The sequence below is a fragment of the Pseudodesulfovibrio hydrargyri genome, from assembly GCF_001874525.1.
In the GTDB taxonomy this organism is placed as follows: domain Bacteria; phylum Desulfobacterota; class Desulfovibrionia; order Desulfovibrionales; family Desulfovibrionaceae; genus Pseudodesulfovibrio; species Pseudodesulfovibrio hydrargyri.
The window spans coordinates 2,239,128-2,293,913 of sequence record NZ_LKAQ01000004.1 but is presented as its reverse complement, the minus strand read 5'-3'; the positions used below and the strand labels follow the sequence as shown (position 1 = coordinate 2,293,913).

62 protein-coding genes and 1 pseudogene (2 of these 63 running past the window's edge) are annotated in these 54,786 nt (G+C 65.0%); 24 read left to right on the top strand and 39 right to left on the bottom strand.

The genetic code is table 11. From position 1 onward, the window contains the following. Together BerOc1_RS14860 and BerOc1_RS14855 are read right to left on the bottom strand one after the other, a co-directional pair. Positions 1-1,161, bottom strand: partial view of a TrpB-like pyridoxal phosphate-dependent enzyme gene (locus BerOc1_RS14860; RefSeq protein ID WP_071546440.1) — the 5' portion only. It extends 186 nt beyond the left edge of the window; 1,161 of the gene's 1,347 nt are visible here — the first part of the coding sequence; its start codon is at positions 1,159-1,161; its stop codon lies off the left edge, out of view. A 293-nt stretch (positions 1,162-1,454) separates the two neighbouring features. Continuing rightward, on the bottom strand, positions 1,455-2,186 hold the full coding sequence (locus tag BerOc1_RS14855) for an SIR2 family NAD-dependent protein deacylase (RefSeq protein WP_084641607.1): 732 nt from the start codon (positions 2,184-2,186) through the stop codon (positions 1,455-1,457). Positions 2,187-2,345: 159 nt separating this feature from the next. Here BerOc1_RS14855 and icd point away from each other — a divergent pair, with 159 nt between their 5' ends. The 5 genes from icd to BerOc1_RS14830 all read left to right on the top strand — a co-directional run bounded on the left by icd (position 2,346) and on the right by BerOc1_RS14830 (position 7,473). Continuing rightward, a complete protein-coding gene (gene icd, locus BerOc1_RS14850) occupies positions 2,346-3,488 on the top strand; it encodes an NADP-dependent isocitrate dehydrogenase (protein ID WP_071546438.1) in 1,143 nt (380 codons plus the stop codon). Positions 3,489-3,779: 291 nt separating this feature from the next. Further along, a complete protein-coding gene (locus tag BerOc1_RS14845; RefSeq protein ID WP_071546437.1) occupies positions 3,780-5,372 on the top strand; it encodes an acetolactate synthase large subunit in 1,593 nt (530 codons plus the stop codon). A gap of 140 nt (positions 5,373-5,512) precedes the next feature. Further along, entirely contained in the window at positions 5,513-6,601 is a 1,089-nt protein-coding gene (locus BerOc1_RS14840) for a class I SAM-dependent methyltransferase (RefSeq protein ID WP_071546436.1), read from the top strand. A 91-nt stretch (positions 6,602-6,692) separates the two neighbouring features. Next, on the top strand, positions 6,693-7,247 hold the full coding sequence (locus BerOc1_RS14835; protein ID WP_071546435.1) for a HyaD/HybD family hydrogenase maturation endopeptidase: 555 nt from the start codon (positions 6,693-6,695) through the stop codon (positions 7,245-7,247). Further along, positions 7,216-7,473, top strand: a complete 258-nt coding sequence (locus tag BerOc1_RS14830) for a HypC/HybG/HupF family hydrogenase formation chaperone (protein ID WP_071546434.1) — start codon at positions 7,216-7,218, stop codon at positions 7,471-7,473. Before BerOc1_RS14835 ends, BerOc1_RS14830 begins: the two co-directional genes overlap by 32 nt. Positions 7,474-7,690: 217 nt before the next feature. On the opposite strand, the gene BerOc1_RS14825 is transcribed toward BerOc1_RS14830, so the two are convergent. The 7 genes from BerOc1_RS14825 to BerOc1_RS14795 form a co-directional block, all read right to left on the bottom strand. Further along, a complete protein-coding gene (locus BerOc1_RS14825) occupies positions 7,691-8,020 on the bottom strand; it encodes a DMT family transporter (protein WP_071546433.1) in 330 nt (109 codons plus the stop codon). Between the two features lie 22 nt (positions 8,021-8,042). Next, positions 8,043-8,549 carry a hypothetical protein gene (locus BerOc1_RS14820; protein ID WP_071546432.1) on the bottom strand — a complete coding sequence of 169 codons (507 nt, stop codon included), beginning with the start codon at positions 8,547-8,549 and terminating at the stop codon, positions 8,043-8,045. A 363-nt stretch (positions 8,550-8,912) separates the two neighbouring features. Next, entirely contained in the window at positions 8,913-9,263 is a 351-nt protein-coding gene (locus BerOc1_RS14815) for a tail fiber assembly protein (RefSeq protein WP_071546431.1), read from the bottom strand. Positions 9,264-9,265: 2 nt separating this feature from the next. After that, positions 9,266-10,633 carry a phage tail protein gene (locus BerOc1_RS14810; protein ID WP_071546430.1) on the bottom strand — a complete coding sequence of 456 codons (1,368 nt, stop codon included), beginning with the start codon at positions 10,631-10,633 and terminating at the stop codon, positions 9,266-9,268. 11 nt (positions 10,634-10,644) lie between these two features. Beyond that, the gene (locus BerOc1_RS14805) at positions 10,645-11,289 is read right to left on the bottom strand and encodes a phage tail protein (RefSeq protein ID WP_071546429.1); all 645 of its coding nucleotides are present in this window, start codon (positions 11,287-11,289) and stop codon (positions 10,645-10,647) included. Between the two features lie 3 nt (positions 11,290-11,292). Then, positions 11,293-12,483 (bottom strand): baseplate J/gp47 family protein, encoded by a 1,191-nt coding sequence (locus BerOc1_RS14800; protein ID WP_071546428.1) that lies wholly within the window; start codon positions 12,481-12,483, stop codon positions 11,293-11,295. Further along, the gene (locus tag BerOc1_RS14795; protein WP_071546427.1) at positions 12,461-12,895 is read right to left on the bottom strand and encodes a baseplate assembly protein; all 435 of its coding nucleotides are present in this window, start codon (positions 12,893-12,895) and stop codon (positions 12,461-12,463) included. Before BerOc1_RS14795 ends, BerOc1_RS14800 begins: the two co-directional genes overlap by 23 nt. 30 nt (positions 12,896-12,925) lie before the next feature. Between BerOc1_RS14795 and BerOc1_RS14790 the strand changes: the two genes are divergently transcribed. Continuing rightward, positions 12,926-13,267, top strand: coding sequence for a hypothetical protein (locus BerOc1_RS14790; protein ID WP_071546426.1), 342 nt, complete (start codon positions 12,926-12,928; stop codon positions 13,265-13,267). A 12-nt stretch (positions 13,268-13,279) separates the two neighbouring features. Here BerOc1_RS14790 and BerOc1_RS14785 read toward each other — a convergent pair whose 3' ends face one another. The 20 genes from BerOc1_RS14785 to BerOc1_RS14690 form a co-directional block, all read right to left on the bottom strand. Beyond that, the gene (locus tag BerOc1_RS14785) at positions 13,280-14,014 is read right to left on the bottom strand and encodes a baseplate assembly protein (RefSeq protein WP_071546425.1); all 735 of its coding nucleotides are present in this window, start codon (positions 14,012-14,014) and stop codon (positions 13,280-13,282) included. Continuing rightward, complete coding sequence (locus BerOc1_RS14780) at positions 14,007-14,798, bottom strand: hypothetical protein (protein WP_071546424.1); 792 nt, start codon at positions 14,796-14,798, stop codon at positions 14,007-14,009. The genes BerOc1_RS14785 and BerOc1_RS14780 overlap by 8 nt, the downstream gene beginning before the upstream one ends. After that, entirely contained in the window at positions 14,795-15,295 is a 501-nt protein-coding gene (locus BerOc1_RS14775) for a hypothetical protein (protein WP_084641601.1), read from the bottom strand. Before BerOc1_RS14775 ends, BerOc1_RS14780 begins: the two co-directional genes overlap by 4 nt. Then, entirely contained in the window at positions 15,295-17,031 is a 1,737-nt protein-coding gene (locus tag BerOc1_RS14770; protein WP_071546423.1) for a phage tail tape measure protein, read from the bottom strand. Before BerOc1_RS14770 ends, BerOc1_RS14775 begins: the two co-directional genes overlap by 1 nt. Before the next feature lie 287 nt (positions 17,032-17,318). Beyond that, positions 17,319-17,450, bottom strand: a complete 132-nt coding sequence (locus BerOc1_RS19440; protein WP_278248072.1) for a hypothetical protein — start codon at positions 17,448-17,450, stop codon at positions 17,319-17,321. 35 nt (positions 17,451-17,485) lie between these two features. Next, positions 17,486-17,791 (bottom strand): DUF6848 family protein, encoded by a 306-nt coding sequence (locus BerOc1_RS14765; protein WP_071546422.1) that lies wholly within the window; start codon positions 17,789-17,791, stop codon positions 17,486-17,488. 34 nt (positions 17,792-17,825) lie between these two features. Beyond that, positions 17,826-18,254: a hypothetical protein gene (locus BerOc1_RS14760; RefSeq protein ID WP_071546421.1), complete on the bottom strand. Its 429-nt coding sequence runs from the start codon at positions 18,252-18,254 to the stop codon at positions 17,826-17,828. Further along, complete coding sequence (locus BerOc1_RS14755; protein WP_071546420.1) at positions 18,254-19,948, bottom strand: DUF2586 domain-containing protein; 1,695 nt, start codon at positions 19,946-19,948, stop codon at positions 18,254-18,256. The genes BerOc1_RS14760 and BerOc1_RS14755 overlap by 1 nt, the downstream gene beginning before the upstream one ends. A 10-nt stretch (positions 19,949-19,958) precedes the next feature. After that, the gene (locus BerOc1_RS14750; protein WP_071546419.1) at positions 19,959-20,156 is read right to left on the bottom strand and encodes a hypothetical protein; all 198 of its coding nucleotides are present in this window, start codon (positions 20,154-20,156) and stop codon (positions 19,959-19,961) included. Next, complete coding sequence (locus tag BerOc1_RS14745) at positions 20,137-20,676, bottom strand: hypothetical protein (protein ID WP_071546418.1); 540 nt, start codon at positions 20,674-20,676, stop codon at positions 20,137-20,139. Before BerOc1_RS14745 ends, BerOc1_RS14750 begins: the two co-directional genes overlap by 20 nt. 459 nt (positions 20,677-21,135) lie before the next feature. Further along, positions 21,136-21,453: a DUF2730 family protein gene (locus BerOc1_RS14735; RefSeq protein WP_071546416.1), complete on the bottom strand. Its 318-nt coding sequence runs from the start codon at positions 21,451-21,453 to the stop codon at positions 21,136-21,138. Positions 21,454-21,456: 3 nt separating this feature from the next. Next, on the bottom strand, positions 21,457-22,059 hold the full coding sequence (locus BerOc1_RS14730; RefSeq protein ID WP_071546415.1) for a hypothetical protein: 603 nt from the start codon (positions 22,057-22,059) through the stop codon (positions 21,457-21,459). Continuing rightward, entirely contained in the window at positions 22,046-22,528 is a 483-nt protein-coding gene (locus BerOc1_RS14725) for a DUF5675 family protein (protein ID WP_071546414.1), read from the bottom strand. Before BerOc1_RS14725 ends, BerOc1_RS14730 begins: the two co-directional genes overlap by 14 nt. A gap of 310 nt (positions 22,529-22,838) precedes the next feature. Next, on the bottom strand, positions 22,839-23,276 hold the full coding sequence (locus tag BerOc1_RS14720) for a helix-turn-helix domain-containing protein (RefSeq protein WP_071546413.1): 438 nt from the start codon (positions 23,274-23,276) through the stop codon (positions 22,839-22,841). A 199-nt stretch (positions 23,277-23,475) separates the two neighbouring features. Continuing rightward, complete coding sequence (locus tag BerOc1_RS14715; RefSeq protein WP_071546412.1) at positions 23,476-24,090, bottom strand: DUF3164 family protein; 615 nt, start codon at positions 24,088-24,090, stop codon at positions 23,476-23,478. Between the two features lie 8 nt (positions 24,091-24,098). After that, the gene (locus BerOc1_RS14710) at positions 24,099-24,311 is read right to left on the bottom strand and encodes a hypothetical protein (protein ID WP_071546411.1); all 213 of its coding nucleotides are present in this window, start codon (positions 24,309-24,311) and stop codon (positions 24,099-24,101) included. Continuing rightward, positions 24,308-24,928, bottom strand: coding sequence for a hypothetical protein (locus BerOc1_RS14705; protein WP_071546410.1), 621 nt, complete (start codon positions 24,926-24,928; stop codon positions 24,308-24,310). The genes BerOc1_RS14710 and BerOc1_RS14705 overlap by 4 nt, the downstream gene beginning before the upstream one ends. 2 nt (positions 24,929-24,930) lie before the next feature. Beyond that, complete coding sequence (locus tag BerOc1_RS14700; RefSeq protein WP_071546409.1) at positions 24,931-25,623, bottom strand: AAA family ATPase; 693 nt, start codon at positions 25,621-25,623, stop codon at positions 24,931-24,933. 3 nt (positions 25,624-25,626) lie between these two features. Then, positions 25,627-27,669 (bottom strand): DNA-binding domain-containing protein, encoded by a 2,043-nt coding sequence (locus tag BerOc1_RS14695; RefSeq protein ID WP_165610826.1) that lies wholly within the window; start codon positions 27,667-27,669, stop codon positions 25,627-25,629. Positions 27,670-27,727: 58 nt separating this feature from the next. Continuing rightward, positions 27,728-27,976, bottom strand: coding sequence for a hypothetical protein (locus tag BerOc1_RS14690; protein ID WP_242653018.1), 249 nt, complete (start codon positions 27,974-27,976; stop codon positions 27,728-27,730). A 317-nt stretch (positions 27,977-28,293) separates the two neighbouring features. Here BerOc1_RS14690 and BerOc1_RS19435 point away from each other — a divergent pair. Then, positions 28,294-28,473: pseudogene (locus tag BerOc1_RS19435) on the top strand (helix-turn-helix domain-containing protein); the annotation flags it as partial. Positions 28,474-28,548: 75 nt separating this feature from the next. Beyond that, positions 28,549-28,956, top strand: a complete 408-nt coding sequence (locus BerOc1_RS19325; RefSeq protein WP_242653058.1) for a S24 family peptidase — start codon at positions 28,549-28,551, stop codon at positions 28,954-28,956. A gap of 292 nt (positions 28,957-29,248) precedes the next feature. Here BerOc1_RS19325 and BerOc1_RS14680 read toward each other — a convergent pair whose 3' ends face one another. After that, on the bottom strand, positions 29,249-30,967 hold the full coding sequence (locus BerOc1_RS14680; protein WP_071546406.1) for a nickel-dependent hydrogenase large subunit: 1,719 nt from the start codon (positions 30,965-30,967) through the stop codon (positions 29,249-29,251). A gap of 67 nt (positions 30,968-31,034) precedes the next feature. Continuing rightward, a complete protein-coding gene (locus tag BerOc1_RS14675; protein WP_071546405.1) occupies positions 31,035-32,021 on the bottom strand; it encodes a hydrogenase small subunit in 987 nt (328 codons plus the stop codon). A gap of 489 nt (positions 32,022-32,510) precedes the next feature. On the opposite strand from BerOc1_RS14675, the gene BerOc1_RS14670 reads away from it, so the two are divergent. From BerOc1_RS14670 to BerOc1_RS14655, 4 genes are read left to right on the top strand one after another with little or no spacing between them, the layout of a single operon-like run. Next, positions 32,511-32,810 carry an MTH1187 family thiamine-binding protein gene (locus BerOc1_RS14670; protein ID WP_071546404.1) on the top strand — a complete coding sequence of 100 codons (300 nt, stop codon included), beginning with the start codon at positions 32,511-32,513 and terminating at the stop codon, positions 32,808-32,810. Positions 32,811-32,823: 13 nt separating this feature from the next. Next, positions 32,824-34,788 carry a GGDEF domain-containing protein gene (locus tag BerOc1_RS14665; protein ID WP_071546403.1) on the top strand — a complete coding sequence of 655 codons (1,965 nt, stop codon included), beginning with the start codon at positions 32,824-32,826 and terminating at the stop codon, positions 34,786-34,788. Between the two features lie 55 nt (positions 34,789-34,843). Beyond that, entirely contained in the window at positions 34,844-35,491 is a 648-nt protein-coding gene (locus BerOc1_RS14660) for a Crp/Fnr family transcriptional regulator (RefSeq protein ID WP_242653056.1), read from the top strand. A 5-nt stretch (positions 35,492-35,496) separates the two neighbouring features. Continuing rightward, the gene (locus tag BerOc1_RS14655; protein WP_071546401.1) at positions 35,497-36,033 is read left to right on the top strand and encodes a GNAT family N-acetyltransferase; all 537 of its coding nucleotides are present in this window, start codon (positions 35,497-35,499) and stop codon (positions 36,031-36,033) included. On the opposite strand, the gene BerOc1_RS14650 is transcribed toward BerOc1_RS14655, so the two are convergent. Beyond that, on the bottom strand, positions 36,030-36,776 hold the full coding sequence (locus tag BerOc1_RS14650; protein ID WP_071546400.1) for a UPF0280 family protein: 747 nt from the start codon (positions 36,774-36,776) through the stop codon (positions 36,030-36,032). The genes BerOc1_RS14655 and BerOc1_RS14650 overlap by 4 nt on opposite strands. Positions 36,777-36,962: 186 nt before the next feature. After that, positions 36,963-37,616: a lactate utilization protein gene (locus BerOc1_RS14645; protein WP_071546399.1), complete on the bottom strand. Its 654-nt coding sequence runs from the start codon at positions 37,614-37,616 to the stop codon at positions 36,963-36,965. Positions 37,617-37,845: 229 nt separating this feature from the next. On the opposite strand from BerOc1_RS14645, the gene rpmH reads away from it, so the two are divergent. The 8 genes from rpmH (at position 37,846) to BerOc1_RS14605 (ending at position 44,905) form a co-directional block, all read left to right on the top strand. Continuing rightward, the gene (gene rpmH, locus BerOc1_RS14640; protein ID WP_071546398.1) at positions 37,846-37,980 is read left to right on the top strand and encodes a 50S ribosomal protein L34; all 135 of its coding nucleotides are present in this window, start codon (positions 37,846-37,848) and stop codon (positions 37,978-37,980) included. Beyond that, on the top strand, positions 37,968-38,339 hold the full coding sequence (gene rnpA / locus BerOc1_RS14635) for a ribonuclease P protein component (protein WP_071546397.1): 372 nt from the start codon (positions 37,968-37,970) through the stop codon (positions 38,337-38,339). The genes rpmH and rnpA overlap by 13 nt, the downstream gene beginning before the upstream one ends. A 7-nt stretch (positions 38,340-38,346) precedes the next feature. Beyond that, complete coding sequence (yidD, locus tag BerOc1_RS14630; protein WP_071546396.1) at positions 38,347-38,628, top strand: membrane protein insertion efficiency factor YidD; 282 nt, start codon at positions 38,347-38,349, stop codon at positions 38,626-38,628. Next, on the top strand, positions 38,598-40,265 hold the full coding sequence (yidC, locus tag BerOc1_RS14625; protein WP_071546395.1) for a membrane protein insertase YidC: 1,668 nt from the start codon (positions 38,598-38,600) through the stop codon (positions 40,263-40,265). Before yidD ends, yidC begins: the two co-directional genes overlap by 31 nt. A 45-nt stretch (positions 40,266-40,310) precedes the next feature. Continuing rightward, entirely contained in the window at positions 40,311-41,384 is a 1,074-nt protein-coding gene (locus BerOc1_RS14620) for a Jag family protein (protein WP_071546394.1), read from the top strand. A gap of 218 nt (positions 41,385-41,602) precedes the next feature. Continuing rightward, a complete protein-coding gene (gene mnmE, locus BerOc1_RS14615) occupies positions 41,603-42,994 on the top strand; it encodes a tRNA uridine-5-carboxymethylaminomethyl(34) synthesis GTPase MnmE (RefSeq protein WP_071546393.1) in 1,392 nt (463 codons plus the stop codon). Between the two features lie 2 nt (positions 42,995-42,996). Further along, complete coding sequence (locus tag BerOc1_RS14610) at positions 42,997-43,266, top strand: hypothetical protein (RefSeq protein ID WP_071546392.1); 270 nt, start codon at positions 42,997-42,999, stop codon at positions 43,264-43,266. A 400-nt stretch (positions 43,267-43,666) separates the two neighbouring features. Then, positions 43,667-44,905, top strand: a complete 1,239-nt coding sequence (locus BerOc1_RS14605; RefSeq protein WP_084641595.1) for a choice-of-anchor I family protein — start codon at positions 43,667-43,669, stop codon at positions 44,903-44,905. A gap of 75 nt (positions 44,906-44,980) precedes the next feature. Here the strand turns inward: BerOc1_RS14605 and nhaA are convergent, their stop codons facing one another. From nhaA to BerOc1_RS14590, 3 genes are all read right to left on the bottom strand, one after another. Further along, positions 44,981-46,348: a Na+/H+ antiporter NhaA gene (gene nhaA / locus BerOc1_RS14600; protein WP_071546391.1), complete on the bottom strand. Its 1,368-nt coding sequence runs from the start codon at positions 46,346-46,348 to the stop codon at positions 44,981-44,983. Between the two features lie 86 nt (positions 46,349-46,434). Then, a complete protein-coding gene (locus tag BerOc1_RS14595) occupies positions 46,435-47,118 on the bottom strand; it encodes a TIGR04282 family arsenosugar biosynthesis glycosyltransferase (protein ID WP_071546390.1) in 684 nt (227 codons plus the stop codon). Then, a complete protein-coding gene (locus BerOc1_RS14590; protein ID WP_071546389.1) occupies positions 47,118-47,831 on the bottom strand; it encodes a TIGR04283 family arsenosugar biosynthesis glycosyltransferase in 714 nt (237 codons plus the stop codon). Before BerOc1_RS14590 ends, BerOc1_RS14595 begins: the two co-directional genes overlap by 1 nt. 49 nt (positions 47,832-47,880) lie before the next feature. Between BerOc1_RS14590 and BerOc1_RS14585 the strand changes: the two genes are divergently transcribed. Genes BerOc1_RS14585 through BerOc1_RS14570 form a run of 4 tightly spaced genes read left to right on the top strand, consistent with a single transcriptional unit; the run spans position 47,881 to position 50,569 of the window. Further along, the gene (locus tag BerOc1_RS14585; protein ID WP_071546388.1) at positions 47,881-48,330 is read left to right on the top strand and encodes a pyridoxamine 5'-phosphate oxidase family protein; all 450 of its coding nucleotides are present in this window, start codon (positions 47,881-47,883) and stop codon (positions 48,328-48,330) included. A 9-nt stretch (positions 48,331-48,339) separates the two neighbouring features. Continuing rightward, on the top strand, positions 48,340-48,921 hold the full coding sequence (locus BerOc1_RS14580) for a GDSL-type esterase/lipase family protein (protein ID WP_071546387.1): 582 nt from the start codon (positions 48,340-48,342) through the stop codon (positions 48,919-48,921). 14 nt (positions 48,922-48,935) lie between these two features. After that, entirely contained in the window at positions 48,936-49,976 is a 1,041-nt protein-coding gene (locus tag BerOc1_RS14575) for a threonine aldolase family protein (protein WP_071546386.1), read from the top strand. After that, the gene (locus BerOc1_RS14570; RefSeq protein ID WP_071546385.1) at positions 49,973-50,569 is read left to right on the top strand and encodes an LOG family protein; all 597 of its coding nucleotides are present in this window, start codon (positions 49,973-49,975) and stop codon (positions 50,567-50,569) included. The genes BerOc1_RS14575 and BerOc1_RS14570 overlap by 4 nt, the downstream gene beginning before the upstream one ends. A gap of 32 nt (positions 50,570-50,601) precedes the next feature. Here BerOc1_RS14570 and BerOc1_RS14565 read toward each other — a convergent pair whose 3' ends face one another. The 3 genes from BerOc1_RS14565 to BerOc1_RS14555 form a co-directional block, all read right to left on the bottom strand. Next, entirely contained in the window at positions 50,602-52,224 is a 1,623-nt protein-coding gene (locus BerOc1_RS14565) for an OpgD/OpgG family glucan biosynthesis protein (RefSeq protein ID WP_071546384.1), read from the bottom strand. Between the two features lie 246 nt (positions 52,225-52,470). Further along, complete coding sequence (locus BerOc1_RS14560) at positions 52,471-53,193, bottom strand: DsbA family protein (RefSeq protein ID WP_071546383.1); 723 nt, start codon at positions 53,191-53,193, stop codon at positions 52,471-52,473. A 77-nt stretch (positions 53,194-53,270) separates the two neighbouring features. Then, positions 53,271-54,786, bottom strand: the 3' portion of a protein-coding gene (locus BerOc1_RS14555; protein ID WP_071546382.1) for a bifunctional lysophospholipid acyltransferase family protein/GNAT family N-acetyltransferase. The gene runs 332 nt beyond the window's last position; the window shows 1,516 of its 1,848 coding nt (coding positions 333-1,848); the start codon falls outside the window, past its right edge — the gene reads right to left on this strand; the stop codon is at positions 53,271-53,273.

Genomic DNA, 54,786 nt, shown 5'->3' with positions numbered 1-54,786 from the left:
GGCATGGGATGTCTCGGGCGCGGGCAAAAAGCCCTCGGTCTGCATGAACAGCTTGGCCGCCTCGAAGCAGTCGGTCTGAAAATAGGCCACCGGGTCGCACAGCCCTTCGTTGACGATGTTGCAGACGATGGGCGCGTCGCCGTGGTAGCGCAGCCCGCCCGCGTGGATGGGCGCGGGCATGAAGTCGTGGCCCAGCGTGTGCATCTTGACCAGCGGGGTCAGCCGGGCCATGTCGCCGAAATCGTAGCGGTACTCGCCCCTCGTCAGGGTCGGGCACGCCTTGGGCTCCACCGGTATGAACCTGACCGGGTCGCCGTCGAGCTTCTGCGGCAAAAACGGCAGGACCAGGCCGCCGAAGTTGGAGCCGCCGCCCACGCAGCCCACCAGGTGGGTGGCCTTTTCGCCGATCATCTCGAGCTGCTTCTGGACCTCCAGACCGGTGATGGTCTGGTGGATGATGACGTGGTTGAGCACCGAACCGAGCGCGTACTTGGTGTCGTCATGGGTGGCCGCGTCCTCAACGGCCTCGGAAATGGCCAGGCCGAGCGACCCCTTGCAGTCCGGGTCCCTGGCCAGCATCTCACGGCCGGTGCGGGTCTGGTCCGAGGGCGAGGGGTAAATGGTCCCGCCGTAGGTGTTGATGATCATCTTGCGATACGGCTTCTGCTCGTAGGAGACCTTGACCATGTAGACCACGCACTCCATGCCGTACTGGGCGCAGGCGAAGGACAGGGCCGTGCCCCACTGCCCCGCGCCGGTCTCGGTGGCCAGCCGTTTCACGCCCTCGATCTTGTTGTAGTAGGCCTGGGGCACCGAGGTGTTCGGCTTGTGCGACCCGGCCGGAGACACGGACTCGTCCTTGTAGAATATCTTGCACCTGGCCCCGATGGCCTTTTCCAGCCGGTCGGCGCGCACCAGCGGCGAGGGCCGCCAGATCTTGTAGACGTCCAGGACCTCCCGCGGGATGTCGATGAACCGGTCCGCGCTCATCTCCTGGGCGATGAGCGAATCCGGGAAGATCGGGGAGAGCATGTCCGGGGTCAGCGGCTCCATGGTCTCCGGGTTGAGGGGCGGAGCCATGGGCGTGGGCAGGTCCGGCATGGGGTTGTACCACCGGGTGGGCATCTGGTCCTGAGGCAGGAAAATCTTCTTCACAAACATATGTTCCTCCGAACAATTGCGCGTTGCGGCCGAATCGGGTGAAAGCTTCCCGGCTCCCCGTCCCGGTCCGCGCGTTGACGAAAAAAACCGCTGGCGACAAACCAGCGGCTTTCCGATGTCCAACCGCGCGCAAGCACGCCGCCGCCCGGACAGGCGGCGGATCGCTTCAGCGCGCGTCTAGGAATCGGGCCGCTTGACGTTACGCCACCCGCGTCCACAAAAATAGTTGTATGATATGGGTGTTTGCATAGTCGAGTTCACTACGCGGGAACAGCCCGCAATGTCAATGGATTCTACTCTGCCAGCCCGGCGGCCAGCTCGGGCAGTATCTCCCCGGCCGGGCCGTGCAGGGCGAAGTCCATGAACCCGGTATTCGGGGTCGGCTCGGCGTTGATCTCCACGGTCACGGCCCCGTGGTCCTTGGCCAGCTGGTAAAAGGACGCGGCGGGCTGGACCATGTTGGAGGTCCCCACGGACAGGAACACGTCCGCCTTGCCGATCTGCTCGATGGCCAGCTTGAGCACGCCGGGCGTGAGCGGCTCGCCGAACCAGACCACGCCGGGCCGCAGCAGGTGCCCGCAGACCGGGCAGTCAGGCAGTTCCGGCAGTTCGGAGAAGTCCTCGCGGGCATGGGTGCAGACCGTGCAGCGCACCTGCCACAGGGAGCCGTGCATCTCGACCATCTTGCGGCTGCCCGCCCGGACGTGCAGGCCATCCACGTTCTGGGTGATCAGAAGAAAATTTCGGATCTGGCGCTCCATGGCCGCCAGGGCCCGGTGCGCCGGGTTGGGCCGGCAGTCGGCCACCAGCCTGCGCCGCCAGTTGTAGAACTCCCAGACCAGTTCCGGGTGCGCTGCGAACGCGTCGGGCCGGGCCAGGTCCTCGGCCCGGTAGTGCTTCCACAGCCCGTCGCGGCCCCGGAAGGTGGGCACTCCGCTCTCGGCGGACACCCCCGCCCCGGTCAGGACGACCACCCGCCTGTCCCCGCTCAACAACGCCTTGACCATCTCCAGTTCAGCCTGCACGATATTTCCAACCATCCGTCATATTGTCATGTTGTCGGCCGAATCCCGCGCCCGGCCGACCGTTCCGGGGCCGGGCCGCTTGCAATCCGGCCGAATAAACGTCATAGTCCGCTACTTTATTTCACAACAGTCCCGACCATATCGCCCGAGGAGGATCCATTGGCTACTAGAACTGTCTATTACATCGAAGGTGACGGCATCGGTGCCGAAGTGTGGGCCGCCGCGCGCCCCGTTCTGAACAAGGCCGTGGAGATGGCCTACTCCGGGGCCAACAAGCTCGACTGGCAGGAGCTGCTGGCGGGCGAGAAGGCCTTTGCCGAGACCGGCGAGTATCTGCCCAAGACGACCATGGACGCGCTGGCCCAGGCCGACCTGGCCATGAAGGGGCCGCTGAACACGCCGGTGGGCAAGGGCTTCCGCAGCCTGAACGTGACCATGCGCCAGGTCTTCGACCTCTACGCCTGCATCCGTCCCATCAAATATTTCAAGGGGATCGAATCCCCGGTCAAGCGCCCCGACCTGGTCGACATGGTCGTGTTCCGCGAGAACACCGAGGACGTGTACGCCGGTATTGAATACCAGTCGGGCTCCCCGGAAGCCAAGAAATTAATCGAATTTCTCGTGGACGAACTCGGCGCGAACATCGACATCACCGCGGGCGTGGGCATCAAGCCCATCACCCCGGCGGGTTCCAAGCGGCTGGTCAAGAAGGCCATCGACTTCGCCATCGCCGAGGGCCGCCCGTCCGTGACCCTGGTCCACAAGGGCAACATCATGAAGACCACCGAGGGCGGCTTCCGCGCCTGGGGGTACGAACTGGCCGACGAGGAATACCAGGGCAAGGTCGTGCGCGAGGGAGCGGACGGCGAGGGCGTGATCATCAAGGACCGCATCGCCGACGCCATGTTCCAGAACGTGCTCATGTACCCCGAGCAGTACTCGGTCATCGCCACCACCAACCTGAACGGCGACTACATCTCCGACGCCCTGGCCGCGCAGGTGGGCGGGCTCGGCCTGGCCCCCGGCGTGAACATGGGCGACAAGCTCGCCTTCTTCGAGGCGACCCACGGCACCGCCCCGACCATCGCGGGCAAGGACCTGGCCAACCCCGGCTCCCTGATCCTGTCCGGGGCCATGCTGCTCGAGCACATCGGCTGGGGTGATGCCGCCGCGCTCATCCACGCCTCGGTGGAGAAGACCCTGGCCGCCAAGAAGGTCACCGTGGACCTGGCCTCCCAGATCAACGGCTCCACCCAGGTGGGTTGCAAGGAATTCGGCGAGCTCCTGCTGGCCAACCTGTAACCCCCTGTTCAACAAAATATTCCCGGCGGGCCGCGACCATGCGTCGCGGCCCGCCGTCTTGTTTTCGCGCCGACCGTTTTCCGCCGCCCCGCTTGACCCGCATCTCCCTCTTGGCTACCTTTGTGCATGGCGGAGATTGTTTTTCCGGTCGGGCCGCACGGCCGGTTTCCGCCGGGCTCCGCGCCCGCGACCGATCGCCCGCCTCTCCGCGAGACGCCGACCCTTCGGATTCCCGCTCCGGTCCCGCCCGGGACCGCCCACTCCACACGACACGCAACAAGGAGTCGAATCATGCCTGAACATACCCCTGACATAAGCGAAACCGGCCGGTGCACCGAGTGCAACGGCGCGGACAGCCTGCTCGCCACCCTGGTGGGCAGCGGCGTGGAAGTCTGCTTCGCCAACCCCGGCACCTCGGAGATGCACTTCGTCTCCGCCCTGGACCGCATCCCGGGCATGCGCGGGGTGCTCTGCCTGTTCGAGGGCGTGGCCACGGGCGCGGCCGACGGCTACGCCCGCATGACCGGCAAGCCCGCCTGCACCCTGCTCCACCTCGGGCCCGGCTTCGCCAACGGCATGGCCAACCTGCACAACGCCCGCAAGGGTTCGTCGCCGGTGGTCAACATCGTCGGCGACCACGCCACCTACCACGTGCGCTTTGATGCCCCCCTGACCTCCAACGTGGAGGGCTTTGCCGAGGCCATCTCCCACTGGGTCCGCCGTCCGCGCAGCTCCCGCACCGTGGCCGTGGACGCCGCCGAGGCGGTCCGCGCCGCGCGCATGTCCCCGGGCCAGGTGGCCACCCTGATCCTGCCCGCGGACACGGCCTGGCTCCCGGCCGAACGCCCCGCGCCCGCACTGGAGATCCCGGGCCCCGCACCGGTCTTCCCGGACGCCGTCGAGGCCGCGGCCAGGGCCCTGACCAACGGCAAGAAGACCGCCATCCTCATGCGCGGGTCCGTGCTCCACGGCGAGGGGCTCAACGCCGCCGGATGCGTGGCGGCCAAGACCGGGGCCACCCTGTTCTGCGACACCTTCACCACGCGCATGCGTTCCGGCGCGGGCGCGCCCGTGGTCGAAAGGCTGCCTTACCGGGGCAAGCACGTCCTGGCCCGGCTCGACGAATTCGAGCAGCTCCTGCTCGTGGGCGGGGAACCGCCTGTCTCCTTCTTCGCCTATCCCGGGCAGGAGAGCTGGCTGACACCGCCGCACTGCGCCATCCTGACCCTGGCCCACCCCGCTGAGGACGGCAACACCGCGCTCCTGGACCTGGCCGCCGCGGTCAGCGCCTCGCCCGACTGCGTGCTGTATCCGCTCGACCCGCCCGCCCTGCCCGGCGACGGGCCGCTGACCGCCGAGGCCGCCATGCGCACCGTGGCCGCGCTCCTGCCGGATGACGCCGTCATCGCCGACGAGGGCATCACCTCCAGCCTGCCCCACGCGAACATGCTCGCCACGGCCGCGCCCCACGATTACCTGTCCCTGACCGGCGGGGCCATCGGCAGCATCCTGCCGCTGTCCACCGGGGCCGCCGTGGGCGCGCCCGATCGCAAGGTGGTCTGCCTGGTGGGCGACGGCAGCGCCATGTACACGGTGCAGGCCCTGTGGACCCAGGCCAGGGAGAACCTGGACGTGGTCACCGTGGTCTACGCCAACCGCTCCTACGCGGTCCTCAACCATGAGCTCAAGCTGGTCCGGGCCGCGTCCACGGGCGACAAGGCGCTGTCCCTGCTCGACCTGCACGACCCGGCCCTGGACTGGGTGCGCATCGCCGAGGGAATGGGCGTCGAGGCCGTGCGCGCCGAAACCACCAAGTCCTTTGCCGACGCCCTGCGCTCCGCCCTGAGCGCCAAGGGACCCCGGCTCATCGAAGCCGTCATCTGACGCCACCCTGCGGCGGGCCGGGATCATCATCCGGCCCGCCGCCTCTTCCCGCACCGATACCCTCCAGGCATGGCATGAGACATGCATTTCTCCTTCGAATGACCGCAACCCGGCCCGCCGGAGGCACAAGGAGAGCACGCGTGTACCTGCAGGAACTGCAAAGAAACTGGAACACCTTTGGCCAGGAGGACCCTCTGTGGGCCGTGGCATCCTCCCCTGACAAGATCGACAATGCGTGGGATGTACAGGATTTTTTTGAAACCGGCAGCCGTTACGTCAACGGCATCGCCACGTGGATGGAAAAAAACGGACTTCCCGGGGGGAGGACCTCGGCACTGGACTTCGGCTGCGGAGTCGGAAGATTGACACAGGCGCTGTGCACCCATTTCAAGACCTGCGTGGGGGTGGACATCGCCCCGTCCATGCTGGCCAAGGCCAAGGAATTCAACAAATTCGGAATGCGCTGCGTATACCGGCTCAACGAGACCGACGACCTTTCCCTGTTCCGCGACCGCAGCTTCGACATGGTCCACACCGCGCACGTGCTCCAGCACATCCGCCCCCATGTGGCGGTCCGGTACATCGCGGAGTTCATCCGCGTGCTCAAGCCCGGCGGACTGGCCGCCTTCCACTGCCCCAGCGCCAAGGCCGTGTTCGCCTATCCCGAGGAGGGCGTGGCCTGCGCCCTGTCCTCCCGGACCGAGACCCTCGCCATGGAGCAAGGCACCACGCTGACCGTGCCCGTGACCGTGACCAATACCGGCGCGCATCCCATCGGCATGGACGGACAGACCAATGCACCCGTGCGCCTGGTCCACCACTGGTACAACGTCGATACCGACGAGATCGTCCACAACCACGGCAGGCTGAACCTGCCCCGGACCGTGCTCCAGCCGGGCGACTCCGTGGACATGGACTACCGGGCCGCCTCCCCGGCCGCGCCCGGCAACTACGTGCTGGCCATCACCGCCCTGGACTATCACGACAAGCCCCTGGCCGACCGCGCCGAAAGCCGGTGCACCGTTTTTGTCCTGGTCCTCCCGGCCACCGGCCGCCCCGGAGGACAGGCCCCGCTGGCCGCCGCGCGGCCCTACAGCGAAACCCACGCCATCCCGGAGGAGACCGTGGAGCGGACCGTGGCCATGGCGGGCGGCCGCATCGTCGAAGTGCAATCCAGCCAGCCCCTGCCCGGCGGACAGGTCAGCTCCCTCTATTACGCCACGCGCTGAGACGGTTTTCCCGCATACGGCATCCCGATTCCGGCCGCTGTTTTCCGTTTTAGACCTTGCGAAAACCTTGGCTCTCTACTAAGTGAAAGCCATGCCTGAAAAAGATAAACGCATTCTCATCCTGGGCGTCGGCAACATCCTGTTCACCGACGAGGGATTCGGCGTCCGGGTGGCCGAGGAACTCGAGCAGAAATACGAGTTTTCCGACAACGTCACCGTGCTCGACGGCGGCACCCTGGGGCTCAAGCTCATGGGCCCGATCATGGAATCGGACTATCTGATCATTGTCGACATCGTGCTCAACGACGGCGCGCCGGGCGAGATATTCCGGCTGCTGGGCGAGGACCTGAACAAGGCGTGCGCTTTCAAGAACTCCCTGCACCAGACCGACTTGCTCGATACCCTGGCCCAGTGCAGCATCATCGGGAGCGTGCCGGACGACGTGGTCCTCTTCGGCATTGAGCCGGTCAACTACAAGGACATGTCCGCCGCCCTGTCCCCGGACCTCGAAGCCCGGCTGCCGGAAATGGAGGCCCTGGTCCTCGAGGAAGCCAAAAAGGCGGGTGCCTCCTACGCCCTTCGGACGGCGGAGAACCCCGCAACGGAGAAAATCTATGTGCCTCGCGATACCTGCGGAAATTCTTGAAATCAGTGACGGCGTCGCCACCTGCAAGGTGGGTGAGGGCGACACCACGGTCCAGGCGTCCATCATGCTCATGGACGAGGAAGTGGCCATCGGCGACTACATCATCATCCATGCCGGCTTCGCCCTGCGCAAGCTCGACCCCAAAGAGGCCCAGGAAACACTGAAGATCCTGCGCGACATGGTCGAACTCCTGGGCGGCGAGGAATATCAACACGAGATGCTCTAGCCATCCGGCCAAGCCGACAAAAAGGCCCGGAACAATGTGTTCCGGGCCTTTTTGTTGTGGGCCTCCCAGGGGATGAAGTCCCCGCGCCGCAGGCGAAAAATGGGGTGCAGGGGTGCGAGCCCCTGCCCGCCGGAGGCATCACGGTCCGGCAATTGCCGCGAAGCGGCTTTCGGTACCTGATTTTCTCAAAGAATTCGACCGGCGGGCAAAGCCCTGCTTAGCGGACCACGGTTTTGGAAAAGATGTTGATGACCGCCACCCCTGCCACGATGAGGCCCATGCCGAGCATGGCCGGGAAGTCCAGGAACTGCTTGTGGACGATCACCCCGGCCAGGGCGATGAGCACGATGCCGAGTCCCGCCCAGATGGCGTAGGCCACGCCCATGGGGATGGTCTTGAGGACCTGGCCGAAGAGGTAGAAGGACAGGCCGTACCCGGCGACCACCACCAGGCTCGGCCCGAGCCGGGTGAACCCGTCGCTCGACTTGAGCGCCGTGGTGCCGATGACTTCGCAGACAATGGCCAGGGCCAGGTAGACGTATCCCATGGTATCTCCGATGCGGGTCGTATCAGGCCCGCTGCTTCTTGCCGGGAAAAAACGAGGAACGCAGAAAGGCGGGGCTGGCGAACGCCAGCGGGTTGCGGATCACGAGGTCGGGCAGGATGTGGTACCAGCGGTAGCCGAGCCCGTGGAAATAGGCCCTGGCGCGGTCCAGGTGCCCGGTCTCGCGGGCGGCGTGCAGTGCGGCGTCCCGTTGGCAGCGCGACCGCGCCAAGGGCTTGAGGATGCGCTCGCTGAACCCGTACCGGAGCAACATGGCCTTGATCCGCCGATACTCCCGGTGCCGGGACACGCCGTCGGCCATGGCGAAAAAGGCGACCACCAGCCAGCACGCGCCCCACCAGCACAGGACAACGCCCCCGGACACGTCCCCCGTGGCCCACTGCGCGGCCCCGGCCCCCTTCAACACGAAGGCGGCCAGCAACGCCCCGGCCCCGGTCAGGTACGGCCACGGCGCGGCCTTCACATACCGCGCCCCGCGCCTCATCACGCCCGGTCCTTCGTCTCTCCGCATACCCAAATCCGTAGCCAACAACCCCCGAAAGGTCAAACCCGCCCTTTCCTTTTCGCCGCCCCGAGCGCCTTGCCCAATGTAAGCTGACACTCAATTTGAGAAAATCGGCCACATAAGTTGAGAAAGCCTGCGCGGCCGATTTTGGTTTGGCATGGCGGCTGCCGTGTGAGGTGGCTGGAGGGGCAGGTTGGCGAGGATACCGGGGAGGGGCGGAACAGGCTGTTTCGAAGTCGCCCTATGGGAGTTCGATGCCGTTTCGGGGGGTATGCTCCGCCTCGCTGTCCCTCCGGATAACGGCCCGCCGGATTTGTCCGGCGGGCCGTTGTTGTGGCTCTGCCTATTCGATTGTCAAAGAGCGGTTTGCTATGCCGGAAGAATCGGCGATTGCGGCCACTCCACGGCTTCAGGGAACCCGGGCTGTTCGGGAACGTCCCGGAGCGCCTGGCGATAGGCGGCCCAGGCCGCCTTGGTCGCGGTATCGAGCGGGCTGTCGGCAAGCTGCATCCAATCGCACGCCGCAAGCAGCCTGTCGCGCTCGGCCCGGATGATTCTGGCCGGTTCGTCGGGATCGGTGACGGCTTCATCCAACTGGCCGCCGTCAGCCAGCCAATCCATAACGGCCCGGTAGTGTCTGTTGTTCTCGTCGTAGGGGACATGGATCGCGCCATTCACAAGATGGCCATTATCAAATTGGGATACCGTGATAATTTTCATAATTATAACTCCGCGTCCGCGAGCACTTCGTTGTTGTTGGAACCAAGCACAAAGTTGAGGGTATTGTCATTGTTGCTATTTTGGACGGAGACACGCACGCTCTCATGGGAGATGGCGGCGGCGATCGTAGGCCCTTCGACGTACGCGCCGGTCCCGGGCTGATAGAAGGTCCATGGCCCCTCCATCATCATTGTCGGCCGGACTCGCATTGAAACCGGCAGTTCTACCTGCACCTGTGAGTGATACGAGCCCGCTGCGACGCTGATGCTCCAAATATGTCTGTCGCCAAACTGAGACTGCCAGTAGTAGCGCTGACACAATGCCAGTTCCTCCTGGAGGTGTCGGTGACGATACGCGGTTGCGGTCCCGCCTATCTCCAGTTTCACTTCGCTGGCGGAGCCGTCACCGGCCATCAGCTCGACGTCGAGGTCTCCGGTAAACTCCGCCGGGATGTCCACGGTCAGGGGCAACGCCCCCGCGGTTCCGTTGATCTTCCCGGAAATAGTCGCATCGGCGGACAGCTTCGCGGAGAGCGTCACCTTTTCGCCCGCCAGCGCAGGGGATTCGACCACCTGAACAATCGACCCCGCCGACAGGGTGAGGACGCCATCGGCCACGGTGCAGGTCGCCCCGGCGTCACCGGCCTTCCATCGGTCGTATCCGTATTCCCCGGCGTCCAGGGCTCCTCCTGCAAATTGCCGCTGGTTGATCACAAAGGCACCGTTTATCAAATAATTATGGGTCGCTGCCCGAGTGATCACCTCGCAAACTGCGGCCTGCACGTCGGAGGAGGACAGACCGGCGGACGGCGTGAAGCCGACCTGTCCGGCGACTACGCCGTGGGGGTTGTCGTCGCGGGCAATGTGGTCGTCCAGCCCGGCGAACAGGGCGGCATGCGCATCCTCAGAGGCATTGTGTTGCTCGATCTTGCCAGCCACATACTCCTGGCTCGCCAGGACCTTGGTCGTGTCCACGGTCAGGTTGATGTTGTCGGCGTTGGCGAACTTGACCGGGGCGGTGATGACCAGCTCGACCTTGTCCGGGGCCTCGGGGGCGGGTTTCCAGGTCTCGGGGTGGCCGCCCAGGGCCAGCAGCGTGTCGTCCGCGTAGAGGGCGACCTCGCGGATGTACCAGCCGCCCACCGTGATGGGGATGTGGCCCGTGAATTCGACCTCGCCGGATGCGGCCACGTCGATGCTTTGCAGCTCGCCCCGCCATGTTTCGTTGACCAGGGCCTCGGACGTGTCCGTGTGGGACACGGGCGCGCCGCCGCCGTCGCCCACGGCCATGTGGGTGGCCTGCAACTTGATGCCGGTCGCTTCGGACTGCGCGTAGGCGTTCAGCCCGGCTTTCGTGAGAATCAGAGACATTGTTTTCCTCCTTAGGCGCGGACGCGGGCGACGGTATGCGTGTACCCGCCGCCGTGAACCGCACCGTTGATGCGTATGGATGTCGTGCGTTCCGGGGTCAGCCGGACGCGGATCGTCGTGTAGGTGATGCCGCCCGCGTACACGGAACCCGGGACGGAACCGGCCACCTGGATGCCCGCCAGCTTTGAGCGGGCGGGCTTGGTCTCGTTGGCTATCCAGGCGATGCGCGGAAAGTCCTCCGCGTGAAGGCCGGAGGCCGGAACCGGCACCCTGGGCTTGAATTCGGCCCAGCGCTCCGGATCCTCGAACCGGACGTTGAGCATTGAAGTGCCGCGATAGCCGAAGTGGGCCAGGATTCGCGGCATGCCGAGTTGCCCGCCGCCAAGGCTCTGCCAGGCGAAGGCGCGGATGCAGCGCTCGCGGAACTGCGCGTCCGTCTCCGCGGCGTACCGGGTGATGCCCCGGCTTCCGGCGTGGGGCGGGATCATGTCCGGCCCGCAGGTCCACGGGTTGAACTGGTCGCGCAGCCGGATGACGTCCTCCCGGGCCTCGTCCAGGGCGCGGGCCAGCCCCTCCGCCAGCATGGCCAGCGGGCCGGGCCGATGGCTGAGCGGCCAACGCAGGGTCTTGAAAAAGTAGTCCTTGAATGCGCCCACGGCTTACTCCTCGCTCGCTTCGACTGCGGTCAGGGTGAGACTTTCCAGCGTGGCGAGCGCGTCCGCCGCCACGGCCACGTCGCCGCCCGGCGAGGTCCACTCGACCTTTTTCACGCCCTCCACGGCCATGACGGCGGCTGTCAGGCGGTCCAGGGTGACGTCCTCGCCTATCTGGAGCGGGGAGATCCCCTTGACCGTGGTCGGATCGGTGAACAGGGCGCGGAGGCGCTGGTCGGCCCCGGACCTGGCGCTGTCGGCATGAGTGCCGGGATAGAGCGTCAACAGGGCCTCGATCGCCAGCGGCACGGCCTGCGGACCGCGCACCTGCCAGTCGTCGTTGACCGGCGGCCCGGCCTGCACCTCCCCGGGCCTCGCGCCGGTGGTGACGGCCTGGCGGACATTTTCCAGCAGCGCGTCGGTGGGGATGCCCGCCGCGCCCTTGACGATGACGTCCACCGTGCCCTGGCCGCGCGGATGCTGGTCCAGGACCTTGACGGCCACGGTGCCGGTCACGGACAGCGCCCACGAGGCATAGGCGTACTTGGTCATGCCGTTGTTGCCCATCCAGCGCAGGATGTACCGGTCCCGGAGTTTCTCCAGCGGCTCGATGTCCGCGCCTTCCGAGATCAGCCAGTCGGCGTCGTTGGCCACGGCGTCCACGCCGGAGACGGCCGTGACCATTTCGGTGATCTGTCCTGCCGAGGCGTTCGCGGCCGCGCCGTATTCCTCGGCCTCCACCTCCACCGCGACCTCGTTCATGCCGTTGCGGATGACCGCGTCCTCGGCGGTGACGTAGCGGTAGACCCGCCCGGCCCCGTCCGGCTCGGTGCGGACGATCCTGCCCGCCGGAATCGGCACGTTGCCGGAGGTGGACACGCGGGCGAAGCGGACCAGGCCCCTGGCCTTGGTGGCCTGCTTGCGCGGCGCCTCCACCTGTTCGGCGTGCCACTCCATCCACGCCTCGTCGGTGGCGGTGAGCGGCGCGGCCTGCTCGAACACGGCGGCCAGGAGCTGGTAGAGCTGGTAGAGCCCCCAGCAGAATATCTCCAGGAGGCCGCGCACCACGCCCTTGTTCAGGTTCAGGCGGGCGGGCATCCAGCCCTTGGCCGTGTATTCCTCCTGCACGTCCTCCATGTGGCCGAAGACCATGGAGCGCACGTCGTCGAGGGTCTTAGATAACTGCGGGGTCGGCATCCTTGATCACCATTTCCTTTTTTGATTTGTCGACCGCGATGACGAGGTTTTGCTCGTGGTCGGTGTCGATGAAACGGAACGAGGCCTCGGCCCGCATGGACGCCGCATCCCATCGCGTGACCGTACAGGCCACGGTACCGGGCTGGACGCGCGGGTCCTCGTTCAAACGGCGCTTGACCTCGGCCGCGAAGCCGATCCGCGCCTCCTCGGTGTTCCCGGCGTAGACCCAATCGCGCAGGAGCGAGCCGAACCCCTTGTCATAGAACAAGGAAGCAAGGTACGTATCCAGGCGAAGGATGATGTCCTGCACGCCCGTATCCGGGCCGTCCGTGAGCACCAGCTCGCCGTTGGCGGCCACCCGGGCCTGCATGTCGTGGCCGAGAGCTATGTCCTGTCCGAAGATGTCAGTCATGTTTAAACCTGGTTGTTAAGGAGTTCCGATATGACCACTGTCGAGTACGCGGATGCGATTTTGGAGATGATCAACAACACCGATGCCGAGGACAATGACGGGTGGATCGGCAAGGAGGACATCGCCAAGGATCTCGATCCGGACTTGAAGGCAACAAGAGTGGAGAAGGAGACCTTCGAGGATGACTCCACGATAGATATGATAACGCCACTGCTCCCGGATACCGCATATGAATATGGCTCCGGGTTCTCCAAGGCGGTGCGGTACTGCAAGGAGAAAAAATGGGTGGAGGAACAATCCGAGGTGTGGGGAGACACAGTGCGCATCACCGCCGCCGGGATTGACCATTTACACGATTTACACAAAGGATAGAGACAGGTCTCATCATATCGCCCCTCCGCTCCGGCTTCCGGCATTGCTGTTGCCGGAGGTGTCGAGGTTGCCGTTGATCTTCACGCCGCCATTGACGACAAGCGGGCCGTCCAGGGTGAAGCTCCCCTCCTGCGCGGTGTGCGCCTTGCAACTCACGTTGCCTATCGCCCCGCCGGGGCCGGAGGACTGGACGTTGCCTTCCTGGATGATCAGCGGGCATTTCAGCGTCCAGACGCCTCCGATGGTCTCGGTCTTGTCGCCGCCCACCGCCACGGCCTTGTCGCCGCCGATCTGGGTCCGGGCGTTGGCCGGGGTGATCTCCAGGATGTTCCTGTCCGCGTCGATCTTGATGTACGTGCCGTCGCTGTGATGGATGACGTAAGCGCCGACCTCGCAGGCCGGCGCGCCGTTGCCGGCCCAGCGAAAATTCGAGATGCGCGGGAAGTTCGGGTCGCCGTCGTAGTACTCCAGGTCGCAGAGTGAACCGGCCAGCGGCGGGCAGACCACGCCGCGATTCGGTCCGGCCCACATCACGGGGATTTCCACGCGGGGAACGACCGGTTCCTTTTCATCCACGGATTCGTCGTTGCGCAGCGGCTGCACGTCGGCCCAGTAGCGGCCGTCCTCGGCCGGATAGGTGGCGACGATCTTGGCCTTGCGCACCACGCGGTAGTAGGCGCGGAGGTTGGGCATGGCGATTTCGACGACGCGCTTGAGGAGCGTTTTCAGTTCGGACGGATTAGCCATGTTCCCTCCCGTACCGGATGTTAGTTTTGATTCCCTCGGGCGTGACCGCATGGCGCACGTCCAGCGCCCTGAAGTCCCGATCGACGCCGAGGCGCGTGTCTACGAGCCGAAAACGGCGGGAATGCGACAGCCCCGGCAGCAAGGCGGTCTCCACCAGGTGGAGGCCGTCTTTCGCGTGGGCGGGCAGATGGCGGATCAGATTCTCGCCGGTGGCGATGACCGGAAGGTCGCCGGATTCGTCGAAATCGCCCAGGTTGAGGCCGTCGGCTCCGAGCCAGAGCGCGGTCCGGCGCATGTCGTGGCCGTAGGCGCGGCCCAGGGAGTGCAGCAGTTGCCGCACGGCCTGCCAGACCGGCAGCGTGGACACGGGCAGGCGCGAAATGACCTCGTCGGGGATGTCCACCCGGCCGAGGGGCAGGCCCGTGTGGCCGAGGATATGGCGGGCCACGAAAAGGCTCGAATCGTCCGTGTAGCACTCCGTGACAAAGGCGTCGGCCAGAGGCAGCGCAAGGCTGTCCGCTGTCAAACAGACCTGGTCGCGGGAGACGCGCTCCAGGGCGCGCAACGTTCCCTGCCATTCGGCGGACGCACCGCCGCGATAGCCGTATTCGATGCGCACCGGATCGCCGTGGGCGAACAGGTCACCGGCCGCGCCCTCGGGATCGGGGACGTGGACGCGGGCCATGTCGAGCGGGCGGTGCCGGACGGACAGGATCTCCAGGCGGGGGCAGCGCTCGATGACGTTGCCGCCGACTTCGATGTTCAGCCGAATGCCGGAAATCATCGCGAACGCTCCCCTATGGCCCGGGCGAGAGCGGGGCCGGGCGCGCCGATTCCGCCGGTCCTGCCGACACGCTTTTCCGCCTTGATGATGGGCGGGCGGTGCTCGGTGAACTTCAGCGAAGCCTGTATGACGTCGTCCTGGTCGGTCTCGGACGAATCCAGCCCGGCAAAGACCACACGCTCGATGCCCCGCGCCGTGACGTGGGCGTTGGCCACGTCCAGGACGCGGGGGTTGGCGCCATTGTCGTGGCCCCGGAACAGCGCATCCAGGGCGGCGAGCTTGTCGTAGCAGGAGGTCTCGTCCGTGAGCAGTTCCACGGTCAGCGAGATCGCGCTGTCGTCCCACCCCTTGGGCGTCTTGGTCTTGCCGGAGAGCCCGTCGCGCTCCGCCTCGGCGAAGACCACGGATCCGCGCACGCTCAGGCTCTTGAGGATGCCCGGCACGAGCTTGGAACCGAGGCGCACCTCGCCATGGGAAAAGGTCAGCATGCCGTCCATCAGGCGAATCCTCCCGACTCCGGACCGGAGCCGTCGTGTTGGGTTACAAGTTGCTGGAGCGCCGCCATGAAGCCGTCCGCGTCGCGCACGCCGGGCAGGGTCATGGAGAGGTGCTGGATGGTGATGGTGTTGCCCGACCGGTGGACCGTGGCCCGGTCCGGCGCAGGGGCATGCGCCGGAACCGGGGCCGGCCCCTGGATGGAAGAGGGGGCGGGGGGCGCGACCGCCAGATTGGCGGCCACGGCCACGCCCGCCAGGGCCGTGGCCGTGGTGGCGTGCAGATTCGGGGCGGCGGCGCGAATGCCGGAGCCCAGGGTGTTCATCACGGCCATGCCGGAATTGGTCAGGTTCGCGAGCGGACCTTCGTCCGCATCGGAATGCGCGAACAGGCTCCACATTTTTCCGAAGACCCCTTTGACCGCGTTGTAGGGAGCCATGGCCACGGCCTTGATGCCGTCCACCAACGAGAGGATAAGTTTGCGGCCCATTTCGGTCAGGTCCATGTCGAACAAGGAGGTCAGTCGGTCCCACAACGCCCCGACGGCGTTGTAGATATCGGTGAAGTAATAGGCGAACACGCCCAGGACGCCCGCGCCGGAGAGGATGGAGAAGAAGTCGCCGACCGCTGATGCCAGGGCCTTGATCCACTCCCACACGGCGTCCATGATCTCCCGCACCTTGTCGCAGTTGTTGTACAGGGCGATGAGTCCGGCCACGAGGCCGACCACGGCCAGGACGATAAGCCCGATGGGGTTGGCGCTGATCATGGCATTGAAGGCCGCCCATACGGCGATGCCGGTCTCCACCGCCCCGGACAGGTACGTTATGGCGACGACGGCCGTGGCCATCGAAGCCACGGCGGACAGCAGGAATTGGCCCACCGGGCTGGCGGCGATCATGTTCAGGCCGCGCACCACCCAGGTGGCCGCCTGGGCCACCAGCCGCATGACGGGCAAGAAGAGCGAGCCGATGGTTATTTGCAGGGACTCAAAGGCGCTGCCGAGGGCCTTCTGGTCCCCGATCAGGTTGTCGTTCCGCCGGGCGGCCGCTTCGGCGGCGGTGCCCGCGGCGGTCATTTGGCGTCCGTATTCGGCGATGCCGCCCGTTCCGGCCTGGTCGAACAGCGCCAGCGCGGCGCCCATGGACTCGGTCCCGAAAACGGTCTCGGCAAAGGCCGCCTTCTGGGCGCTGCCCATGTTTTCGGTGGCCTGCGCGATAGCATCGAGGATGGCGGCGGGGCTGCGCAGGTCGCCCGTGGCGTCCGTGGCGGCCACGCCCAGGGCGGCCATTGACCTGGCGGCTTCGGCGGACGGCGCGGTCAAACCGTTGAGCACGCCGGGCAGCGCGGCGAGGTTCTCCTTGACCGAAAATCCGGCCAGGGCGAGGTACTTCTGCCCTTCGGCCACCTGCATGGCGGACCATCCCGTGGAGGCCCCCAACTCGCGGGCCGCACCGGACAATGCCCGCATCTCAATGGGCGTTGCCCGCGAAACCGCGCCCACATCGGACATGGCCGCTTCAAAGTCGGCCGCAGTGGCGATGTATGGCGTAAGGGCCCCAAGGACATTCCTGCCGGCCTGGGCGACGGGCAACAGCGATTTGGCCAACCCCAACGCCCGGGAGCCCAAGGCTCCGGCGGCGCCGGCGGCGGCTTTCATCTGTTCCACAACAATCTTTAATGAGGCGCTGATCATGTCCACGAGGAACATGGGGGCCGTGATGTTGAAAATATCCATGGCGCCAAGATAGCCGCATGGAAGTTTTCGTTCAGGAGGCTGTGCGAACTGTGCTTGTTTTCGGATGGATTCGCGCGACTACAATGATCGCCCGCCGGGAGAAAACAATGACAAGTAGGCCGCGAAGACTTCGCAGCCTACCATTTGAAGAAGGTATCGATGATGAAAAACAAGATGGAATGAGATGAACAATAGACGGGATGTGCTGTTTTTGGGGATCACTTTACCGTTTGTACTTTGCCTATGACGGGTCCATCGTCATTTTTCGCGTAGGCCGGGGCGAAACTCTAGCCCTTGTTGCCCGGATTATATCTTTTCTCCAACCATACGGCTTGCGCAGCCTGCCGGGCGAAGTCCTCGACCGACGGGGACGGCGGCTCGTGGAGCCAGTGCCTGATCAGCACGGCGTATTGAGTCATGCCGTCCCCGTCTATCTGTTGCAGGTTGCGCTGGATCAGTTTCCCAGATCACCGAAGCCGCACGAACCCATGAGCGCGCCGCCGAAGGTGGAGGCGAGGCCGGAGTAGTCGTCCAGGGCCGTTTTGAGCCGGTCCCTTTCCTCGGGCCGGACCGTTTCCATGATCAGGTTGCGGAAGGCCTGGCCCGCGTTCTTGAGCACGGTCTTCTGCACCCGATTGACCTGGGGCGTGGAGGGGCGCTTGAAGTGGAAGATGAAGCTCACGTCCTCGTCCTTGAAACGGTCGAAGAATTCGTGCTTCAGCTCCATGTACTCCGTCGCCTTGGGGGTGTTCTCTGCCATGATGTCCTCTCTTTCTCAGGTTGGATGTCCCGGTTTACAGAGCCGGGGTACCGCCCCACTTGATCGGGGCCAGGATGGTCAGGTCGTGCTTGATGGCCCCGGCGTTGTCGTCCTCCTGCCCGGCGCTGGTGTCGCTCTTGGTGATCTTGACCGCCGGGAGCGTGTCCGTGACCGTGGGCATGTCGTCGTTGCCGTAGCTGACCACGATCTGGAAGGGGGCGCCGTCGTAGACCGAGCCGCCCAAGGCCGCGCGCAGGGCCTCGGCCTCGTCGCGGTCCAGTTCCATGGAGCCCGAGGCCTTGTAGTTCTTGCGGCCATAGCCGCGCGGGACGCTGCCTTTGCCGTACCGTGCCTCGACGGGCCGTTCGTCGCTGTAGCTGATGCTGGTGATGCCCACGGCCACGCCGCCGGGCAACTGCACCTCGACGGACTCCCAGTCGTAGAGAATACCGTTTACGGACATTATGCGACCTCCTTCAGTCGCGGATCGAAGTTGGATCCGGCATAGGTGAAGTTGGAGAAGAGCTTGATCTTGCGGATGATGGGCACGCCGATCAGGGTCTGCTCCACCCCCACGCCGTTGTTGACGATGTCCTGGCCGGACGGGATGGCGACCACGTACCCGACCATCTCCCTGGGGGTGGCCTTGGTCATGGTGTCGAGGGCGTTTTCGATGCTGCCCTTGAGGTAGGCGAGGCCGGAGGCGTTGCCCTCCAGGGCCGGGTCGCCCGCCTCGTCGTACATGGACTTGAGGGCCGCGATGCGGGCGAGGCGGACCGCCTTGAAGACCACCCGGAGGATTTCCTCGTACCGGTAGTCGCTCGTCGGTTCGGCCAGGGTGCGGGAATCGCCCCAATACACGCCGGAAAGCCCGGCGTACATCTTGGCGGAGACGGCTCCGGCGTCCTCCAGGGCCTCATGGATGCCGTTCTCCACCCAGCCGTCGGGCAGCGTGCCCTGGCTGACGGGACCGTCCGAGACCCTGCCGGTGGCGCGGTGGACCGGGATGGACAGGACGCGTCCGCATTGCAGGCCGCCCCAGTTGCGCAGCCGGCGCAGGCCGGTGGAGTCCGAGACCTCGCCGAAGGCGGCGATGGACTGCACGAAGCGGTGCGAATACCTGGCCCGCTCGGTCTTCCAGGCCGCGACCCAGTCGTTCAGGTCCTCGCCGTCGTAGGGCAGCCGGAACTCGGTCTTGATGTACGTGGGCCGGTGCTGGTTCCACAGCTCGTCCGCGCGGACGCCGCAGGCGGCCCAGTCCACGGCGTCGCTGGGGCCGACGATGTAGACGAACTCGGGGTCGTACAGGGCGAGCGGGGTTTCCAGCGCGCCCATGACCGCCGTGATGGACGGAACCGGAGCGTTCAGGCGGCAATGGTACTCGGTGCCGAGGGTCAGGTCCTCGTCCGGGACGGTGACCGTCACGCCGGTCGAGGAGACCGGGATCGCGCCGTCCACCGGGATGGTGCGGACCGGACCCCAGTTGTCGCCGCCGTCCTCGGAGAGCTGGTAGGTGCCGACGTTGCGGCCTCCGGCGCCGGTGACCAGCAGGACCACTTCGGCTCCGGCCTTGACCGTGCCGGTGACGGTGATCGTCGGGCCCGCGCCGATCCGTTTGACCGGGCCGATGGGGCCGCGCACGGTGACGGCGTAGGCGTCGTTCTCGACGTGCGCCCCTTCGGCCAGGGTCAGGACCGCGCCGGACTCGCCCAGGATGATCTGTCCGTTGGCCGGGGTGGCCGTGGCGTTGCCCCACGTCTCACCGCCGTCCAGGGACAGCTTGTAGGTGGCGGTGCCGAGCTGGCCTGCCACCACGATCTGCACGACGGCGTCCGCATTGGCCCCGGCCACGCCGCTGACGGCCGCGTCCGGGCCGGAGCCGGTGTGCCCGACGTTGCCGATGTAGCCGCCGGGCAATCCTTCGACCGGCACGGCGATGACGGTCGGCTCCTGGCCGCCGGTGGCGAAGACGTCGCGCAGCCGGTCCACCAGGGGGCCGGTGCCGAGCCGCTCCGTCAGGTCGCTCCGCTTGCCGAGCAGGTAGGCCTTGCCGACCGTGCCCTTGGAGCACACGCCGACGATGACGGCGGAGCCGGACACGTCACCCGGGGCCAGCCCGCTGGTGCCGTCGATAAGGTATTCGATTACATCATTCATGGTTTCCTCCCTAGAGGGCGCCGCCGCCCTGCGGACGGGTGCGCAATCGGTTCAGGGCGTCGGCGAAGTCGCTCTCGGCGACCTGCTTGCCTTCCGCCCAATTCATGCCCACGCGAAGCGCGGCGAGTTCCCATGCGGGCACGCCCGCATTCCTGGCCAGATCCTCAACGGGGAACATCGGCCGGGCCTCAGTCTTGTTCTTGCTCATTGCTTGCCTCCCTGTATTCGGGGGTAATGGTTACGCTCGTGATGAGCGGAATCTCGTTCTCGGTGGTGATCATGCCGGTAAAGATGAGGTAAAAGGTCTTGGACAATGCCTGGCCGGTCGCATCGGCCTCGGCGGCGAAGCCGCCATACTCGGCCCTGTCCACGGCCACGCCGACGGCGTTGCCGTTTTCGTCCACCGTCCGTTTGGGCAGCGCGGCCACGAAACGGCGGGAAAATTCACTGAGCCACGCCTCGTCGTCGGTGTGGACCGCGGCCCGCGCCGACAGGCGGACGGACGCCCTTTCACGGGTCAGGGTGCGGTGGGTCGACTCCTTGCCGACCGTGGCCCGCTTGCGGATCGGGCGGCCCGTGCGGGTGTACTGCTCGTCAAGAAAGGCGATCCCGACGCGCTTGCTCGGCAAGGCGGCGCCGTCCCCGTCCGGTTCGATCATGACGGCGTCTTCGGGCAGGCCCGCCGCAACGGCGGCCGCCGTGATGACCTCTGTGGCGATCCGTCTCATTGTCCGCCCCCTTGGATGCGGGCAAAGGCGTCTTCGATTTCGCCGGGCACGTTTTGGATGGTTCTCATGGAGAAGCAGGACATCCGCCTCTCGGCGGCGGCCGGACATGCTCCGGGCATATAGTCGGTCAGGTTGGCGCTTTCGCAGTGCACAGGTGCCTCGTTTTCGTGTTTTGGACTGGTTTTGGACTGGTTCAAAGGTGTCCGCCCGCATATCGGGTCCTGCCGGCGGGTGAAACACGCCGGGATCCTCATATGGAACTCCGGCACCTTCACTTCCCTTTCCGTCATTCCGGGGCTCCGGTTTCGGATCGCCCGTCAGGCCAAGACCGCCGTACTTTCAGGCCTTATTCTTCCCGCCCCGTCCGGTTTTGTCCGTAAGCCATGCGAACTGTGCTTGCTAAAGACCGCCGCGTCCGCGCACTGACGGCCCGGCTTCGCCCTAAAGACGACAGGCCGCCTATTTCCCCCCGTTGAGCATGTAGTCTTCGTGACGGGTGACGACCTTTTCCAGGCGGCCCACGATGCGGCCCATGCCTTCGATCTTTTCGACGGCGACGCGCAGGTCTCCGCCAAAGCCGCGGATGGTCAGGGCCAGATCGTGGAGGGCCTCTTCGCTGGGGACGTTCTTCAGGCAGGCCTCGGCGGTGGTTATCCGCCTGTCGAGTTCGGCGAGCTGCCTGCGCTGGTCCAGCAGCAGCTTGAGCAGCATGCCGACGATGGGCAGGACCACGACTTGGACGATGCGCAGGGCGAGGTCTATGTGATGCAGCTCCACGGACTACCCCCGAAACAGCCTGATGGCCTTGTCCATGGCCGTTTCCGGCTGCATGCCCGCCTCGCCCAGCTTCTCCCGGGTGCGGTGCCCGGTGTAGGACCGGTACATCATCAGGAACGTGCCGGAGACCGTGGGCAGGGCCCACTTGAGCACGTCGATGATGAAGGCGGCCTCGTCCTTGTCGACGGACGAGAAAAAGGCGGAGATGAAGGCCACGGCCACGCACGAGAAGATGAGCAGGAAGGTGCCCTTGCCGTACCAGCGCAAAAGCTGGGGCCGGGTGCGCCGCACGTATTCGTCGCTGGAGGCGATCTCGGCCTTGGCGAGCCTGCGCCCGCCTTCGACGTCCTCCAGGTCCAGTTCCCGGAGCTTGACCGTGGTGGCCAGGCCCGCCTCCTTGAGGGCGAGTTGCTGCTCGCCGGTCAACGGCTGGGCATCGGCTTCCTTCAGGCCGTCCGTGATCATGGCCACGCCGTCCTGGATCTTCCTGCCGGTCTCGCCGCCCACGGCACCGGCTATGGTCGCCACGCCCTCCACGGCGGTGACGATCTGCCCGATGCCGGGGATGAATTTGAGCGCGCCGGTGAGCAGGCTACCGAGTCCCATCGTCCCACTCCCTCCCGGCCTCGCCGGTGGCGTCGATGATTTCGAGGTCGAAGCGGGTGCCGGGGCGCGGATCGCCGTCGGCGACGGCGTTCAGGAGTTCGGCCAGGGCGGCGCGGGAGCCGGATACGGCGGGTTGGCCGTCGAGCGTGGCGAAACGCAGGCCGGGCAGGATGCAGGCCTCGGAGTCGGACCGGCGGCCCGCCTCCACGTCGCCGGCCCAGTTGCCCGCGTGCATGCGGACGTGCGAGCGGCCCGGCACGCCCAGGACCTCGGGGCAAAGCCCGAAGTGCGGCGACTCGTTGATCTCGCATTCGTATTTCCCGGGGGGTATGCAGGACACGGCCGTGCGGTTGTCCCTCCACGGCGGCTCCACGCTGACGCGGTCCGCGCCGCCGGGCAGGAACATACGTCCGAACGTGCCGTCGAGGCCGTGATCGACCCGGACGACGATGACGCTTTTCTTGTGCATGATTTCTCCCTGTTTGGCGGGGCCGTTGCGGCCCCGCCGTTGTACGAGGTCCCTTGGGGCGGGACTGGCGAATACGGGGAGATACTATCGGGCCAACGAGGCCTTTGCGGGACGCCACGCGGACGCTGCAAACAAAAAGGCACCTGAAAACAGGCGCCTTTTTTGCTTGTTGCTTGGAGAACCGCGGATTTTATTTCATGTATCGCATGAGCGGCATGCACCAAGAAACATTTGAGCACGGAGCCACACTACGTCGATGTATAAACGGCGAAACTGGACAGGGACAGGAGAACGGGCATGACAACCCTCCCTATATATCGATGCGGTTCATCTCTTCCCTCACGCTTTCCACGGTGACGCGAAAGGGTTTGTCCACGTGGGCGACCAGTTTCCCCTCGGCGGCCATGGCGTAGACCTTGCGAGGGCTGACACTGAGGCAATAGGCTGCCTCGTCCGCCCGCAGAAAGGACTTCGCCCGCAACATTTCCGTTGGGGTCAGGGCAAAGGCTGGGCGGCGTTTTCCCCCCGCCGGTTCGGGCAGCATAACCTGGAAGCCCTGCGAGGACTTCGGGGTGCACCGTTCGCCGCAACCGAAGCAGTACAAGATCGGCCATTTGCAGATCCAGTACGCCTTTTTCGGGTCTCTGCACCGCAGTTCCTCATATACACCGGGCAGAATTTCACCCTGGTACGGACGGAACCCCTTGCCGTACAGGTCCGCGAATTCCTTCAAATGCCGTGTGGTCATGTCGTAACCTCCATGCCGGTCAACGTGAGACAAATTGGATGACGGCCCTCGCCTGGGCGGTGAACTGGTCGTCGCATCGGCCGCACCGGCCGGTGACGCCGCACCGCGCGCAGGCCGTGGCCTTGATCGTTTCCATGATTCGCCTTTCGCCGTCCCGTTCCTCGAGCGCCTCCCGTATGCGCCGAGCCTGACTATCCTGTCAGGCCGCGGCGATGTTGAGGGGCAGGGGTTTATATTCGCCGCTCTCGTCCCGTTCGTAGATGCGGACGTACTCCTTGCTGTCGATGACGCGGACGCTGTCCTTGATGGCCGCCATGGCCCTGCGCCAGCGGTCGTCGTCGATTTCCAGGCGGAGCAGGTCGAGGATGCGGTAGACGCTGATCCTGCCCTCGGCGTCCGCCTGGAAGGCCTTTTCGACGATGGTGCGCAGGTTGGGGTTGGCGCCATGCGTCCATTCCGCCATGCACTCGTTGATGAGCACCTCGGCGGCGACCAGTTCCTCGCCGAACTTGATCCGGTCCTGGATGTTGATCGTGATCTTGATGGTCCCGTCGAACGTGGAGAGGACGCGATTGCCCTTCCTGCCCCGCAGCTTGACCCCGTACTTCTCGGCCACGAGGGCCAGATGGGTGCGGATGTCGTCCAGGGCGTTTCGCTTGAACGTTGCCAGTTCCTCGTTGATGCGCCGGGCATCGGCGTAAAGCTCCCGGACGACCTCGTCCGCGAGCTTGTCGGATTCCCGGACGTTCCCGGGTGCGACAAGGTTGCCTTTGGCGTCTTTCCAAAAGCCGTTCGGGGTGATGTTGCCTTCCATGATATCTCCTAGCGGATGATGGTTTGTTCGAGGCCGTTGACGCGCATGGCCCCGTCAGCCACGGCGGACGCGATGCTGTTCGCCTCCACGCGGTCCTCGCCGGCGAGCCTGTCGGCCAGGATGCGGATGCGGGCCGCGCAGTTCATGATGTCTCCGCTGATCGCGCCGTCGCCCCTGACGATCCAGCCGTTATCCTTGTTGGTACGTGCGGTTTGGCTCATCGAAAGCCTCCTTTTTCGGTTCTGGTGTCAAAACGTTCCAAGATGGCCCTGCACTCTCTGACCACAACCTGCCGGGCCGGGTCGGAATACAGGTCTTCTTCAAAAAATACGCGGGCAAGCCGGGACATGGCGGCACGTTCATCGGCAAAGGGATCGCGGCGAGCAACGGGCGGATACGGCGTCTCACGCCGGTCGCGCCCCAAAGCGGTCGTGGAGTAAAGAAGGCTCGCCCCCCTCTTGCCGTTGCGCCGGACAAGCCCGAGTGAAAGCAAAAGCTTGAGGTACCTGCCGACCGATGGCGCATCCACATGCGACACGGCGGCGATCTCGGCGATGCCGAAAGTCCCGGTCGATGCCCGGACGGCACGCCACATGCGAATATGGCCTTCGCCCCGCTGCCGGGCAGCTCCGGGGTTGTAAGTGTAATGGCCGGGCCTGATGCGGGTCAGCTCGCTCCGGCGCGCCATGACGTCGAGCTGGCGGCGCACACGGGCCTTCTCGGACTCGGTTTCCAGGGCCATGGCCTGGAACACGAGGACGTTGCTGATTTCGTGTTTGCCGCCCTCGCTCAGGCCGAGGAGCACGCCGCGCAGTTTGTCCATGTCGGAAGGCGCCATCGTTAGGTCCTCCCGATGCGCAGGGCCTCAACGGCCCTGGCGTCGATGGCCTTGGTGTTTTGCGCCCTGGCGTAGTCCTCGAGGCGCAGGATGTAGCCGTAGACCACGCGGAAGCTGCCCTTGGCCAACAGGGCCAGCTTGTGGCTGGCCTCCGGCGAGATTTCCAGGGCGGCGGCCCGCATGGCGAAAAGCATCACGTCGTCGGCCTTGACGGGCTCGAAGTTCACCACGTCCACCACCCGGGAGTGCACGCGCTTGCGGGCATGGAGCTTCGGGTGGAATCCTTCCTCGCCGATCAGGATCACGGGGCAGCCCGTCATGTCGTGAATGTCCCGCAGATCCTCGATCCGGAGCATGAGGAGGCGGTCGGCCTCGTCGACGATGATCGGTTGCGGCGTTTCGGCCAGGGCCTCCATGATGCGGCTCCGGCACCGGCCGGTGTTGTTGGGCCGTTCGCCGGTGAGTTCAAAGGTCAGCGCCTGCAAAAAACCGAACTGGCTCCAGCCTTCGAGCACGCGCAGGAAGATGCCGCCGTTCACGGCGTGCCATTCCCTGGCCGCCATGGTCTTGCCGCGCCCGGCCTCGCCCTGGACAACGCCGATGCCGGGGCGGCCCCGCTCAGTATCGCTCAGGGCGCTCAAGGATTTGCGCAGCTTCGCCACGTTGCCGGTTTCTATGAAAATGTCTTGCCGCATGTATTACCTCGCTATGTTCTGTTGCCGGTAGAATTGCCTCAGTTGATCAAAACGTGCGCCCGTGGCGGTCTCGTACTCCCTGGAGGCCTCGTAGGCGGTCATGAAAGATTGGTATTCGCTCGGGAGTTCGTGGCCGTTCCTGACGGCTTGTTCGAAGCACCACTCGTACTTCTCCAACTCGGAGGCGAAGAAGTCCGGGATTTCCAGGGCGGACGAGGGAAGGCGCCTGACCTTGGCCCGGAGGGCTTCCAGACGCTCTCTTTCGGCGTCGTCCAGGGCGGGGTCGGCCTGGGCCTTCTTGGACTTGGGCACGGCCTTGAGCGGGGCACGCTCCTGCTTCATCCACGGCAGGGATTGGAGGCCGTTTTCGCCGATCTCCGCGTCGAACGCCTTCACGATCTTCATGGTGGCGGACTTGAGCTGGCGCTGGCGCTTGTTGGCTTCCCGCACCTTGAGGAGATCAAGCTCGTCGCCGAACATGCGGGCGAGCGGATGGAGGGCCTCCACGGGCCGGGCCGTGCCGATGCGTTCGCCGTCGAGGGTGTGCAGGTACACCTCGGCCATGTCGGACCAGCGGTACATGGCCATGAGCGGCTTATTCAGGCCGTACAGCGCGTCGGACTCAAACCGGACATTGCCGATGGTGAATCCGCACCGCTTGGGGTGGATTTTCTGCCGGAAGAGGAAGTGGCGGTCCAATTCAGTGAGGTCCACGCCGTCACCCAAACCGGCGTGCAGGACATCCAGGGGACGCTGTCCGCCGAGTTCGCCATGGGCCTGTCGGCCGTACCACCCGACATACAGCCTAAAGATTTCGGAGGCCTCGCGCAGGGTGGGCACCCATTCATTGTGCGCCGCCTCGTGATATTGCTCGTTCCGCTTCATCCAGGCGGGCTTGTTGTCTATACAGTTGCCCACATAGCTCGGCAGAAGCCGTTCGCACTGCGAATCGAAGGTGCGGAAAAAGCGCTCGACGATTTTGGTCCGGGCCTCGTAGGGGCGGCTGTACTGCACCGCGATGCCAAGCCGGGCATACAGGCCGTTGAGTTCCTCGAAATCGGCGTCCACGCCGCTGAAATACTTGGCGCGGAAGGCCTTGCCGTTGTCGATGTAGACGCAACGCGGATACCGGGCGAGGGTCCCGATGGCCATGTGCAGCGCGGAGCTGATGGCCACGGTATTTTCCGAGGGCATGATCTCCCAGCCCACCGGCATGCGGGACCGCCAGTCGTACCAGCAGATGAGCGTCGGACGAAACGGCTTGCCCGTTGTCGGGTGGATGCACTGGAAGTTGAGGACCTTGCCGTCACAAAAGAGGACGTCCCCGACAGACAGCAGCTTGTCATTGCGGGCGATGTACGGCCCAACCTTGTCCTTGAGCGCCTTCTCGCCTTCCTGCTTGAGGACGACCAGGTCGTGGTGATCCTCGTCGAAACGCCGGGCGAAGCGGACGACGGAGCGGTAGCTCGGCACCTTGATTTCGTGCTTGGCGAAAATGCCTTTCATGGTCTCATAGGCCAGGGCGATGCTCGGCCTGTTGGGCGTCAGCCAGCAACCGAGGAACACCTTTTCGGCTTCCGGCCCGAGTTGCCCCAGCCCCTTCCTGCCGCCTTTCGACCACCTGCCGCGCCGGTCGCACAGGATGCGGTAATCCTCGGCGTTGTCGCGCAGCCTCTTGTCCCAGCGGTAGAGCGTCTTGTCCGACACGTCGCCGAGGAGTTCATGCTCCTTGACGAGCATCTGCCCGGCGTTGATCCCAAGGAGAAAGGCCTCGGTCGCCCGTCCCTTGGGGGACTTGCTCTTCCCGACGAACTGCCGCCATTCGCTGACCAGCCGGAAACGGGCCATGCCCACCTGGTGCGCCCAGTCGGGTATGACCACATCCTGGGCGGGCAGTGCCGGAGTGCCGGAGCTCGCCTCATGCAGGGTTATCGCGGCCCGCACGTCTTCCGGGAGGCCGGTGACGATCCACTCCCTGCCGCCGCCGCGGCCCCGGCGGGCCTTGGATTGCCAGGATTCGCGCCTGGAGCGGCGGGAGACCGTCATGGCCGTTGTCCCCAAAATGGCAACAAGCTCTTTTGTCGTGTATGACTCTTTCATAGCTTTACGCTTTCATGTCCGTGGGCAGGGCCAACGCATGAACCGGGCACCCTTCATCCCGCAGATAGGCCAGCACGCGCCGGTTGTTCGCGCTGCCGAAGATCGTCCGGGAAACCACGGACTGGCTGATGCCCACCCTGTCGCGTATGTCGCCCTGGGTCAGCCCCCGCGCGAACATCCATTCCTTGATCGCAAAGGGCTTTCGGTCACGGCCGGCTCCAATCCCGGCAAGCACGTTCGTGCTCATGGTCATAGCTTCAACTCCAATGGCTTCTTGCGCCCCCTCCCCGCCTCGCATCCGTCCGGATCGCGTCGGCATGGTCGAGCAGTTTCTTGTTAGGTCGAATGTTGACCCCGTGGACGGCGTCATCTAAAGTGCATTTGGTAAATAGTATTTTTTATGACTGCCCACGGCCTCTAGTAACCACGATACTGATCATATTGCAACCACTTTTTTGCGTTAAAGTTCAGAATCGTAGTAATTAGAGTATTTGCAATCATATCAGTGTATTATCGATTGCCCGTGGTGTTAATGTTAGCGTTAACCTTTTGTCATGGGACTTTAACACTATGAGTATTGGTCAAAGGATTAAAGATCTTCGCGGGAAAATGTCCCAGAAGGAGTACGCGAACCAATTTGGTGTCGCCCTTAACACATTGAGAAACTACGAAAGTGGCGAAAGAACCCCGAGCGTAGATTTTCTATGTGCTCTGGCCGACTCAACCGGTGTGAGTATTCAGTGGCTTGTCACAGGCATTGAACCGTCGGGGCAGGACGAATCGGGAAAAGGCCCCCGCGTTTGCATGGATGGGACCGAGTTGGTCATGGTTCCGTTGGTTCAGGCCCGGTTGGCCGCGGGTTCCGGCTCGTTCGAATCCAGCGGCGAGGTCAACGGACGCTACGCCTTCCGCAACGAGTTCCTGAGCAGACGGGGGAATCCGGCGCAAATGGTTTTGATGCGCGTGGCGGGCGACAGCATGGAGCCCAAGATCGAGAACGACGACACCGTTCTGATCGACCAGAGTCAAAGGGAACCGCGCCCCGGTCAGGTCTACGCCATCGGGGTGGAAGACATGGTTTACCTGAAGATGATCGACACGCTGCCGGGCAAAATGCTGCTCAAGAGCTACAACCCGGCCTATCCTCCCATAGAGGTGGACATCGAGGGGGACCTGGTACACGGCGTGCGCATCATCGGCCACGTCGTCTGGGTCGGCCGAGAACTGCCCTAGCCCTGGCCAAAACGAACAGCCGCGTTTGGACGGACTCCTTCTCAGGTTGTCTGTCAAAACGCGGCTGTTCGTTTGAGTTCTCTCTCAAGTTGGAAAGACGCCCCCGTCAAACCAAGAATTCCCGGGAATCCCGCGCCCGTCCTTCATTCGTCCCATATTCGCCCGGATTCCCCGGCACCCTCTGCCTTCTCATCTTGGCTGTCCCCCTATAGCCGCCACAGGCACCAGCGCGAAAAAAAGAGGCCCGGCAAAAGCCGGGCCTCTGTTTTTTAGCGCGTCAGCGCCTGCACTCTTACAAGACGCGGAACTTTTTGACGTTGCCGGTCTTGTTGTCGATGACGTGCACGCCGCAGGCGATGCAGGGGTCATAGGAGTGGACGGTACGCAGGATCTCGACCGGGCGTTCCGGATCGGCGATCGGGGTGTTGTCCAGCAGGGCCTCTTCAGTGGGGCCGGGCAGGTTGTTGTCGCAGCGGGGACCGAGGTTCCAGGTGGACGGGACCACGAGCTGGAAGTTGTCGATCTTGCCGCCCTTGATGTCGATCCAGTGGCTCAGGCCGCCGCGGGGAGCGTTGACGAAGCCGACGCCCTGCGCTTCGGCGGGCATGTCCCAATCCTTGCAGATGTCGAGGTTGCCCTTGGCGATATTCTCCTTCAGATCGTTGACCATGTCTTCGGTCTTCAGGCAGGTGATCAGGCACTCGATACCGCGGGCGCCGGTGCGGCCCAGGGTGGAGAAGAGGGCCTCGGGGCCGACTTCCAGTTTGCCGAGCACGAAGTTGACGTACTTGACGAACTCGGGATGGCCCAGACCGTAGTTGACCAGGCAGGTGGCCAGCGGGCCCACTTCGGTGGACTTGCCGTCGTAGCGGGGAGCCTTCATCCAGGAGTACTTCGCCTTGTCGTCCAGGCTGGTGTACATGGGATCGGTGACGCCGGCGTAAGGATGCTTCGGGGAACCGTCCTTGTACCAGGAGTGTTTGACGTGCTCTTCAATCTTGCTCGGATCAAAGGCCTGGACGTCGGTGATCTTGCGATCGAAGATGACGCCGGGCTTGATGTACCGGGAGTTCAGGTCGGCCTCGCCGCCCTGCGCCGGGTATTCGCCGAAGCTCATGAAGTTGGTGGTGCCGCCGATGGAGGCCCAATCCTTGTAGTAGCCGGCAACGGCGATGAGGTCCGGGATGTAGCAGTCGAGGATGAAGTCCTTGATGTCCGCGTACAGGGCCAGGAAGTCGTTGATGTACTTGTCGGTCAGACCCTCGTAGCAGGACACGCCGCCCATGACGGTGAACTGGGTGTGCGGGTTCTTGGCACCGAACACCGCCATGGCCCGGGCGGCCTTGACCTGCAGGTGCAGGGCGTTCAGGTAGTGGTTGGTGGCCAGCAGGTTGACCTCGGGCGGCAGCACGTAGGCCGGGTGTCCGCCGAGGAAGTAGGCGTTGGTGAAGATGCCCAGACGGCCGGAGTCGACGATGCTCTTGACGGTGTCCTTGGTCTTCTGAAGGTCTTCCTTGGAGGTGACGATCTTGGGATCGGGGCGCACGGTCTTGGCGACGGCGGCGGCGATTTCAGCGGTCTTGTTGACGTCGGCGGACAGACAGCCGGTGACGTCGACGAAGTCCAGGGCATGCAGGTGATAGAAATGCACGATGTGGTCGTGCATGAACTGGGCGGCCAGCACCAGGTTGCGGATGATGGTCGCGTTGTGGGGCAGTTCCTTGTCCACGCCGACGGCATTGTCGACGCAGCGGACGGAAGCGAGCGCGTGCACGTAGGTGCAGACGCCGCAGGAGCGCTGGGTGAAGTGCTGGGCATCGCGGGGATCACGGCCTTTCAGGATGATCTCCAGACCGCGGAACAGCTGGGAGCTGCTGCGGACGTCCACGATTTTGCCATCTTCGACCACGGCCTCGATGCGCAGGTGACCCTCGATCCTGGTGACCGGATCAACTACGACATCGTGTTTCCCATGCGCCATCGGGGCGGCTTTAGGGGAGCAACCAGACATATTGTATCCTCCTTAAGAATTCTGATTCTGTCTGCGTTAGTTGGACGAAACCCTTGCGGACCGCCGACTACATGTCGGTGAGGTCGGCGTAGAAGTAGGTTTCGCCATCCCAGTCGGCGCCGTCCCAGAAATCGGGCTGTGAGCAGCCGATGCAGGGGTGGCCGGACTGGACAGGCCAGTTGTACTGGTTGAACGTGACCTTGGGGCAGTTGTTGAAGGTCTCGGGACCGCGACAACCGAGCTTACGCAGACACCAGCCCTTGCGGGCTTCTTCGGAACCGAAGGAAGGCGCGAATTCGTCCATGTCGAAATGCTCCTGCCTCGGGCAGTTGTCGTGCACCGTCTCGCCGAAGAAGAGGGTCGGACGCCCGACGTCGTCGAGATCGGGCATGCCCTTGGTCAGGAAGTGCACGATGGTGCCGACCAGGTTGTAGGGGTTGGGCGGACAGCCGGGCACGTTGATGAACGCCTTGCCCGGGAACAGCTCGCCGACGCCCTTGGCCGCGGTCGGGTTCGGAGCGGCCTTCTGCACGCCGCCGTAGGAAGCGCAGGTACCGTACGTGATCGTGGCGCTGGCGGCGTTGACGACCTTGGTGGTGGTCTCCAGCATGGTGTGGCCGCCGACCTTGCCGTACGCGCCCGCCTCGTTGGCGGTGCCGGCCGGAGCGGTCGGGACGCCGCCCTCGATGACGGCCACGAAGTTGCCGGCGTTGACCGTATCCCACAGAGCCTTCTCTGCGGCATGACCCGCCGCCGCCATGATGGTCTCATGGTAGTTCAGCGAGATGTAGTCCAGGATGAGGGCGTCGATGTAGGGCTCGACGGTCCTCAGGATGGATTCGGAACAACCGGTACATTCTGCGTTGTGCAGCCAAATGACGTCGGGCCTGTTGTCAGCTGTGAGGGCTTCGGCGACTTTCGGGGCGAAAGCCGGACCCATGCCCATCACTGCGGCCACGGTTCCGCAGAACTTCATGAAATCACGGCGAGAGACGCCGCGTTTTTCCAGCCGTTCCACGGCTCCTTCCTTGCCATGACCTACGGAAAATTTCATAGAACACCTCCGTAATAAAATGAGTCTGTTATGGCGGAGAACACCGTTATTCCCGTCATAACCGCCGGGCACAAGCCCGAACTCGGACCTAAACCGTCTCCTTGTCACGATTAACAAAAACGTGACACGAATAACATTCTTTTTCCGAGTTCGTGCTATAACCCCCCGGAAAAATTAATTAACAACGTCGTATCGCGCTTTACAAACAAAATCAATAGGCAACTTCAAAAAACTTTCAAGCGAATCGGCACGCTAGGCGAATTGACGTGAACACGTAATAGAAATTACGGAATGCCCTGCCCACGGGCATCGGCGGTCCCTTTTGGGCCCGATCAAGGGCTCCACCGCTTCGTATTTTCCCTGCCCGAAGCGGCCCGTTCCGGACGCAGACAAGCGCCGTCACAAACAATAATTGATACATTCTTCCACTCGGCCTAAAATTCGGCTAAAACAGGAGACGAATCAGCAATCCCGAGGAGGATCCCAGCAATGGCCGTCATCGTCGATCTTTCCATTTTCCCCCTGGACAAGGGCGGCTCCGGCCTGAGCGCCTACGTCTCGCGCGCCCTGAACGTGATCAAGGAATCCGGCCTGAAATATCGCCTCTGCCCCATGGGCACCAGCATCGAAGGCGAATGGGACGAGGTCATGGCGGTGGTTGACGCCTGCTACCGCGAACTGGAAAAGGATTCCGACCGGTTGTACATGACCCTCAAGGTGGACGCCCGCAAGGGACGCCGCGACGGCATGAGCCAGAAGCTCCACAGCGTGGAGAGCAAGCTGGCCTGAGGGCCGACCGCTCATGGCCGCGCCCCCGGAGAAACAGGCCGAAAAGGCCGCCGAGCACCTCCCCCGGCAGCCCGGGGGGATCAATCCCCGGTCCCTGATCTTCAAGTTCCTGGTGCGCATCCTGCCGCCCCTGCTGGTGGGCATCCTGCTGCTCATGCTCGTGCTCGCCCACTACGCCCGGCGCGACATCATGGACAAGATCGACACCGACGTCGGAATCTTCGCCACGGCCACCACCCGCGTGCTGGACGGCCTGTTGTGGAACTACCAGACCGAGGAGATGGTCAGCGCCCTGGCCACCATATCGAGCAACCCGGCCATGCTCGGGGCCGAGATCTACGACCAGAAAGGCGACCTCTTCCTGTCCTACGGCATCACGCCCGAAGACCGCGTGAGCGGACTCAAGACCCTGTGGCGTGACATCTACCGGCGCATGCCCGACGGCAGCCGCGTGGACATGGGCAGGCTGGCCATCCACTACACGTATACCTTTGCCGAGAAGCGGTTCCGGCAGCACTTCCTGTTGCAGATGTTTCAGTTCCTGCTGATCATCGCCGTCACCTTGAGCGGCGCGGTCTACGCCTTCAGCCGGACCGTGAGCCGCCCGCTCAAGGCGTTGCTCGCGGCCATCCGGACCACCGGGGAGACCGGCCGCTGGACCGAGGCGGACTGGCGCAGCGACGACGAGATCGGCGAGGTCATCGACGCCCACAACCGCATGCTCAGGCACATCGCGGGCAAGGAGGCGGCCCTGGCCGACAGCGAGAAGCGCTACCGCCAGCTCTTCGAGAACGCCTTGGTCGGCATCTTCCTCATCAGCCCCGAGGGGATCGTCGTCGAGGCCAACCGGAACGCGGCCAACATCATGGGCTACGAGTCCTCCGAGCAGATGGACAAGCTGAACGTCCTGCAACACTACGTCCACCGGGAAGACCGGGACCGCCTGTGGGAAACCCTGAAAAAAGACGGGGAGATCACCCGCTTCCGCATCGAGCAGATCAGGACGGACGGCTCGCGCATCTGGACCGAAGTCTCGGGACGGCTGACCCCCGACGGATTCTTCAACGGCATCCTGCAGGACGTCACCGACCTGGTGGAGGCGGCCCAGGTCATGAAGGAACGCGACGAGCTGCACCGCGCCTTCTTCGAGGAGAACAAGGCGGTCATGCTCCTGCACGACCCCCTGGACTCGTCCATCCAGTTCGTCAATCCGGCGGCCTGCCAGTACTACGGCTACAGCAACGAGGAAATGACCTCCATGACCATCCGCCAGCTGGACTGCATGACCGACGAGGAGCTGTACGAGGAGCTCAAGGAGGCGGCCAGGGAGCGGCGCGGCTATTTCAAGCAGGTGCACACCCTCAAGGACGGCACCCGGCGCGACGTGGAGGTCTTCACCGGGCCGGTCTCGCTGGGCCACCGCCAGCTCCACTACTCCATCGTCCACGACGTGACCGAGAAACGGCGGCTGGAGGCGCGGCTGCAGCGCATGGCCACCCGCGACCAGCTGACCGGGGCTCACAACCGCCACGCCTTTTTCCAGCGGGCCAAGAGCGAACTGGCCCGGGCCAAGCGGTTCGGCCATTCCCTGGCCGTGCTCATGTTCGATCTCGACCACTTCAAGGAGGTCAACGACTCATACGGCCACGCCATCGGGGACGAGGTCCTGCGCACCTTCGCCCTACGCTGCCGGGCCGGTTTCCGGCAGAGCGACGTGTTCGCCCGCATGGGCGGGGAGGAGTTCGCCGCCCTGCTGGTGGAGACCAGCGCCGAGCGGGCCGCGGAGGCGGCCGAGCGCTTCCGGCAGATGGCCGCGTCCAGGCCCATCCCCACCGACGCCGGGGACCTGACCGTGACCGTGTCCATCGGGGTGGCCTCCCTGGACGACGAGGATTCCATCAACGACCTGCTCAAGCGGGCGGACGAGGCCCTGTACAAGGCCAAGCAGTCGGGCCGCAACTCGGTGGTCCGGCTGTGACCGCCCCCGGGCATGAACCCTGCACAGGAGCTTAGAGAGGAGTACCCCCGTGGCCATGATCACCCAGCAGAACGTCCAGTTGAAGCAGGTCTCGCGCGGAAACTACCTGATGCGCAACGTGCTCAAGTACAACATGGTCTTCAACGAGGGCAGCAAAGGCGACGCCGCGTACATCCTGACCGAGGGCAAGATCGAGATCTCCGGGACCGTGGAGGGCCGCAAGAAGGTCTTCGCCATCCTCAAGCCCATCTCCATATTCGGCGAAATGGCCCTGTTCCTGGAGGACGGCGTGCGCACGGCCACGGCCATCGCCCTGGAGGACTCCAAGGTCATCGTGGTCACCCGCGACGACCTGGACGAGTTCATGCGCAAGTCCCCCAAGGTCATCGCCTCGATCATCACCGTCCTGGTGGGCCGCCTCAAATCCACCACGCGCAAGGCCATGAAGGTCCCGTCCGTGGGGCTGGGCGTGGTCCGCATCCTTGACCTCTTCTCCGCCTGCGGTAAGCTCGAACTGAAATACGACCCCACAATCAAGACCCTGGCCGAGACTTTCGTGACCACCCCGGACCGGATCGAACGGTACGTGCGGGAGTTGGCCGACCAGGATCTCCTGGCCGTTGGCCGCGACGTGAACGACACCCGAATCATCCGCATCCGCGAGCGGGACATGCTCGCCGCGGTCATGCAACAGCAGGAGTAGGCCACGTGAACGATTTTCTGGGCATCGAACTGAGCACCGAACGCTGTCGGCTGCGCCCCTGGCGGATGGAGGACATCCCCCTGATCCCGCCCGTGGCGAACACCAGAGACATCTCCTGGAACACCTCCTTCCTGTTCCCCCACCCCTTTGACGAGGCGGCGGCGGAACGGATGGTCTACTGGGCGCGGAAAGGCGCGGGCGAGGACAAGTGGCAGTTCGCGGTCCTGGTCGACGGGGAGCTGGTGGGCAGCTGCGGGACCATCCGGGGCACGGACGTGGAGGCGCACACCGCCCGGGTGGGCTACTGGCTCGGCCCGGCTCACTGGGGCAAGGGGCTGGCCACCGAGATGGTGGCCGAACTGGTCCGGTACATGCGCGACCATACGCCCATCGAACAACTCACGGCCAGCTGTTTCGGCTGGAACCCGGCCTCGCGGCGGGTGCTGGAAAAGACCGGCTTCAGGCAGGAGGGACTGCGCCGGGGCGTGGTCCGCAAGTGGGGGAAGCTGACCGACCTGTGGATTTACGGCCTGCTGCTCTAGTCCAGGGCCACCAGTTCCAGGTCGCCCCAGGCGGCCACCTTGGCGTCGTACTGGGCGAAGACCCCGTCCAGCCCGTGGGGAGCCAGTTCGCGGGCCCGCTTCAGCACCCTGTCCATATCCCTTTCCGAACCCAACAGATTGCCCAGGGCCGTGGCCGCGGCGTCGGCCAGCCTGGCGTCCCTGGCGCGCACGGCCACCAGGTCGCCGGAGCCGAGGCTCAATGAGTGGCCGATGGTCCCGCTGGACGCGCACAGGGCCACGGGAAAGGCGCCGGCCTCGATGCGCAGCCCCAGCGACGCCCCGGACCCGGGATCGGCCAGCAGGGCCACCACCCGCTCGCGCGTGGAGCGCAGATAGGTGTCCCCGCCGTTTTCCACCAGGATGTTCGGGCTGCGCGCGGCGAATTTATCGCCCACGGCCTGGGCCACCGCCCCGGCCACGGCGGCCATGGGCCCCACCCCGCACGACTCGGCGGCCGCCGCCATGGCCCGGACGACTTCGGGCGCGCCGTCCGGCACGGCCACGGGCACCAGGCTCTCGGCGAACTCCGGATGGAACAGGATCCAGTTCTTGATCTCGCCGCGCACCGTGGAGACGAAGGCGGCGATCTCGTCGCGCAGGTCGAGCTCGGCCACCACGAGCAGGTCGGTCTGCTCCACCCCCACCTGGAACCGGACCTCGCCCTCACGCGGACGGACCATGCGCCGGTATCCGCGCTCTGAGGAAAGATGTTTCCCGGTCATCGCCAGGCCCTCCAGAGCAGTGTTCCCAATACGGAACAGCATACGAACAGGTTTACGAACACCCTCTCCACATCAACCCCCGATACGCACAGACAACGCACAAACAATGAACACCTTTTCCACAGACAGCCCCGCGAAGCGGCGCAAAAAGTTTAGGAAGAGAGAGGGGATGGGCGGCCGCCCCCCCTAGAAGCCCTGGTCCTCGTTGATGAGGACGATCTTGATGCGTCCCTTGGGGAAGGACTTTTCGGTGATGGTCCAGGCGTTGCAGATGCGGTCCGGGGAGGCGCAGTCCATGCAGTAGCCGGTCTTGACGCAGGGGGTCTTCATGTTCAGGCGCATGGTGTTGACCGGGGCCACGTATTCCTTGATGCGCTCCATGGCCCGTTCCAGGTCGGGAACGACCTTGTTGCGGCCGACGAGCAGGACCACGTTGCGCGGACCGAAGGTGATGGCCCCGACGCGGTTGCCGATCATGTCGAGGTTGACCAGGTGGCCGTCCTCGGTCACGGCATTGGCGCTGGCGAAGAAACAGTCCACGAGCAGGGCCCGGCGGCGCAGCTCGTACTTCTCCTCGGCCGAGAGGGCCTTGTCCCAGGTGTCCAGGGCCTCGTAGTCCGGGTTGTCGCGCAGGTACTCATAAAGCCCGGACGCGGCCAGGGTGGCGGACCCGCCCCAGGACACGGTCTTGGGTTTTATCTCGGGGAGGATCTCGTTGACGACCAGGTCGCGCGCGCCGTCCAGCGAGTCGGCCATGCGCACGTCGAAGCCGTTTTTCTCGAGTTGTTCCGCCAGGTCGTTCAGATGCAGGTTCCAGTAGTTGTCCACAGGCTTGTCCATATGGCCTCCGATATATAATTCATTAATAGTGTGTTCTGCGGCAATTTGGAAAAGGGTCGATTTTTCACTCGCCAAGCAGTGAAAAAGCTTGTAGCAGAAAACCCGCCCGGCTGGAAGCGGACTCCTCGAAACCCGGGGAAAATACCGCTTGACGGGCTCAGGACCAACGGTTATATGCTTCCGTTCAACGCAACTTTCAGCAAATTTTACTCTTCAGGAGATCACAGATATGAAACGTACTTACCAGCCCAGCAAATGCCGTCGCAAGAGAACCCACGGTTTCCTGGTGCGTTCGCGCACCAAGAACGGTCGCAAAGTGCTTGCCCGCCGTCGTGCCAAAGGGCGTAAGAGATTAGCCGTCTAGCTTGGAACAAGGAGCGCCGGCTGCTCAGAAGCCCTGAGTTCACCGCTTGTTACGAGCAGGGCAAGAAGCATTTCACGAAGAGTTTCATCCTGTTCCTGCGCAAGCGCAGCACCCCTGACGGCGGCATACGCCTGGGGCTGACTGTCAGTAAGAAGATGGGGCACGCAGTGGCGCGCAACCGTATAAAGAGGGTGGTGCGCGAGTATTTCAGGCTGCATCAATTCGACTTTGATTTGCCTCTGGATATCGTCGTTGTTCCGAAGCGGAACCTTGAGGCCAAGCAGCTGACCCTCGCCCTCGCCACAGAAGAGTTTACCCCGCTTTTGAGCCGTCTGCGCTTGGAAGCGGCGGCCTCTTAGAGAGGAAATGATGCGCTCACTATTCCTGGCGCTCATTTGGTTTTACCAAAAACTCATCTCCCCCTTGCTGCCTCCGGCCTGCAGGTTCCATCCGACGTGCTCCGAGTACGCGAAGGAAGCCCTGTGCCGCCACGGGGCATTCAAGGGAAGCCTCCTTACGCTTTGGCGTCTCCTTCGTTGCCAGCCTCTATGCCGCGGGGGATTTGACCCCGTCCCGGCCGTTTGGCCCGATTCCAAAACCAAAGCGAGATTCACCCCATGGAGAAGAAGGAGCAAATCCGTCTTGTAATTGCCCTGGTCCTGAGCTTCATTGTCCTCTTCGGATGGCAATACATCACGGGTCCCTCGGCGGAACAAAAAGCGGAAATGGCCCGCAAGGCCGCCGAGGCCGAGCAGAAGACGGCCGCCCTCACCCAAAAAGCCCAAGACGCAGCCGTTGCCGCCACGGAAGCTGCTCCCGTTCCCGAATTCGTTCCCACCGACGGCGTGCCCGTCACGGTGGACACTCCGCTTTACACCGCCGTGTTCAACTCCCAGGGCGGCGTGCTCGAAAAGTTCATCCTCAAGAAGTACCGCGAGACCATTGATAGGGATTCCCCGTTCGTGGACCTGATCGGTGCCGACGCCTTTTCCAAGGGACCGCTCGGCTTGATCCTGACCCTGAACGACAAGGAATACCACACCTGGAAGCGCGGCAAGTGGGCCTTCACCGGTTCCGACCTGAACCTGGACCAGGGCGCGGGAACCAAGACCCTGACCTTCACCGGCCAGGTGGACGGCTACCACATCGAGCGGGTGCTGACTTTCCATGCCGATTCCTACCTCATCGACGAATCGGCCACGGTCACCAACCTGACCGGCACCGGCGCGGAAGGCGCCCTGTCCTTCACCGCCGCGGCCAAGTCCATGTCCGCCGAGGACGACCGCTACAACCAGACCCGCGTGGCCTACCTGACCAAGGACACCCGCAAGGAGCTGAGCGACCGCGACGACCTGCGCGAGGAAGGGTTGTCCGCCCCGGCCGACCTCAAGTGGGGGGCCATCGAGTCCAACTACTTCCTGTTCGCGGTCATGCCCAAGGCCGAGGACGCCTCCCTGTCCGCGGGCATGCAGGGCGACATCTTCCGCATGGCCGTGACCGACAAGACCACCTTCATGCCCAACGTGGCCAAGACCCTGCGGACCGCCTACTTCATCGGATCCACGGACCGCAAGATGCTGTCCGAGATGCCCAACGAACTGTCGGACGCGGTCAACTTCGGCTGGTTCGACTTCCTGGCCAAGCCGCTGCTGGTGGGCCTGAACTTCTTCTACGGCTTTATCGGCAACTACGGCGTGGCCATCATCATCCTGACCGTGATCATCAAGCTGATCTTCTGGCCCCTGTCCCAGAAGAGCTACGCGTCCATGGAAAAGATGAAGAAGCTCCAGCCCATGGTCGCCAAGCTGCGCGAGAAGTACGGCGACGACAAGCAGCGCCTCAACCAGGAGACCATGGCCCTGTACAAGACCTACAAGGTCAACCCCATGGGCGGCTGTCTGCCGATGGTCGTGCAGATTCCGGTTTTCTTCGGCCTGTACAAGGCCCTGCTCGGCGCGGTGGAACTGCGGCACGCCCCGTTCATCGCCCACCTGCCCTTCACCGACCTGCCCTGGTTGGCCGACCTGTCCGCCAAGGACCCGTACTACATCTCGCCGATCATCATGGGCGCGTCCATGTTCCTGCAGCAGCGGATGACCCCGAGCGCAGGCGACCCCACGCAGCAGAAGATCATGCTCTTCATGCCGCTGGTCTTCACTTTCATGTTCCTCCAGTTCCCGTCCGGTCTGGTCATCTACTGGCTCTTCAACAACCTCCTGTCCATCGGACAGCAGATGATGATCGCCAGGAAGACCAAGGCATCGGCCGCCGCGAGCAACGACTAACGCCACCGGGGGGCTTCATCACCCCGGCTAGAGAAGGATACGAGAATGAGTGACTTCAAGGAATTCCAGGGGAAGGACCTGGACGAAGCAATCGAAAGCGCCTGTGATTACTTCAATCTGCAGCGCGATCGGCTTGAAATAGAAATCCTGTCCGGAGGCTCTTCCGGCATCTTCGGCATCATGGGCGTGAAAAAGGCCAAGGTACAGGCCCGGCCCCGCGCCCAGGTAAACGCCTCCGACATCCTCAACGGCGAGGACAAGCCGGCCAAGCCCAAGCGCCAGGCCAAGCCCAAACGCGAGGCCAAGGCCCCTGCCCCCGCTGCCGAGGAAACCGTGGCGTTCACGGAACAGCCCGAGACCGCCGAGATCATCGAGGACGAGCCCAACGGCAACTTCATCCCGGTCGAGGAATACAACGACGTCAACGGCAACGTGGCCAAGCCCGAACCGGCCGACGACGCCCCGGCGCGCAAGCCCCGCGACAAAAAGCCCCGCCAGCCCAAGGGCGAAAAGAAGGGCCGCGAGCGCAAGCCGCGTGAACGCAAGCCGCGCGAATCCCGGGAGCCCCGGGAGCCGCGCGAACCCCGGGAACCGCGCGAGGAACGTCCGCGCACCGACATGTCCGAGTTCGATCCGGAACTCCTCGAGAACGCCGTTCGCGAGGTCATGGGCGAGCTGCTGACTCCCATCGTGGGCGAAACCGCCGTGGAGATCACCCTGGAATCCGACCGGGTCAAGGTCTTCATCGACGACGAGGAGAACTCCGGCCTGATCATCGGCCGAGAGGGACAGACTCTGTCCTCCATCCAGTACCTGGTCAACCGGCTGGTCTCCCGCAAGATGGAGGCCTCGGTGCGCATCCAGGTGGACACCGGCGACTACCGCGAACGCCAGGACGACAAGCTCAGGCAGATCGCCTGGCACCTGGCCGAGAAGGCGGACAGCCTGGGCCGGACCCAGTCCACCAAGCCCCTGTCCTCCTACCACCGCCGGGTCATCCACCTGGCCCTGCAGGACAACGAGACGGTCTTCACCCGCTCCAAAGGCGACGGTCCCATGAAGCGCGTGCTCATCGTCCCCAAGAGCCGCAAGAACGGCAACGGCCGCGCCCGCTACTAGGGCTGCGGCTCCCGAGAACGGCGCATTCGCACATTTTTCCAGGCACCCTTTCATTCTCACGTAGAAGGCTACGCCGCAGTGAAAGCCCACCTGGAGGAAATACACGGCTGCACCACTCTCTAACGCCTTGTGATTTTACGAAGGCCGCCCACATGGGCGGCCTTTTTCGTGCGTGAAACGGCTTTGCCATTCCAGGCAAGCTCCTGTAAGGAATCCTCATGCTCGACCCCAGGCACTCCCAGGACACCATTGCGGCCATCGCCACCCCGCCCGGCGACGGCGGCGTGGGCATCATCCGCGTCAGCGGCCCGCGCGCCCTCGACATCGCCCGCCGGATATTCCGGCCCGCGAACCCGGCCTTCACCGATTTTCTGCCCTACCGTCTGCACTACGGGCACATAACCGACGCGGACGGCACGGAGCTGGACGACGTGCTCTGCGCCCACATGCCCGGCCCCCGCTCCTACACCGGCGAATCGCTGATCGAGATCAACTGCCACGGCGGCCGGGCCGTGCTCGGCGCGGTCATGCAGGAGGCCCTGAACCTCGGGGCGCGCCTGGCCGAACGCGGCGAGTTCACCTACCGCGCCTTCATGAACGGGCGCATGGACCTGTCCCAGGCCGAGGCCGTTGCCGAGATGATCCACGCCCCGACCAAGGCGGCCATGCATCTGGCCCAGGTCAAGCTGTCCGGCCTGCTCGGAACCAGGATCTCGGAGCTGCGCGCCCGGCTCGAGGGACTGCGCGCCCAGATGGCCGTGGCCGTGGACTTCCCGGACGAGGAACTGGAATGCCTCTCCCCGGAGGAGCTGATCGACACGGTGGAGGGCGTGCGCGGCGAGATAGCCGAGCTGCTCAAGGCCGTTGACCGCACGCGCGCCTGGCGCGAAGGAGCCCTGGCGGTCCTGGCGGGCCGGGTCAACGCGGGCAAGTCGAGCCTGATGAACGCGCTGCTCGGGCGCAACCGGGCCATCGTCACGGACCAGCCCGGGACCACCCGCGACTACCTGGAGGAGACCCTGAATCTGGACGGGCTGACCATCCGGCTGGCCGATACTGCGGGCATCCGGGCCACGGACGACGCCGTGGAGGCCGCCGGGCTGACCATGGGCCGCGAGCTCATGGACCGGGCCGACCTGGTCCTGTTGCTCATGGACGGCACGGCAAGCGTGGACCGGGACACCCTGGACGCCGCCCGGCGCACCGGCCCGGACAAGGGACTGGCCGTGCTGAACAAGGCGGACCTCGACGGTTTTGACGAGAGCAACGGCGCACCGCTCGCCGATCTGGGTTTCGAGACCGTGGCCGTGTCGGCCAAGACCGGCGCGGGTCTGGATCATCTGGCGTCGCGCATCCGCGAGCGCATCCTCAAGGAAGCGGGCCAGCCCGATCCGGACGAACTCGCGCCCAATGCCCGCCAGGCCGCCGTGCTGGCAAAGGCCGACCGCGAACTGGCCGACCTGAGCGGCGATGCCGACGCCGGAATCCCCTACGACCTCTTGAGCGTGCGTCTGGAAACCGCCTGCGACGTGCTCGCCGGGATCACCGGCGAGATCGCGGCCAGTGACGTGCTCAACTCCATCTTCGACTCGTTCTGCATAGGGAAATAGCCATGACCAAGGAATCCGAACCGATCGACGTGCAACACGTCACCTGCGGCCTGGTGCCGCTCATGCAGACCCACCTGGAGGGATCCGACCCCGAAGTGGACACCGTGTCCTTCAAGGTCCGCCAGGGCATCCAGACCGAACTGTGGAACTCGTTCGGCACGGGCAGCCGGTGGCGGCTGACCGAAATCACCTCGGACCTCTTCTTCGACGTGGCCACCTTTGTCCGCGTGGAGGTCTCGGAACTGGACCCGTTGGGGCTGATCGACTTCTAGCCGCTTCCGCCTCCATGTAATCGTCACCCGCGATTCACGGTCCCGTCATCGGACGGTGCTATGGTCCTCCACCGATCGCCAACCCAAGCGCAGCCCAGGAGGATGGAATGCAACGACTCTTCTTCGCCGCCCTGAGCGTCCTGCTCATGGCCGCCAACGCCTTCGCTCTCGAACTCACGCCCGCCGGGACCTATGCCTCCGGCATCTTCAACGAATCCGCCGCCGAGATCGTGGCCTACGACCCCGAAGGCAAGCAGGTCTACGTGGTCAACGCCCACAAGAACGTCATCGACGTGCTCGACGTCACGGACATCCGCAAGCCGGTCAAAAAGACCAGCTTCGACTTTTCCCGGTACGGCAAGGGCGCCAACTCCGTGGCCTACCACGACGGCATGATAGCGTGGCCGTGGAGGCCGATCCCAAGCAGGCCCCCGGCCGTGTGGTCGTGGTGGACCGCACGGGCAGGCCCTTGGCGGTATTCCGCGTGGGCGCCCTGCCCGACATGGTCACCTTCTCGCCCGACGGCAGGTACATCCTGGCCGCCTGCGAGGGCGAGCCGAACAAGGACTACTCGGTGGACCCTGAAGGCTCGGTCTCGGTCATCGACATCTCCGGCGGCCTGGACAAAGCCGTGAACCACAACGTCACGTTCACCGCCTTCAATCCTTTCAAGGAGCACCTCCAGGCCCAGGGAATCCGCATCTCGCACCCCGGCTCCACCGTGGCCCAGGACCTGGAGCCCGAGTACGTCGCAGTGTCCCCGGACTCCAGGCTGGCCTTCGTCACCCTGCAGGAGAACAACAGCGTGGCCGTGGTCGATCTGGCCCAGGCCAAGGTAACCAAAATCCTGGCGCTGGGCCTCAAGGACTGGTCCGGCCTGGTCATGGACGCCAGCGACAAGGACAAGGCGGTCAACCTGAAGCACTGGCCCGTGTACTCGGCCTACATGCCTGACGGCCTGTCCGCCTTCGCCATGGACGGGCGCAACTACTTCGTCACCGCCAACGAGGGCGACTCCCGCGAGTACGGCGACTATGCCGACGAGAAGCGGCTGGCCAAGGCCAGGCTCGATCCCAAGGCGTTCCCCGACGCAGCCGGGTTGCAGGATGAAAAGGGACTGGGACGGCTCAAGACCATCCCGGACCTGTCCGACACGGACGGCGACGGCGACTACGACCGCATCGTCGGTTTCGGCGGCCGCTCCTTCTCCATATGGGACGAAAACGGCAACCTGGTCTTCGACTCCGGCGACGCGTTCGAGCGCATCCTGGCCCGCGACCACGCCGACTGGTTCAACACCACCAACGACGAGAACAAGTTCGACAACCGCTCCGACGACAAGGGGTGCGAGCCCGAGTCCGCCGAGATCGGCGTCATCGACGGCCGGACCTACGCCTTCGTGGGCCTGGAGCGCATGGGCGGGATCATGGTCTTCGACATCACCGACCCCAAGGCCCCCTCGTTCGCGACCTACCGCCTGGACCGCGACTTCTCGGGCGACCCGGAAAAGGGCACGGCCGGGGACCTCGGCCCCGAGGGCATCCACTTCGTGCCCGCCGCCGAGAGCCACACCGGAACCCCCTTGCTCATCGTGGGCAACGAGGTCTCCGGAACCACGACCATCTACACCGTGCGATAGCCGCGCGGCACCAAAAAGGAAAAAGCCCCCTACGATGATCCTCGCCGGGGGCTTTGCCGTTGCTTCACGCGCGGCTCAGGCCTGCGTGATGTTTTCGGGATCGTCCGCCGCCGCTTCCGGGGCCATGTACCGAAGGACGAGATAGCCGAGCCCGCCGGAGACCAGGGAGGCGAACAGAATGGCGATCTTGGCCAGGGCCACCAGGGAGGTGCCCTCGTCGAACGCCAGGTTGCCGATGAAGATGGACATGGTGAAGCCCACGCCCGCCAGGCAGGCCGCGCCCCACAGGTGGACCAACGTGGTCCGGTCCGGGAAGGCGGCCAGGCCGAGCCGGTGGACCAGCCAGCACGCCCCGGTCACGCCGGCCTGCTTGCCCACGACCAGGCCGACGAACACGCCGAGCGAAACCGGGGTGAGCAGTTCGCGGAAGACCTCCGCGTCCAGGGCCACGCCCGCGTTGGCCAGGGCGAAGACCGGCATGATGCAGAACGAGACCCACGGGTGCAGGGCGTGCTCGATGTTCTGCAGCGGCGTGGTGGCCGCCTCGTAGGCGTGCTCCATGGAGTGCAGGGCCATCTGCTGTTCCTTGTTGGTCAGCACGTTCTTGCCAGGGGTGACGGCCATCTCGAAGACCTCGGCCGCCTCGCGCAGTTCCTCGACGAAGGTGGCGCAGTTCATGCGCGTCCCGGCCGGGATGGTCATGGCCGCCAGCACGCCCGCGATGGTCGCGTGAATGCCGGACAGGAGAAAGGCGAACCAGACCACCACCCCGAGGACCAGGTAGGGGATGGAATGACGGATGCGCCAGCGCAGGTTGAGCACGGCCATGAGCGCCAGCCCGGCCAGCCCCGCGAGCAGGGCCGCCAGGTTCAGGGAGGCGGTGTAGAAGACGGCGATGACCAGGATGGCCCCGATGTCGTCCACGATGGCCACGGCGGTCAGGAATATCTTGAGCCCCACGGGCACCCGGCTGCCCAGCAGCGACATGATGCCGAGCGCGAAGGCGATGTCCGTGGCCATGGGGATGCCCCAGCCAGCCACGGACTCGTGTCCCGCGTTCAGGCCAAAGAAGATCAGCGCGGGCACGGCCATGCCGCCCACGGCCGCGGCCACGGGCATGATGGTCTGGCTGGGGGTGGACAGTCCGCCCACCAGCAGTTCGCGCTTGATCTCCAGCCCGACCAGGAAGAAGAAGATGGCCATGAGCCCGTCGTTGATCCACAGCAGCGCGGGCTTGGACAGGACCCAGCCGCCCACGCCCACGGTCAGCCGGGTCTGCCACAGCCCGTCGTAGGACGCGGCCCACGGCGAGTTGGCCCAGACCAGGGCCGCGACGGTGCAGACCATGAGCGCTATCCCGCCCGCGGCCTCCATGCGGAAGAACTTGTCAAAGGAACTGAGTACGTAATGAACGGGCAGCGGCCTGTCCTCGGGTCGGGTCATGGGATGCTCCTGTCTGGGATTACTGGTACGAGTATACCGATATCCCCATCAAGGGCAACACCCTCCCCTTTTTTCCCCTGCTAATATTACCGGTTGCCCCTCTCAGGCCGGCGCCCGGCCACCTGCCGGCCCAGGGCCAGGGCGCGCCCGGCCAGGGGACAATCCGGCGAATCGAGCAGGGCCCGCAGGCCGTCCACGGTGTCCAGGTCCGCCAGCCGGTCGAGCTCGGCCGTTTCCATGCCCGCCCCGGTCAGCCGCTCCAGGGCACGCGCAAACACCCCGGAGCCGCCCCACTCCGCCTCGTCGAACAGGGCCGGGACGAACCCGTCGCGATGGAAGCCCGCGAGATAGTAGCCGCCGTCCTCGGCAGGCCCAAGGGCAGCCCGCCCGGGCGTAAGCGCGTCGAGCCCCCGGCGGACGACTCCGGGCGTCAGGCCGGGAATGTCGCTGCCGGTCAGAACCGCCCGGTCGTAGCCCAGGGCAAAGGCATCCCGGAACGCGTTGGCCATGCGCTCGCCCAACCCTTGGCCCCGCTGGGCCAGGAGACGTTGTTCCGGGCCGAGCCAGCGGCGCGCGGCCTCCTCCCGCCCGGCGGGCGTAAAACAGACAAACAGGTCCGCGCCGATGGCACCGCTCAGTCGAAAAAGCGCGTCCCCGACCAGGGCCGCATAGAAGTCGGCCACCAGTGCGGGCGAGGCCGGGCCGATAAGCCGGGTCTTGACCCGGCCCGGCTCGGGATACCGGACGAAGAACAGCAGGCAGTCGCGCATCACTCCTCCCGGTCCGGCCTGTAGGAGCGGGCCAGGTCCTCGGGCGCGGCGCCCAGGGCGTAGCACAGCCGCAGCCGCCAGTTGCCCAGGGTCCGCCGGACCACGCCGTCCCGCTCCCAGCGCCGGGGGGAGGTCAGGACGCGCTCCCTGAGGATGGCGATGGGCTCGCCCCGCCGCTTGAGCCGCCGGAACAGGTCCACGTCCTCCATGATCGGGATGGGCGCGAATCCGCCCAGTTCGCGAAACAGCGCGGCGTCGAGGAACGGGGCCTGGTCGCCGTAGGGTACGCGCTCGAACCGCGAACGCAGGTTGGCGAACCGGGCGACCACGGCCAGGCTGGTGCGGGGGGAGTCGACGGCCAGGGAAAAGGCCCCGGCACGGACATCATGGAGAGCGCGGTCCACGGCTGCGGGCCAGTTCTTGGGCAGCCGGGTGTCCGCGTGCAGGAAGAGCAGGACCCCGCCCCCGGCCACGGCCGCGCCCGCGTTCATCTGCACGCCCCGGCCGGGCGGGCAGCGCACCCCGATCACGTCCGGTTCGCCCAGGGCGGCCAGGGTCGCGTGGCCCGGCCCGCCGTCGGCCACCACGATCTCCACCGGGCGGCCCGAAGCGGACGCGCGCACCTGCCGGACGGTTTGCGAGATGATCGCGGACTCGCCGAACACCGGAATGATCACGGAAATGGAACGTGCGGAGGTTGCCATCGGGTCCATGGGTGATTACTAGACTGTTTGCCCTTTTTAATAAAGACCGGAGGAAGCGATGCGCAAGAGCGTGACCGAAGACAAGAGCGTGGTGGCCGACATCCTGGACAAGGCCGAGGTGGTCTGGCTGGCCCTGGCCGACGACGAAGGTCCGTACTGTGTGCCCGTGAATTTCGCGGTTCAGGGCGACACCCTCTTCCTCCACTCGGGCAAAAAGGGCCGCAAGGCCGCCTGCCTCGACTCGGGCGCGCCCCTGGCCTTTTCCGCCGCCGTGGACGTGCGCTTCAAGACCAGCGACGAGAACGCCTGCAAGCTGGGCTACCGTTTCCGCTCGGTCATGGGCTGCGGCGTGCCGCGCCTGCTTACCGGCGACGAGAAGATGCGCGCGCTGGACCTGCTGACCCTCAAGTACGCGGGCCGGACCATGCCCTACAACGAAAAGTATCTGCCCGTGACCGCCGCCTACGCCATCGACATCACGTCCGCCACCGCGCGGATCAAGGAATAGGAGGGCACCATGATCACCTTTTTCATCGGCGATTCCCTGACGCTGGGCTGCGGCGACGAGGCAGGGCTGGGCTGGCCCGGGCGGCTCGCGTCCGCCATGATGCGCCACGGGCAGGACCTGACCTGGTACAACCTCGGCGTGCGCGCCAACACCACGACCAAGATTCGCGACCGCTGGAAGGAGGAGGTCACGCGCCGCTTCCTGCCGGGCCAAAACACCCGGCTGGTCTTCTCCTTCGGCGTGGCCGACATCTCCAACGACGTGCCCGCCAAGACCTCCTTCGACAACGCCGAGGCCATCCTGGCCGGGGCCAAGGCGTTGGGCCCGACCCTGTTCATCGGCCCCATGCCCGTGGCCGACCAGGACAAAAACGAGCGCATCGTCCAGCTTTCCCTGGGGTTCGAGTCCGTATGCGAACGACTCGGCGTGCCCCACGTCCCGGTGACCGGCTTCCTGCTGGAATCCGACGCCTACGCCAAGGCCCTGGCGGCCCACGACAATGTCCATCCCACGGCCAAGGGCTACGCGACCCTGGCCGAATACCTTATGCAAACCCACGCGGTCCGGGAGTTCCTCGGACTGGACCAATAAACGAGCGATAAGAAATGAGCGATTTGAAATCCTTTGCCAGCGACAACAACTCCGGAGCCCACCCGGCCGTCATGGAGGCCGTGGTCCGGGTCAACACGGGCCATCTCAAGTCCTACGGCGACGACGAACTGTCCATCCACACCGACGAGGTGTTCAAGGAGTTCTTCGGGTCCCAGGCGCGCATCCACTACGTGACCACCGGCACGGCGGCCAACGTGCTCGGCCTGCGCTCCGTGACCCACACCTACAACTCGGTGCTCTGCGCCGAGCAGGCCCACATCAACAACGACGAGTGCGGCGCGCCCGAGGCCTTCGGCGGCATCAAGCTGGTGCCCATCCCGTCCCCGGACGGCAAGCTCACGCCCGGTATGATCGCCCCCTACCTCGGCCACATCGGCTTCGTGCACGCCTCCCAGCCCAAGGTCATCTCCATCACCCAGCCCACCGAGGTGGGCAAGCTGTACACATTGAAGGAGATCGAGGACCTGGTGGAGTTCGCCCACGACCGCGACCTGCTGGTGCACATGGACGGCGCGCGCCTGGCCAACGCCTGCGCGGCCCTGGACTGCTCCTTCTTCGACATGACCACCGCGCTCGACGTGGACTTCATCTCGTTCGGCGGGACCAAGAACGGCTGCCTCATGGGCGAGGCCGTGATCTTTCTCAATCCGGACATCGGCCAGGGATTCCCCTACCTGCGCAAGCAGGCCATGCAACTGGTCTCCAAGATGCGTTTCGTCTCGGCCCAGCTGGAGGCCTACCTCAAGGACGACCTGTGGCTCAAAAACGCGCGTAACGCCAACGCCATGGCCAAACGGCTGGCCGAAAAGGCCGGGGCCATCGACGGCGTGACCATCAAGGGCACCGTGGACTGCAACTCCCTGTTCGCCCACATCCCGCCCGAGGCCACGGAAATCCTGCTCAAGAAGTACTATTTCTACGTCTGGAACGAACACGACCAGACCGTGCGCTGGATGACCTCCTGGGCCACCACCGAGGCGATGGTCGACGAGTTCGTGGAAGACCTGCGCAAGGCCATGAAGGCGGTGTCATGAGCCGGGAACTGAAACGCATCTGCGTCTACCTGGGATCCAATCCGGGCAACAACCCGGCCTACGTGTCCGCCGCCGAATCGGTCGGCCGCGAGCTGGCCGGGCGCGGGATCGGCCTGGTCTACGGCGGGTCCTCCACCGGGCTCATGGGCCGGTTGGCCGACGCCTGCCTGGCGGCGGGAGGCGAGGCCATCGGGGTCATCCCCAAGCGGCTGGTCGAAAAGGAGATCGCCCACCAGGGGCTGACCGAGTCCCACGTGGTCAACTCCATGCACGAGCGCAAGCAGCTCATGGCCGACTTCTCGGACGCGTTCATCACCCTGCCCGGCGGCATCGGCACCTTGGAGGAATTCTTCGAGGTCCTGACCTGGAGCCAGATCGGCTACCACGCCAAGCCGTGCGGCCTGCTCGACGTGAACGGCTACTACACCTGCCTGACCGAGCACATGGACCGCATGGTCGCCGAGGGCTTCCTGCTGCCCGACCACCGGCGCATGGTCCTGACCAGTCCGGACCCCGGCGAACTCATCGACCTGTTCGCCGAGTACGATCCGCCGCGAGTGGACAAATGGATTGAAATGAAAAAAGGCCTCTAACGAGGCCTTTTTCTTTTCCTGTCTCGGGTGCCCTATTGCAGATGCCCGGCGTTGTGCAGCTCCCGCTCATCCGCGGGCGGCGGGCTCCACTGGTAGGTCCAGGTTTCGGTCAGGGTCTTGCCGCCCGAGGTCAGGATCATGCGCAGGTTGATCGGGTTCTCGGTCTCGTCGGGCGGAACCAGATCGAAGCGGACGCGGTAGCCGTTGACCGAATCAAGCGGCAGGACCGTGGCCAGCTCGACCTCGCCCGCCGAGGTCTTGATGGAGGCCTTGACCCGGGCGTCCCTGCCAAGACCGGCCAGCGGGCCGCCCGCGAAGTCGACCACGAACCGCTTGCTGTAGCGCGTGCGCCGCTTGCCCACCGCGCCGCCCAGGCCGGTGAAGGTGTCGACCACGCGGGCCAGCTCCACGGGACCAGGCGAGGCCGTGCCCCAGTAGAGGTCGTAGCTGAAGAGCATTTCCTTGCCGGGGACCACGGGTTCGGCGGGGTGCCAGAAGGCCACGATGTTGTCGAAGGTCTCGTCCAGGGCCGGAATCTCCACCAGCTCCACCGCGCCCTTGCCCCAGTCGCCGCGCGGGGCCACCCACAGGCCGGGGCGCTTGTCGTAGTACACGCCGTCGTCCTGGTAGTGGTCGAAGTTCTGGTCGCGCTGCAACAGGCCGAACCCCTTGGGGTTGTCGTCCATGTAGGCGTTGAAGCGCAGCGAGCGCGGGTTGTTCAGGGGCCGCCAGATCCACTGGCCCGTGCCGGTGTGCAAGGCCAGGCCGTCCGAGTCGTGGATCTCGGGCCGCCAGTCGTAGCCCGTGCGCCGGTCGTTCTCCCCGGCCATGAACATGCTGGTCAGCGGAGCGATGCCCAGCCGCTCAATGGGCTTGCGCGGATACAGGGCCGCGTCCACGCGCATGGTCAGCTGGTCGCCAGGCGTGATGCCGAAGCGGTAGGCCCCGGTGACGCTGGGCGAATCAAGCAGCGCGTAGACCGTGGCCGTATCGCTGCCGGGACGGGGGCGCTCCAGCCAGAAGGCGGTGAAGACCGGGAACTCCTCGGGCCGGGGCAGGGCCGTGTCCACGGCCAAGCCGCGCGCGGACAGGCCGTACTGCATCTCCTTGCCCACGGCGCGGAAATAGCTCGCGCCCAGGAAGGCGACCACGTCGCGCACCCAGTCCGGGGAAAACTGCAGACGGAAGCCCGCGAAGCCCATGTCCCCGGGCAGCTTTTCCGGATCGAGGCCGGACTTGCCGTAGTCGAACAGCCCGGCGTCGTAGGCAACCCGCGCGGCCTTGCCGTCCGCGAGCTCATAGATGGCCACGGGCCGCTTGAAGTACAGGCCCGGATGGAACAGCGTGGCCTGAAATTTCGAATCCCGGTCGCGCCACAGGGCGTGGTCCTTGTTGAAATGGATGGCCTGGTACTGGTCCCAGTTCATGTCCGCGACAGCCTGGGGAATCTCACCCTCGTGGTCGACGTAGGGCTGCCCGGCCAGTGCGCGGGCTCTGCCCTTGAGCACGGCGTAGTCAAAGGGCTCGGCGGGCGGGGCCTCGGCCAACGCGCCGCCCGGCAGGGCGAACAGCGCCAGGCCGGCAAAAGCGAGCAGCATGGCGGCCAGGGACCGCATGCGGCGCAGGGAAGTCAAAGGGGTATGTGAAGCGGCCATGGGGCTCTCTCCTTGTCTCGTGAGTGGAACAGGGGGTATGGCATCACGCCTTCCCGGATGGGGATGGCGGATGAAAGATGTGGGAATACTCGGTGGTTATGGCATATTTCATGGCGTCCCGGCAATTCCTCGGATGAACCAACGGTCCTCCTTTTATGGGAATGCCGGAAAACCTGCAAGCAAGTGCAAGCGGGAAACGGACAAAGCGCTACGGCCGCGCCTTGCGCGGACCGGGCCGGGATACGGCTACTTGCACATCCTGGCTTCGCCCAGGACCTTGAGCCAGACGCTCGGTCCGAAGCCCAGGACCACCTTGTCGCCGGCCACCAGGATGGGCGTGCCGGGCAGATGGGCGGCCCGGGCGAGCATGGCGCTTTCCTGCACGTGGGGCTCGTGATCCTTTTGCAGGCGCACGTACAGCTCCTCCATGGTCGTGCCCTCGAGCAGTTCCGGGAAGGCCTTGGCGAACTGGGCCAGGACGAGCATGCGCGCCTCCATGAGGTCCTCGGTCTTGGGCTGCTTCAGGCCGTCGTAGGCGTACCGGGCCAGCTTCTCCAGACGGTCCGTGCCCGCCGCGTCCTCCAGGACCCAGGCGGCCATGTCCGAGCCGATGAAGCTGCGGCGCGGGAAAAAGGAGAGGCGCAACCGGCCGTACAGCTCGGGATATTCCCGCAACAGCTTGTCGCCCAGGCGGCAGTGCCAGCAAAGCGGGTCGGTGACGACGACCACGTCCAGGGTGCCCTCGCCGTGCAGCTCCACCACCGCGTTGTCGAACAGGGCACGGAACTCGGGCGCACAGCCGTCCGGCACCCGGGGTTCGTCCGGGGCCTGGGCCTCATCGGCCTGTGCGGCGGCCGAGGCGGGCGCGGGCGTGTCCTTTTCGGGCGACGAGCCTTCGGCCTGCCTGCATCCGGTGAACAGGGCCAGGGCGACGATCAGCAGGGTCGGGAGAATCAGGTTCTTGCGCATGGGGCAACATATGCTCTTCGCGCCGGAAAGCCAAGCCCGACGCGGCCGGGCGGATGCCGTCCGGCCGCTCGGGCCGATCAGGCGGCCGCGTCGCCCATCCGGACAGGCCCGGCCGGTTCGGCGACCGCACTGCGGTTGGCGGCGTGAAAGCGGGCCACCCCGTCGCGGCCCATGAACCGGGACAATACCTTGGGGTCGGACTTGAGCAGGTCCACCAGGATGAGCCCGTCCATGCAGTTGCCGAAATCCGGATCCATGTTGAAGCCGATGATCTTGCCGCCCAGCTTGAGGTACTGCTTGAGCAGCACCGGGATGGACCGGCCGTCCTCCACGTCGCGCACGAAGTCGGCCACGTCCTCCGGGTCGTCGAACACCCCGGCGGGCAGGGAGAAGTCCAGCCGCTTGAGGCGCTTGACCTTGGGCGGCCGCTTGGGCAGGGCCATGCGGGCCAGCTCGGGCAGGGAACAATGGCGCTCCATGAAGCCGACGATGAGTTCGCGGGCGACCACCGAGTATTCGCTGGAGATGGAGACGCAGCCGAAGAGCCGGTAGTAGCGCGGGTTGCGGACCACGAACTCGGCCAGCCCCTTCCAGAGCATCAGCAGCGGCTGGTAGCTGCGCTGGTACTTGGGGACCACGAAGGAACGGCCCAGCTCCAGGGCGGGGCCGAGACCCTCCAGGAAGCCGGGACGATAGTTGAACAGGGTGGAGGTGTACAGTCCGTCCGGTCCCTTCTCGGCCATGATCTCGTCGGTCAGGGCGAAGCGGTACGCCCCGGCCACCTCGCGCTCCTTGTGGTTCCAGAGCACCAGGTGGCGGTAGGTGTCGTCGAATTTGTCGATGTCCATGGCCCGCCCCGTGCCCTCGCCCACCAGGCGGAAGGTCTCCTCGCGGCGGATGCCGATCTCGCGCAGCAGCCTGGGAATCTCGTCGGCCCCGGCGTGGAACACGGTGAACTCGCCGTTGCGCAGCAGGACGTTCCCGTCCGGCAGGCTGGCCACTTCCGAGGCCAGGATGTGCTTGCCGCGCGAATTGGCGATGGGGTCCATGCGCCGCCTGGCCTCGCGCCCCTTGAAGTGGAAACGCGGCTTGCGCTCGCGGCGCAAAAGGTAGGTGCGGAAGCGCAGGTAGTCGACCACCCCCTGGTCGCCGTCGAGCTCGGCCAGCTTGTCCTGGCCGATGACCGTGCCCAGGCGCACGCCGATGACGTCGCGCGAGGCGTGTTTCAGGTTCTCGTGGGGCAGAAGCACGGTGCGCAGCCGGGGATGGATCAGCCCGAGGGTCTGGAACAGGCCGGAGTTGCGCCCGTCGAAAAATACCGGCAGGGCCGCGGCCCCGGTCTTGCGGATGATCCGCCCGATCATGGGGCTCCAGCTCGGGTCGCCCACGCGGCGCTTCTTGACCTTCAGGCTGGACACCTCGCCCGCCGGAAAGACCACCAGCATGCCTCCGTCCCTGAGCCAGCGCATGGACGCCTTGAGCCCGGAAATGTTCTTGCGCGAGGACTCGGCCCCGCCAAAGGGGTCCACCCGGATGATCAGGTCGTCCATCTCCGGGATCATGCCGAGCATGAAGTTGGCCATGATCTTGATG

Coding starts and splice junctions, on each gene's coding strand:
- BerOc1_RS14845 (WP_071546437.1), top strand. CDS start 3,780: ATGCCTGAACATACCCCTGACATAAGCGAAACCGGCCGGTGCACCGAG.
- BerOc1_RS14835 (WP_071546435.1), top strand. CDS start 6,693: ATGCCTGAAAAAGATAAACGCATTCTCATCCTGGGCGTCGGCAACATC.
- BerOc1_RS14830 (WP_071546434.1), top strand. CDS start 7,216: ATGTGCCTCGCGATACCTGCGGAAATTCTTGAAATCAGTGACGGCGTC.
- BerOc1_RS14825 (WP_071546433.1), bottom strand. CDS start 8,020: ATGGGATACGTCTACCTGGCCCTGGCCATTGTCTGCGAAGTCATCGGC.
- BerOc1_RS14820 (WP_071546432.1), bottom strand. CDS start 8,549: ATGCGGAGAGACGAAGGACCGGGCGTGATGAGGCGCGGGGCGCGGTAT.
- BerOc1_RS14815 (WP_071546431.1), bottom strand. CDS start 9,263: ATGAAAATTATCACGGTATCCCAATTTGATAATGGCCATCTTGTGAAT.
- BerOc1_RS14810 (WP_071546430.1), bottom strand. CDS start 10,633: ATGTCTCTGATTCTCACGAAAGCCGGGCTGAACGCCTACGCGCAGTCC.
- BerOc1_RS14800 (WP_071546428.1), bottom strand. CDS start 12,483: ATGCCGACCCCGCAGTTATCTAAGACCCTCGACGACGTGCGCTCCATG.
- BerOc1_RS14795 (WP_071546427.1), bottom strand. CDS start 12,895: ATGACTGACATCTTCGGACAGGACATAGCTCTCGGCCACGACATGCAG.
- BerOc1_RS14790 (WP_071546426.1), top strand. CDS start 12,926: ATGACCACTGTCGAGTACGCGGATGCGATTTTGGAGATGATCAACAAC.
- BerOc1_RS14785 (WP_071546425.1), bottom strand. CDS start 14,014: ATGGCTAATCCGTCCGAACTGAAAACGCTCCTCAAGCGCGTCGTCGAA.
- BerOc1_RS14780 (WP_071546424.1), bottom strand. CDS start 14,798: ATGATTTCCGGCATTCGGCTGAACATCGAAGTCGGCGGCAACGTCATC.
- BerOc1_RS14775 (WP_084641601.1), bottom strand. CDS start 15,295: ATGGACGGCATGCTGACCTTTTCCCATGGCGAGGTGCGCCTCGGTTCC.
- BerOc1_RS14770 (WP_071546423.1), bottom strand. CDS start 17,031: ATGGATATTTTCAACATCACGGCCCCCATGTTCCTCGTGGACATGATC.
- BerOc1_RS19440 (WP_278248072.1), bottom strand. CDS start 17,450: ATGACTCAATACGCCGTGCTGATCAGGCACTGGCTCCACGAGCCGCCG.
- BerOc1_RS14765 (WP_071546422.1), bottom strand. CDS start 17,791: ATGGCAGAGAACACCCCCAAGGCGACGGAGTACATGGAGCTGAAGCAC.
- BerOc1_RS14760 (WP_071546421.1), bottom strand. CDS start 18,254: ATGTCCGTAAACGGTATTCTCTACGACTGGGAGTCCGTCGAGGTGCAG.
- BerOc1_RS14755 (WP_071546420.1), bottom strand. CDS start 19,948: ATGAATGATGTAATCGAATACCTTATCGACGGCACCAGCGGGCTGGCC.
- BerOc1_RS14750 (WP_071546419.1), bottom strand. CDS start 20,156: ATGAGCAAGAACAAGACTGAGGCCCGGCCGATGTTCCCCGTTGAGGAT.
- BerOc1_RS14745 (WP_071546418.1), bottom strand. CDS start 20,676: ATGAGACGGATCGCCACAGAGGTCATCACGGCGGCCGCCGTTGCGGCG.
- BerOc1_RS14730 (WP_071546415.1), bottom strand. CDS start 22,059: ATGGGACTCGGTAGCCTGCTCACCGGCGCGCTCAAATTCATCCCCGGC.
- BerOc1_RS14725 (WP_071546414.1), bottom strand. CDS start 22,528: ATGCACAAGAAAAGCGTCATCGTCGTCCGGGTCGATCACGGCCTCGAC.
- BerOc1_RS14720 (WP_071546413.1), bottom strand. CDS start 23,276: ATGACCACACGGCATTTGAAGGAATTCGCGGACCTGTACGGCAAGGGG.
- BerOc1_RS14715 (WP_071546412.1), bottom strand. CDS start 24,090: ATGGAAGGCAACATCACCCCGAACGGCTTTTGGAAAGACGCCAAAGGC.
- BerOc1_RS14710 (WP_071546411.1), bottom strand. CDS start 24,311: ATGAGCCAAACCGCACGTACCAACAAGGATAACGGCTGGATCGTCAGG.
- BerOc1_RS14705 (WP_071546410.1), bottom strand. CDS start 24,928: ATGGCGCCTTCCGACATGGACAAACTGCGCGGCGTGCTCCTCGGCCTG.
- BerOc1_RS14700 (WP_071546409.1), bottom strand. CDS start 25,623: ATGCGGCAAGACATTTTCATAGAAACCGGCAACGTGGCGAAGCTGCGC.
- BerOc1_RS14695 (WP_165610826.1), bottom strand. CDS start 27,669: ATGACGGTCTCCCGCCGCTCCAGGCGCGAATCCTGGCAATCCAAGGCC.
- BerOc1_RS14690 (WP_242653018.1), bottom strand. CDS start 27,976: ATGACCATGAGCACGAACGTGCTTGCCGGGATTGGAGCCGGCCGTGAC.
- BerOc1_RS19325 (WP_242653058.1), top strand. CDS start 28,549: ATGGTTCCGTTGGTTCAGGCCCGGTTGGCCGCGGGTTCCGGCTCGTTC.
- BerOc1_RS14680 (WP_071546406.1), bottom strand. CDS start 30,967: ATGTCTGGTTGCTCCCCTAAAGCCGCCCCGATGGCGCATGGGAAACAC.
- BerOc1_RS14675 (WP_071546405.1), bottom strand. CDS start 32,021: ATGAAATTTTCCGTAGGTCATGGCAAGGAAGGAGCCGTGGAACGGCTG.
- BerOc1_RS14670 (WP_071546404.1), top strand. CDS start 32,511: ATGGCCGTCATCGTCGATCTTTCCATTTTCCCCCTGGACAAGGGCGGC.
- BerOc1_RS14665 (WP_071546403.1), top strand. CDS start 32,824: ATGGCCGCGCCCCCGGAGAAACAGGCCGAAAAGGCCGCCGAGCACCTC.
- BerOc1_RS14660 (WP_242653056.1), top strand. CDS start 34,844: ATGATCACCCAGCAGAACGTCCAGTTGAAGCAGGTCTCGCGCGGAAAC.
- BerOc1_RS14650 (WP_071546400.1), bottom strand. CDS start 36,776: ATGACCGGGAAACATCTTTCCTCAGAGCGCGGATACCGGCGCATGGTC.
- BerOc1_RS14645 (WP_071546399.1), bottom strand. CDS start 37,616: ATGGACAAGCCTGTGGACAACTACTGGAACCTGCATCTGAACGACCTG.
- rpmH (WP_071546398.1), top strand. CDS start 37,846: ATGAAACGTACTTACCAGCCCAGCAAATGCCGTCGCAAGAGAACCCAC.
- yidD (WP_071546396.1), top strand. CDS start 38,347: ATGATGCGCTCACTATTCCTGGCGCTCATTTGGTTTTACCAAAAACTC.
- yidC (WP_071546395.1), top strand. CDS start 38,598: ATGGAGAAGAAGGAGCAAATCCGTCTTGTAATTGCCCTGGTCCTGAGC.
- BerOc1_RS14620 (WP_071546394.1), top strand. CDS start 40,311: ATGAGTGACTTCAAGGAATTCCAGGGGAAGGACCTGGACGAAGCAATC.
- mnmE (WP_071546393.1), top strand. CDS start 41,603: ATGCTCGACCCCAGGCACTCCCAGGACACCATTGCGGCCATCGCCACC.
- BerOc1_RS14610 (WP_071546392.1), top strand. CDS start 42,997: ATGACCAAGGAATCCGAACCGATCGACGTGCAACACGTCACCTGCGGC.
- nhaA (WP_071546391.1), bottom strand. CDS start 46,348: ATGACCCGACCCGAGGACAGGCCGCTGCCCGTTCATTACGTACTCAGT.
- BerOc1_RS14595 (WP_071546390.1), bottom strand. CDS start 47,118: ATGCGCGACTGCCTGCTGTTCTTCGTCCGGTATCCCGAGCCGGGCCGG.
- BerOc1_RS14590 (WP_071546389.1), bottom strand. CDS start 47,831: ATGGACCCGATGGCAACCTCCGCACGTTCCATTTCCGTGATCATTCCG.
- BerOc1_RS14585 (WP_071546388.1), top strand. CDS start 47,881: ATGCGCAAGAGCGTGACCGAAGACAAGAGCGTGGTGGCCGACATCCTG.
- BerOc1_RS14580 (WP_071546387.1), top strand. CDS start 48,340: ATGATCACCTTTTTCATCGGCGATTCCCTGACGCTGGGCTGCGGCGAC.
- BerOc1_RS14575 (WP_071546386.1), top strand. CDS start 48,936: ATGAGCGATTTGAAATCCTTTGCCAGCGACAACAACTCCGGAGCCCAC.
- BerOc1_RS14570 (WP_071546385.1), top strand. CDS start 49,973: ATGAGCCGGGAACTGAAACGCATCTGCGTCTACCTGGGATCCAATCCG.
- BerOc1_RS14565 (WP_071546384.1), bottom strand. CDS start 52,224: ATGGCCGCTTCACATACCCCTTTGACTTCCCTGCGCCGCATGCGGTCC.
- BerOc1_RS14560 (WP_071546383.1), bottom strand. CDS start 53,193: ATGCGCAAGAACCTGATTCTCCCGACCCTGCTGATCGTCGCCCTGGCC.